The sequence below is a fragment of the Paenibacillus periandrae genome, assembly GCF_022458865.1.
Taxonomy (GTDB): domain Bacteria; phylum Bacillota; class Bacilli; order Paenibacillales; family NBRC-103111; genus Paenibacillus_S; species Paenibacillus_S periandrae.
The window spans coordinates 115344-173014 of sequence record NZ_JAJNMU010000013.1 but is presented as its reverse complement, the minus strand read 5'-3'; the positions used below and the strand labels follow the sequence as shown (position 1 = coordinate 173014).

The following is a 57671-nucleotide window of genomic DNA, read 5'->3' as shown; positions in this document are numbered from 1 at the left end:
GGATTCCGACGTGCAGCGGTATTTGAAGGTGATCAAGACCGAACCGGATACGTACGAAGCGTTCGATGCGGCCAATAAATTGAAGCAAAAGCTGTTAACCTTCCATTTGTACGATTATTCGGTATCGTCCATTGTGATCATCGACAGAAATTCCAATTCACATAGTGTTGGGGTCAACGTGGATCGTATGAACTATGCGAATATGGATGAAATTCGGGAGCTGGCTTATGCGCAGGAAGGGGCCAGTATATGGGTTGGCGGCAGGCTGCAGGAGGATGCTTTTTTTTCGGTGCGTGATATTAGAGAAATTCCCGAATTGAATTTGCAGTCACTGGGCACCTTGTTCATTCGTATTCAGGCTGACAAGGCCATCTATGGCTCAGCCGCGGAAAAAAGTACAACCTACGATTCCTCACTGATGATCGTATCGGGTAACGACATTATATATCCCGGCAACACCCGATTAAAGCTGTCTGACCTGCCTATAGATAAATCGAAAGATTACAGCGTCATCACGATCGACAACAATTCTTACCTGGCCGCGCTGTTTACACTCGGTTATACAGGCTGGACCTTTATTCACCTGATTCCGTACGGCTCGATTTTCAAAAATGTCATGATCATGAAAACGGTGCTGCTCGTCTTGTATGCTGTCACCTTGCTGCTGCTGCTGTGGAGTGGTCTACGATTTTCGAAAAGCATTACGAAGCCGCTTGAAGCTTTGACCCAGAAAATGGTGAATGTGGAAAAGGGGCAGTTTGCCATTGATAAGGCAGATTTTCCGGTGAACCGAGATGAGGTAGGCCTGCTGAACCATAATTTCGATAAAATGACCGAGAAGCTGGATAAGCTGATCAACGAGAACTATATCAAGCAAATTATGCTGAAGGAAGCGGAATACGAAACCTTGAAGGCTCAGGTGAACCCGCATTTTTTGTATAACACGCTGGAATCGATCAATTGGCTGGCCAAAATGAATGGACAGCAGGAGATTTCCGGTATGGTCAAAGCGCTTGGGGATATGATGCGGGCAGCGGTGAGCAAGAAGGAATTTGTGACGCTGCAGGAAGAAATAGCGAATCTGAATAATTACATCCACATCCAGCAATTTCGCTTTGAGGAGCGATTGGCCTGTCGTATTGAAATTTCGCCGCAGCTTTACGCCCTTTATATCCCCAGTCTGATTTTGCAGCCCATAGTTGAAAATTGTATCAAATACGGGATCGAGGCTGCGACGGACCGATGTGATATTACGATTCACGCTGATAAGCGGGAGCTGCCGGATCGTCTTGTTCTGACGATTCAGGATACGGGACCCGGTATGGATAAGGAATATTTGGAAAAGTTAAAGCACAATGAAACGAGTGCTGCAGGCACAGGGATAGGCTTGCACAGCATAGACCAGCGTCTCAAAATATTGTTTGGCGACAGCAGCGGTGTTGAAATCGAGACCGGACCCGAGCAGGGAACGATCATCTCTATCGTAATACCTTATCTGACCGATGTTCCAATCTAATCCTTAATGAGGTGGATGTATGCGTGAATTCACGGTGTTTTTGGCAGATGATGAGCGGGTGATCAGAGAAGGCATCGCGATGCTGATCCCTTGGCCGGAATTAGGTCTCAAGTTTATCGGATCCGCTCCAGACGGTATCCAAGCCTATGAGGAGATTGTTCGACTGCGGCCGAATCTGGTCATTACCGATATCAAGATGCCCAAGCTGAACGGACTCGAGCTTATTAAGCGTGTGAAGTCACAGCTGCCGGATACTTTTTTTATCGTACTGTCGGGGTATGGTGAATTTGAATTTGCAACTCAAGCGATGCAGTACGGTGTTAAGCATTACCTGCTGAAGCCGTGCAATGAACAGGAGATTATTCACGTACTGCATGAGGTGATCCGGGAAATGGAGGATCAGCAAAAGCAGGGCGATTTGCTTGCATCCATGCAGCGCCAATTAATAGAAGCCATGCCCAAGGTTCGGGAGCAGTTTTTGCGGGATTGCCTGTTGAACCGGACCTATATTCAGCAGGAAATGGAGCAGTACAAGCAGCTGCTGCAGCTCGAGCATGAGCAGGTTCGGCTGCTTTTATTTGAGCTGGAAGGAAGCTTTGAATATATCGAGCTGTACACGCTCAAGACCATTTCCGAAGAGCAGGGGGCAGTCGGCCAGATTGTGTTGAGTACGATCGTCGGCAACCAGCTGCTGGTGCTGGTAGAGGACGGTGAGCTGTCGGCTGCGGTCGCTTTGACAAGCCGTATCCAGCAGGCTTTCCGGCAGCTGTATCCATTGAATGTCACATTGGCAATCAGTGATTCAGGACGTATTGAGGACATTGCCAAGCTGTACAAAGAGGTCCAAAAATATGTGAAATATAAGTTTTATCTCGGAGAAAACGGGATTATTACGAGCGAATTCGATATGCACGCTCCGCTGTCTTCCATAGAAACGGTAAGCTATGCCTACGACTCTATCGTGCTGGCTGTAAAAATTGGTGAAGCGGACGACGTTCGCAAGGAGCTGCAGGCTTTCTTCGATCACTTGCATGAAGCTCGTGTAGAAATCAATGTGGCGATCAGCTTATGCATCGAGTTAATCACTGTCATTGTCAGAGAAACGTTATTATCACCAATAAACGAGCCATTCAAAAAGATCGTGCCGATCTTAAGCATGTCTACCCTCGACGACATTCACCATTATATAGAGAAGCTCTCTCTGGCCACGGCCAAGGAGCATTTTGAGGCCTACTCGGATAAAAAGCATATGCTGATGACACGGATGACGCAGCTGATTCAGGAGCATTTGGCAAACGAGCAGCTGTCGCTGCAATGGCTGGCCAAAAATTTCTTTTATATGAACGCCGATTATTTGGGCAAATTATTTCGCAAAGAAATGAAAGACAAATTTTCCCCGTATATCACCAGGCTCAGAATCGAACGGGCCAAAGCCTTAATTACCGATAAGCCGGATATCAAAATGTATGAGGTCGCCGAGCAGTCGGGATTTGGCAGTGACCAGCAATATTTCGGCAATGTGTTCAAAAGACATACGGGACAGTCCCCTCTGGAATTCAAAAAAACGCTAAATCGCTAAGCAGCGGACAGCAATATTCTTATCATTTTTATTCGTCTTCACCTGTATAAACACTGTTTTTCACAAAAAAGTATCCGTTTTTTACATACTTTTTTGTGCGTAAAGGGAGTAAACTTAATTCAATTCCTACTATCCCCATAAGATTTAGGAGCGAGGAGCAAAATTGACGATGACCAAACCTAATGTATCCGATAGCTTCATTCGCAATGAGCGGGAAGCGGAAATTGCCGAGCGAGCCGACCAACTGGCAGTGAAGCTGGCCGAAAGAGCACCCAAGCATGATGAAGAGGGCTCATTTCCATTTGAAAATTTTGCGGACTTGCGCCAGGCCGGATATTTGAAGCTGACCGTGCCCAAGCAGTATGGGGGAGATGAAATCTCCTTGTATGAATTGGTGCTGGCCCAGGAGCGGTTAGCCCGCGGCGATGGATCAACCGCGTTGGCTGTTGGCTGGCATATGGGTACGATGCTTCAACACCGGAATACCCGGCCTTGGCCGGAAGCGTTATATGAATGGTTTTGCAGGGAGGTCGTAGACAACGGTGCGATGATCAACCACTTTGCGAGTGAGCGTGCGACGGGCAGCCCAAGCAGAGGCGGAAAGCCCGAAACGACTGCAGTCAAAGCCCCAGACGGCTGGCTGATTACTGGCCGGAAAACGTTCAGCACCTTAAGCCCGATCCTCGAGCACTTCACTGTATCTGCCAGTATTGCGGACACGGATGAGGTCGGTGAGTTTTTTGTTCGCAAGACTTCAGGAGTCAGCATAGAGGAAACATGGAATACACTCGGTATGAGAGCGACAGGCAGTCATGATCTGATTTTGCAGGATGTGTTCGTCCCTGACGACAGGCTGATCAGCAGATCGGGCTCCGTATCGGACAAGAAACGGATTGACGATGGCAACGGCTGGCTGCTGCACATCCCCGCCTGCTACATAGGCATCGCCCATGCAGCCCGCGATTTTGCAATCCAGTTTGCCCGCAGCTACAGACCAAACAGCTTGCCGGGGCCGATCTCCGAGCTGCCGAACATTCAGCAGCAAATCGGGCAGATCGAAGCGGACCTGATTACGGCGCGTACGCTGCTGTATACGGTAGCTGACCGATGGGATCGGGATCCGGAAGGACGAATTGCTTTGAAGCCGGATCTGGGCTTGGCCAAGTACATCGCAACGAACCATTCACTGCGGATTGTTGATCAGGCCATGCGGATTGTCGGGGGTACCAGCTTGTCGCGCAGGCTGCCCTTGGAACGAATGTACCGTGATGTTCGTGCCGGTCTGCATAATCCACCGATGGACGATGTTGTATTGCGCAACCTGGCGCAGCGCGCCTTAACCGAAGAAAGCTAGAGTCCAATACGTACTAATAATAAAAAGGATGTGTAAGTATGCGTAAATCGATGAAACTTAAATTCACTTCCACCTTGCTGATTCTGGCGGCTCTTGCCGGCTGCTCGCAGCCAGCGGCAACCAGCACACCGGCGGCTGGCGGTAAAGCAGCAGAGCCCGCAGCGTCCAGTACACCTGCAGCAGCCAAGAAAGAACCCGTAACCCTAAGAATTACTTACTGGGCAGGTTCGCAGATGACGGTGGACAAAACCAATGCGGTCGTGGAGCTGTTCCAGAAAGCTTACCCGCATATCAAGGTCGAGTCTGAATATTACGCAGGCGATGCCTACTGGGATAAGCTGAACGTACAGGCTGCTTCCAACAGTATGCCGGACGTCGTGCGGATGGATTACTCCAAGATCACGAACTATGTGAATAAAAATTTGCTGCTGCCCTTGGACGATTACATCCAGAAGAAAACGATCAACATGGAAGGTGTTAATCCGATCCATATCGATGGCGCCAAATTTAACGGTAAAGTATACGGGATTAATATCGGTAACAATGCACTGGTATCCTTTTATGATCCGGATGTTTTTGCCAAGGCAGGTGTGACACCTCCTACTCCTAACTACACTTGGGAGCAATACGAGAAGGATTTGAGAACGTTCAAGGATAAGCTGGGTATTTACGGTGATACGCATATGAGCCAAACCCAATTTGCTGTGTGGCTCAGACAACAGGGCAAGAAAATGTACAACACGGCTCAAGACGGGCTTGGCTATGAAGACGATAAAGTGTTTGTCGATTTCTTCGAGCAGCAGCTTCGTTGGCAGAAGGAGGGTCTGATCTCCCCGCTGGGCGTTGAGCTTGAAGTGAGAGGCCTGGAGGATGGTCCCTTCCCTAAAGGACAGGCGGCATACGGCAGCCTGAGCTACTGGAGCAACCACGTTGACATCATGGAAACACAGCTGAAGAAAAAGGTAGGCATGGCGATGTATCCGGGCTCTGGAGACGGCAAGGGCATGTACATCAAGCCGTCCTTCTTCCAATCGATTGCCAAAAGCTCCAAGCATCCTGAAGAAGCGGCCTTGTTCATTGAATTTTTCACGAATAACATCGATGCTGCCAAATCGTTAAACGCATATTTTGGAATGCCTTATCACCCGGCTGTGCTTGAAGGCATGAAAAGCTCATTCTCAGATACGCAGAAGAGAGTTGCCGAATATCTTACTACCGTTGAGAAATATTCGAGCCTGATTGATCCTCCCGATCCGACAGCTGCTGTAGAGGTAGGCAAAGTGTTTAAAAACATCAGTGACGAAATCTTTTTTGAGAAAACGACGCCTAAGCAAGGTGCAGAGAAGTTTAGAAAAGAAGCGAACGCGATTTTGGCGAAAAAGAAATAAGCACAATCCTGTGATGATAACCGCAGCGTATAGGTAAAAGCAAGCAAATGCGTAACAATGTGAAGAGATAAGCGCGGTTAGCTTATCTCTTTATGTCTAGTGAAAAGTGAGGTGTGTACAAGTTGAAGGTCCTACCCAAAAAACGATGGTGGAGTTCCGATAACATATCGGGGTATGTGTTTATTTCTCCGTGGCTGTTCGGATTTCTTGTGTTCTCACTGCTGCCTATTCTGGCCTCGCTATATCTGGCCTTTACGAAATATGATATTTTGTCCGAACCGGAGTGGGTGGGCTTCGATAATTTTACAGAGATGTTCACCGCTGATCCGAGGTATTGGAAGTCGGTCCAGGCAACGCTGATTTTCGTATTTGTCGCAGTACCGTTACGTCTGTGCTTCGCATTGGTGATCGCGATGCTGCTGAATACGAAGCTGAAGCTGCTCGGATTATTCCGGGCCGCCTACTATATGCCCACCTTGATTGGGGGCAGTGTGGCTGTTGCTGTCATGTGGAGGCAGCTGTTCGGAGCTGCGGGTGCTTTCAATTCGTTCCTGACCGCTGTATTCGGTATTATCTCCAAAACATCCTGGATCACCCAGCCGTCCACGGCGCTGCTGACCCTGGTACTCTTGTCCGTATGGCAATTCGGATCGTCGATGCTTATCTTTCTGGCTGGTCTCAAGCAGGTTCCAGCAGAGCTGTATGAAGCAGCTACGGTGGATGGGGCAGGGGGCTGGCAGAAATTCAAACGCATTACACTGCCGCTCTTGACTCCGGTTATTTTTTTCAATTTGGTGATGGGTGTCATCAACGGCTTCAAGGTATTTACCGAGGGAATGATTGTGACCGGCGGAGGACCGCTCGATACGACGTTATTTTATGCGCTGTATTTGTACGAAAAGTCGTTCCGTTATTATGAAATGGGCTATGGCTCAGCGATGGCGTGGGTGCTGCTGCTGACGATTGGTTTACTGACGGCAATCCTGTTTGCCAGCTCCAAAAAATGGGTGTATTACGAATCGAAGGGGGATTAAAGGATGGTGGGGCAACAACGTCAACTACAACGGCTGCGCAGTGTAATCCTGCACCTCTTCGTATTCGGCTTCGCTTTGATCATGGTCTATCCGTTGGCGTGGATGCTGTCCAGCTCGCTCAAGGATAATTCGGAAATTTTCATCAATGCGCATCAACTGCTTCCTTCACATTTTAATTTTAATAACTATATTAATGGCTTCAAAGGTTTTGCTGGCACCTCATTTATCGTATTTTTTAAAAACTCGCTGATAATCACCTTGTTTTCCGTGATCGGAACCGTCATTTCCTCAACGATGGTAGCTTACGGCTTCGCCAGAATCCGGTTCCGCGGCTCGCGTTTCTGGTTTGCGTGCATGATGTTGACGATGATGCTGCCGTCCGAGGTATTGACGATTCCCCAATATATCTTTTTTCAAAAAATAGACTGGATTAACACGTTTCTGCCGCTCATTGTGCCGTCTTTTTTTGGTGGGGCGTTCTTCATTTTCCTGATCATTCAATTCCTGCGCGGCATTCCGAAGGAGCTGGACGAATCGGCTACAATCGATGGCTGCGGAAGGTATCGAATCTTCATGCAGATCCTGATCCCGCTGCTTGTCCCGCCAATCATCACTGTATCCATATTCAAATTTTACTGGACCTGGGACGACTTCTTCAGCCCACTGCTGTACCTCAATTCACCAAAGCTGGCTACAGTATCGCTCGCTATCAAAAATATGTCCGACCCTACAGCACAAACCGATTGGGGTGCGATGTTCGCGATGTCCGTGTTGTCGCTGCTTCCGATTGTGGTCGTGTTTATCGCCTTTCAAAAGTATATTGTCGAGGGTATTAGTACAACTGGATTAAAAGGCTAAAAGACAAAGAACTGCACATTCCCGGATGAGGAAGGCAGTTCTTTGTCATATAAGAGGCAGGACCGGATACAGTAAGGCCTTATGCGATCGGTATCATTAAACGGTCGAACCCAAGTTATGCAGTAGGTGTGTGGGAAGCGGACTGATTCGTGAATATGCGGTCCAACGCCAGAAGCTTGCTGCCGGCCAGCACTAAGTGAATCGACATCACAAGCAACGCAAGCTCAAATTCAAAACCGCCGGCAAATCCCATTGCATACTTGGCTGTAATAATAGCCGTAATCATAATCACACTAAAAATCGCTGCAAAAATACGTGTTCCCAAACCAATAATCGCACAAACACCGCCAATAATTTCGAACGCTCCCACAGGATAGGCCAGATAGCCGGGAATGCCCAACTGCTCGAAAAATCCTATCGTATTGTCAATGCCTCCCTGGTACTTCATCAGACCATGGACCAGAAAAATGATGCCGATGGTAATTCGGGAAATCAGGATTCCTATTTCTGCTTTGGTAATCATATGAACGCCTCCTCTAATTATTAACACTATACAATGTAGTGTTATTTGTTAAAAAAATTTAAAATAAATTGAAAACAAACAAAATAGAAATCAACACGATAATCTGCAGTGAGATTAGAGTCGACGTGATCGGCGGTTTAAAGGAAATTTTCGCTTGCGGGTCAAGAATTTGGTTGATTCTATAATTTACCGATGTATCGGCAAAGGAGGCATAGGTAAAGGGCATCGTGAACACCGTACCTCTTTTTACTAGTTTAAGCAAAGCACTGCCCAGCTCTACGGAAGAGCCCAGCTGTTGAATCGCATATTGGTCAGCCACAATCTCTCTGGCAATCTTATAGTGGTGAAGCATCCATTTCAATAGCGGGATATACCAGAATACCGACGCACACAAGGACAGGATCAGTGTTTTTAACGGGTCTGCGCTTTGTTGATGCTGCCTTTCATGATAAATGACAGCTTGGATCTCATTCTTGTCCAGCAGCTGCAATAAACCCGTAGTCATAAAAATTCGCGGCTTCAGATAGCCCATCGTAAACGCCATAGGTTTCGTGCTGGTGACCAGATGAATATCGGCAGCTTCTGGAGCATCAAGCTTATGGATCGGTTGAACGGAGCTCAAGTTAGTTTGATCACGGAGCAGCTTGCGATACATGTGTTGAGACAGGAACAACTGCTTGCCGAGCAGCCAAAAACACATCACGAACGTATATAGGACCAGCCCACCAAGAAAATAGCTCGTTTTTAAAAAGCCCAATGATCGGAGCCAGCTGTTGCATAGCTGCAGAATATTAAAGCTGAGCTCTCGTCCGAACAGAAGATGCAGAGCGTACATACCCATTTGCGTAAGGATAAGACCAGCAATGAGAATACACGAAACAAAGATAAGTCGGGATCTGTTTGTCCACATAGTTAATTGTCCTTTTTGAGCGCCTTAATTTTTTGTTCCAGCTTGGCGATTAAATCTGCATCGACTTCTTCCAGCGCATCCAGCATATGATTGACTACAAGCGGCCCAAACTCCTCGATCAGCTCATGGGTTAATTCCTTGGATTGGTTCTCCAGAAAATGATCCCTGCTTACCATAGGCTGATACAAGCCGGTTCTTCCTTCGGTTCGTTTGGTCAGAAAGCCTTTATCAACCAAACGATTCATAACGGTCATGACGGTATTAAAATTAAGGGGCTTGGTCTGGTCCTGATCCAATTTGGCTTGAACGTCTTTAATGGCTAATTCGGAGCTATCCCACAGTATGTTCATGATTTTTGCTTCCAAAGGTCCAAAAAAACGATTTAAACCCCTCTCATGATATTTAAAGTTTTGTATCTTCACTTTACAACACCTCACACTACTTATTGTAGTTACCTGAAAACCAACTGTCAACTTCTGATCTGTTGTTGTGACAATGCCATGACTACGAGTAACTATATATGTGGCAAGGTTCATCATGGGTATGATTGGGGTATGAGTATATTAGGAGCTAGAAGCACGGTTATCTGAAGCGGCAGGGTGGTCAGTAGTGAATTCGGAGGAGATGCGCCAATGGACAATTCCAAATACGAGAAGCATTATTCGGAGAACGATTTTTGGAGGAAGCTGAAGAAAGCCGCCAAAGACGCGGGAATGAAAGTGGTCTACGCAGGATTGCTTCTTTATTATGCGCTGCAAAGTCCGAAGACGCCAATGAAAGCAAAAATACAAATTTACGGGGCGCTTGGCTATTTGATTTTTCCATTTGATATGATACCGGATATCATTCCAGTCGTCGGGTATTTGGACGATTTGGGTGCGCTCATGCTGGCGATAGGAGCGGTGGCGATGAGTATCGATAAAGAAGTGAAGCGCCAAGCCAGGATCAAGCTGGTTGATTTTTTTGGAGCGGATTCGGCTCGTAATCAGGACATTATTGACGTAGATGCTCAACTGGTGAAGGATGAGGTCAGCATAAGCCTTTACAAGGAATAACGACATAATTTCAAACCAAGATCCTGGGATTCAGTGTAAAGCCTGAGTTTCAGGTTTTTTGGTGTAATTAACAGTAGGTCTTATGGTACAATAACAGCGTGATAGCAAGTATAAAGGGGATAACAACAAATGAAATTTCGAGAATTGACGGGCCCATTGGTAGCGATTACATTACCTTTTCTTGTATTCAATTTGTTAAAATTCAATCCTTTGCTTGATATCCAGTTTGCGGTACCCCGCGGGCATTTTTATATTGTCAGCTCGGTTGCTTTGCTTGCAAGTATTATTGCGATTGCCGTAGGCATATCGGGAAGTCGCGTACGTAATATTAAAATCAGCTTTTTGGCGATGGCCTTTATTTCGTTGGCGGAGATTTTTTCTGTCCATGGCTTGTCCACACCCAATATGCTTATTCATATGTCTCATCTGCCGGGAGTGGCCGCACAAGGGAGTGTGCTGCTAGCTTCCTTCTGGTTATGGCTGTCCTCGGTTTCATCCGATAATGGTTTCATTGTGCGCTTGTCCAGATGGAGACAATGGTTAGTGCCTGTATGGACGATTGGCTTGGGCTTGATCGGAGCTGCTGCTCTTTCCTTTTCTCATCTGATAGAGTGGATACCACTCGATGGGCTTGCCTCCAAGTGGCTGTCGACCGGAGCGGTTATGGTCCTGAATGGGATGACGATGTATCGTTACCATCAATCGTACCGCTATTCGCGTTTCCCGCTGCAGGCTGCGATTGTCTACAGCTGCTGCTGGATGATTAATGCACAGTTGATTATGGTGCTAGGCGAAACCTGGCTTCTTAGCTGGTGGCTGTATCATTTTCTGCTATTGGCATCTATGCTGGTCATGCTGTACGGTTTATTCAAGCAGTATGCGGCTAATCAATCGATGACGATGGTGATCCGCTCCTTGTTTACCAATGATCCGGTTGAACGAATAACGAGCTGCTTGTCTCCAAGTGTTAAAGAGCTGGTGCTCGCTACGGAGATTAAGGACATGTATACAGCAGGCCATAATTTCAGGGTAACCATGTACGCCTTAAGGCTCGCCGAAGAAATGCAGTTGAAGCCGGAGCAGCTCCGTGCTCTGTCACAAGGGGCAATTGTTCATGATGTTGGCAAGAACACGATTCCTGACGAGATATTGAACAAGCCCGGGCGGCTTACGCCGGAGGAACGTTTCATTATTGAAACGCATCCGGTGAAGGGCTATGAAATGTGCAGGAATCTGGGATTTATGAAAGAGGAGCTTGAAATTATCCGATTTCACCATGAAAAATGGGATGGGACTGGATATCCTGATCGTCTAACAGGCGAAGAGATCCCGCTATTGGCGAGAATCGTTGCAGTCGCTGATGTGTATGACGCGTTGACCTCAACCCGATCTTACCGGAAGGCTTGGTCGCATGAGGAGGCCATACGCTTTTTGAAGGAGCATAGCGGCAGTCATTTTGATCCGTTATGTGTACAAGCCTGGGTTAATGCAAGCAGCAGAGACCCTGAGGTGTACCTGCTGCCCTCCAGCCTGACCAGCCCCTTCTCGACAAGTGTGCCATCTGGCCATAAAGGGGTAATCTGATTGCCGGAGCATAAACAGGCTTACTCGCTACGAAGAGATAATGCCATTCATACGAACGCTATAGCAATAAAAAACCTCGAACCGTCCGGCTCGAGGTTTTACTGGTGGAGTTCGACTATCTGCCCACAGATGCGGGCTCTTTGTGACTGGTTGACTCGCTGTTGACTGCTCCCGCTGGGTTAGAAGGCTGCTGGTGAAACTCATGAGCCAATCCATACGGCAGACAAAGAGGAACGCCTGTACGTGGATCAGGGATAATATCCGCTTCGATGCCAAACACCTCACGAAGTACATCGAGATTCATGACTTCAGCTGGGGTACCGTTGCTGATAACACGTCCCTTTTGAATGGCGACCATATGGTGGGCGTAGCGAGCCGCGTGGTTGAGATCATGAACGACCATTACAATTGTGCGACCTTCTTCGTCGTTCAGCTTCTGCAGCAGCTTCAGCACTTCAAGCTGGTGGGCCATATCCAGAAAGGTCGTTGGCTCATCCAAAAACAAAATGTCGGTTCCTTGTGCCAAGGCCATGGCGATCCAGGCACGCTGCCGCTGTCCACCGGATAGCTGGTCTACAGGGCGGTCATAAAATTCGTTCATCCCCGTCATTTCAATCGCCCAGCGCACGGCTTCCTTATCTTCCTTGGTCAGGGAGCCGAAGCCCTTCTGATGAGGGAAGCGGCCATAGGTGACAAGCTCGGATACCGTCAGTCCGTCTGGCGCAATCGGGTTTTGCGGCAATATCGCGAGCTGCTTGGCGACCTCCTTCGTAGCTTGACGATGAATCGACTTGCCGTCTAGGTATACGGTCCCGCCCGTTGGCTTCAGCATGCGGGCCATCGCTTTAAGAATTGTTGATTTGCCTGAGCCATTCGCCCCGACAAGCGCCGTAATTTGCCCCGAAGGAATGCTAATATTTAAATGCTCGACTATGCTAATGTCTCCGTAAGCAATATCTAATTGTTCCGTGTATAAGCGTCCCATCTGTATCCGCTCCTTATGATGATACCGATTCTCATTATCAATAAGATTATATCTAATTCCGGGTACAAATGACAACCCTCAATTTCATCATATATTCATTTCATTCAAGCTTTTTCCCTGTACTGACATCGATTTGACCAGTTTGATGCTCGATGCAAGCATATTTTAAGCTGTTCGCTCTTAAGCTGGCTGGTTGCTAAGCGGAACATGCAAGGAGTATAGTGGAGGAGATAGGCAGCTGCAGCGATAAAGACGAGGAGCAAGTGGTTATGATACGAATAATGGCTGTTGATCATCAATTTCAAGTGATTCCTCAGGCTGGCTTAAATGACCTGTCGAGTCCGAATGTGGGCTGGTATTGGGTGGATTTTGACATCCCGACAGATGAAGAGGCACTCATGCTGGATACTCACTTTCATTTTCATCCGTTAGCAATCGAAGACTGCTATCATCTCCTGCAGCGCCCAAAGCTGGATCATTACGAGGCCGTCAATTTTCTGGTGCTGCATGCTGTGAACGCGGTGACCTTGGCTGCGGAAGAGGTCGATATATTTTGGGGTGATAACTTCATTGTTACATTCCACCTGTCGCCATCCTGGGAAATCGACGAGGCTTGGAGCCGGGTCGAGCAGCAGGAGGCCATCCGTCTTAAAGGGCATGCTTATGCGGCCTATTTGGTGATGGACAATATGGTCGACGAATATTTTCCCTCCGTATATCAAATTGAGGACCAGCTTAATGAAATTGAAATCAAAGGCAGAAGCGCTACCAATCATCTGCTAATGAACGAAATATTTGAAATCCGAACGAAGCTGTTGAAGCTGCGCCGAACGATCGTACCGATGCGGGACTTGCTGTATCGGATGGTCAGCTCGGATAAAATAGACGGGATCAAGGAGCAGCAGATTTATTTTACGGATATTTATGATCATCTGTTGAAGCTGTCGGAAATTATTGAGGCGACCCGTGATATGACCGCCGATATGCGGGATAGTTATGTATCCCTGAATTCCAACAGGATGAATACAATTATGAAAACCTTAACGGTCATCACGACGATTTTTATGCCTTTGACCTTTATCGCCGGCATATACGGGATGAATTTTGCTAATATGCCTGAATTAACGTGGCACTGGGGTTATTTTATGATTCTCGGTGTGATGTTCGGAATCGGATTTGCCATGTTTCTATGGTTTTATCGCAAGGGCTGGTTCAAATAGCTTTAATCCAGTTCACTAACAGGAGGACTTCTATCGATGTCATTCGTGTTCCATGCCGGGGAATATCCGGAGGCTCCAGGGTGTTATTTGATGAAAAATGCCGCTGGCCGGATCATTTATGTCGGCAAATCGAAAAACCTGCGCAGCCGTTTGCGTTCCTACTTTCAACAGCGCAAGCACCGCAAGAAGATTGTGCAGCTCGTTCAGGAAATTGCCGCGATTGAAGTGGTGCTGGTCAACAATGAGCCGGAAAGCCTGCTGCTGGAAAATAATTTAATCAAAATTCATAAGCCCTACTACAACAGGGCGCTTAAAAGAGATAACAGCGGCTACGCGTACCTGCAGCTGACAGCGGAGCCTGTTCCGCGATTGGACGTCTTTTACCGAAACCGCAAGTCAACTCCAGACCACTTGGATAAACCTCAGCGTTATCCACTGCACCGAAAGAAACAGCAGAAACCTACGGCCGACCCATCCGCCGGATCAATTGCACGTGAACTGCCACATCTACCCAAAGTAATGAAACAGGCTGCAGATCCGTTAGCAGTATCCCTGAATCAGCAGCGCTTTGGCCCTTATCCGAGCTCCCGCTTTCGGAATGCTGTGCTGGAATTTGTCACTGATCATTTTCGTCTGCGTACTTGCCGGACTTTGCCTAAGCGAGCGTGTCTGCTGTACCATATTGGCAAATGCAGCGGTGTTTGCGAAGGCTGGATTTCCGAGGAAGCCTATCGCGATACGGCATCTCAGGCAGCAGAGCTGCTTGTTAACAACGGCGAGACGCTGATAGCGGCGATGTACAGCAAAATGGGCGATTATGCCGAGCGTCTTGAATTTGAAAAGGCCGAGAACATGCTTCGCCATATTCGTATTCTCGAAAGATTGCCTGTTAAGCAAATTGTTGATCGAGAGGTGATCGTCAATCAGGATGTGCTTTACTTCGGAGAGGGCCAGGTATTGATCGCCAAGGTGCAGGAAGGGATGCTGCGCGATTTCTATATGCAGGAGCTGACCGCCGCTGATCAGGAAACGGGCGCGGCTTGCGACAGCTTTCTGATCTCGCATTATCGTGCCGAACGGCCGGACGAGCTTATCGTGAACCGGGTTGTCGATCCGCGCAAGGTACGTGCGTCGCTACGGGCAGCAGGGAGCAAACCTTTGCTCATCACCCAGCCGAAGCGGGGGTTGAAATACGATCTGCTCAAGTTGTGTAAGGATAATTACGAATATCGGATGCGGCGGGATCAATATCATTCTTAAGATCGAATTATAAAATGGTTCATAAGGTGGGATGCAGACTGCTGCATACATCTACTATATACGAATTGAGGGGCTGCCGGGCAGCTCCTTTTTGCTGTCAGATGACGGGGTGACCTCTGAAGTGCAGATATCATAACGCTAAACCTGGTGGGAATTGGGTAATACTATGCAAGTGGCTACAAGCAGGTCAAATCGTATCGATCAAATAGGAGAGGATGATATCGATGAAGAAATTGTTGATTACCGGAGCAAACGGCAAGCTGGGGGAGAGTCTGCTGCAAGGACTGAGGGGGCAAGGGGCATATGACATCGTGGCTGCGGATTTACAGCCTGATCCTGATCAAGGGATCGTGAAGCTTGACGTCACCGATGCCAACAGGCTTCAGGAGCTGATGCAGGGCGTGGATGTCGTACTGCATTTTGCCTGGGCTCAGGATGAGGAAGACTTCCTTGGCAAGGTGCTGCCGATCAATGTGACGGGTGCCTATCATGTATATGAAGCGGCGCGTGCCCATGGTGTGAAGCGGGTGATCTTTGCAAGCTCGAACCATGCAACCGGATTCTACAAGGTAGGTGAAACGGTAGAGCCTGATGAGCCTTATCGACCGGACAGCTTTTATGGACTAAGCAAATGTTATATTGAATTGCTGGGGCGCTTCTATGCGGACAAATACGGTATTTCCTCATTTAATATACGGATTGGCAATTTTCCAGGTGATGACAGGCCGCACTCGGCACGCTCGGCGCACATCTGGATTTCGAGCCGGGATATGGTTCAACTGGCCGCCTGCTGCATTGAAGCTGACAGCTCGATCGATTTTCTCAGTCTGTACGGAACCTCTGACAATAGCGATAATTATTACGATATCGGATATTTGGAAAAGCTGATCGGTTATAAGCCGCAGGATGATGCGAGCGAGGTGCTTGCTAAAGTGCGCTACAGCCACGAGACCATCTCGCAGGATGAAACTGCTTTTCAAGGCGGAGGCTTTGTGGAGAAGGAACAGCCTGCTAAATCATAGGAGCAGCTGTGTGAGTCCACCTCAAAATAGTCATTAAAAAGGAACGTATCAGGCTGGGTTCAGCTCGATACGTTCCTTTAAGTATTGCTATACATGGATAGGAACAAAATTAACTTATACGTTAATGATGTATTGGTTAAGAATGGAGCGAAGCACCTCGACACGACCGGATTTGTTCGTGATCGGGTTATTTTGCAAGGCATAAGCTTCCAGCGTATGGAAGTTTGCTTTGCCGGATACGATATCGGCGCCAATGCCGGTTGTGAAGGAAGCGTAACGCTCTTCAATGACATTTTCGAAAGCACGGTCTTCAATCAGCTTGGCAGCTACCTGCAGCCCGCGAGCGAATGCATCCATACCGTTGATGTGTGCGTAGACGACATCGATAGGCTCGAATGAGGTACGACGTACCTTGGCGTCAAAGTTCACACCACCGCGGCCGATGCCACCCTCGTTTTGCAAAATTTCATACATGGCAAGCGTCGAAGCGTACAAATCTGTCGGGAATTCGTCCGTATCCCAGCCCAGCAGCAGATCGCCTTGGTTAGCGTCAATAGAGCCCAGAGCGCCATTAATACGGGCAACGCGCAGCTCGTGCTCGAAGGTGTGTCCTGCCAATGTAGCATGGTTAGCTTCCAGGTTCAGCTTGAAATGCTTCGCCAAGTCATATTTTTGCAGGAATTGCAGCGTAGTTGCCGCATCAAAATCATACTGGTGCTTGGATGGCTCCTTCGGTTTTGGTTCGATCAGGAACTGAGCATCAAAGCCGATTTCCTTCGCGTAATCAACAGCCAATTGCAGGAAGCGTGCCAGATTATCAAGCTCCAGGCCAAGATCCGTATTCAACAATGACTCATAGCCCTCACGGCCGCCCCAGAATACGTAGTTTTCCGCGCCAAGCTCTTTACCGTGATCCAAGGCTTTCTTCACTTGTGCAGCAGCATAAGCAAATACATCTGCGTTGGAAGTTGTTGCAGCACCGTGCACGAAGCGTGGATTGGTGAACATGTTGGCTGTGTTCCACAGCAGTTTTTTGCCGCTGGATTGCATGTGTTGTTTAATCAGAGCGACGATTTCATCCAGATTGCGATTTGTTTCCTGCAGCGTGTCGCCTTCCGGTGCGATATCACGGTCATGGAAGCAGAAATAATCGACATCAAGAATGTTCAGCAGCTCGAAGCAAGCTTCAACGCGTGCTTTGGCCAGCTCCATACCGGATAATTCGTTCCAGCCGCGAAGTGCAGTACCTGCACCAAAAGGATCAGAGCCATTGCCTGTAAAGGAGTGCCAATAAGCCACACCAAAGCGCAGGTGCTCACGCATCGTTTTACCCAAAATGACTTCATCAGGGTTGTAAAATTTAAATGCAAGTGGATTCGTCGAGGATTTCCCTTCAAACTTCACAGTACCTACATGATCAAAATAGCCCATTGTTTTTACCTCCAGATATGAATTGATAAGGAACGACAGCAGCGTACATGTACACAGAAAAACATAGTAATGGATATCAATCTAAGGCGTATCAAGATTATCGCTCTGTGCAAGAACGCTTTCAAAACCATCATAGCATTCTCTGCGTAGTTTGTAAATCCATTAAACAAACTTAGTATGTGCACATTGGTTACTTTCATGCTAAAATAATGCCAAACCATCCAGATGGGGGCTATCATGAAACAAACCGGAGATTTGAACCTGGTCAAAAAGATTAACAAGTCCATCGTACTTCACTATATACGCAACTATTCACCTATATCGCGAGCACGTATCGCTGAACAAACGGGACTTACGAAAGCGACGGTTTCCAGTCTGGTCAACGAGCTGCTGGAAAGTAGCCTTGCCAATGAAATTGGCACGGGCGAATCGAGCGGCGGACGAAAGCCGATGATGCTGCTCTTTAATCGTACAGCCGGTTATGCGCTCGGCATCGACCTGGGTGTGAATTATATACGAGCCGTGTTAACTGACTTGGAGGGCACGATTGTAGAGCAATATAAGGTGCAGCACGATAACACGGTTTTGGAGCTGGCACTAGCTGAGCTGAAAGCCTGCATCCGCGAGATGCTTCGGCGTGTTCCACAGAGCGTCTATGGTATCGTCGGCATTGGTATTGGAATCCCGGGAATCAGCAACGGGCAGGGTGATGTATTATTTGCGCCTAATCTGGGCTGGACTCATGTCCCCCTGCAGCGTATCATCGAAGAGGAGTTTGGCATTGCCGTCGTGATCGATAACGAAGCTAATGCGGGAGCTGTTGGGGAAAAGGAATTTGGAGCAGGCCGTGATGCAGCCGATCTTGTATACATCAGCGTGGGGATAGGAATCGGCGCCGGAATTATTATCAAAGGAGAGCTGTTTCGCGGCTCTTCCGGATTTTCAGGGGAGATCGGGCATATGTCGATCCAGCACGATGGCAAACCATGCCGCTGCGGAAACGCGGGCTGTTGGGAAATGTATGCTTCGGAAAATGCATTATATGAAGCAGCGAAAAATGTATTGAATACTCAATCTGTCGATATGGAAACTTTGCTGTCGCTTGCGGAAAAGGGTGAGTCTTCCGTCATCAAGCTGTTTGAACGGGTAGGACACTTTCTCGGTGTAGGTGTGGTGAACATTATTAACGGATTTAACCCAGAGCTGATTATTATCGGAGGGCGCCTCGCAGAGGCGGGACAGTGGCTGCGTCCGACCATGCTGCAATCACTGGAAGGGCGTTCGCTGCCTTATCCGCGTGAACGGCTGCAGATCGAATTTTCCCAGCTTGGTAGCAGGTCCGCGGTGCTTGGGGCTTGCTCCTTTGCGATTAGCAAGTTTTTTGCATCGACGAAAGTGTCGGTGGAATAGAGGGATAAGCGCTCAACCCCATCTCACTTTATTTGAGTGGGGTTGGAAGGGCTGGAGTAGCGGGTGGAAAAGGGTAGGGTAGAGGACGTTTGCCATAAATCGCTTCCGAAGGCAGCTTGTCCAATGTAATGACATAAGGATGGTTGTATACCATACGCAGGTGATAATCGGAATTGATTTTACCATCCATCAAAAATTTTTCGTGCCACGTATTAAAGTACATCCATCCAACCTTATTTCTTTTGAGCTGACGAGGGTCTGGAATCGGTCCATTCTCCGTATAAGCAACGAGCTTTTTCCCATTGCCCATTGCGACGACAGTATCATACACACTCATCAGCGTGCTGTAATCCCCAGCTTTAATGTAACGATCGATTCCTAAAATATCCACGTATTGATTTCCCGGATACCAGTCCTTGGAATATTTGGTGTCAGACGTTGTCCAGATCCAGATGAGATTATTAAGCCCATGAAACGTAGTAAACCGTTCAAACATGATCGCATAGAGCTGTTTGGCTATTTCGGGTCCTTTTGAGCCCCACCAGAACCATCCGCCTTCAGCTTCATGCAGCGGACGCCACAGGATCGGGATTTTGGCATCTTTAAAGCGTTTTAAGGTTTGTGCCATTTGATCCAGGTCCTTCAACAACGCATTATGCTCAGGAGTACCGGGCTGAACGGCTTTGGCGGCATCAAAGCTTGTATTGGAGGTCATAAATTCTCGTTCATTCATCGGGGCAGACCAATGCCACTCCACGGAAACGAGGCCACCGTATTTGGCCCATTCTATCGCATTGTCCCCAAAATCGGTAGCTGTAAATCCTGCGACTGCAGGCAGCTTACCCGTTTGCTTATAAATGTAGTTGGCTTCATTCGATGAGCTGCGCTGCTGACCGGCAAGAATGCTTTTTCCATATTGAGAGGTTAAATACGACATTAAGGCTTGAGCTTCAACCGATGGCTGAGGGCTAACCAGCTTGTTCGATACAGGGGCAATGGCAGGGCGCTCCTGCAAGGGACCGATACGGATATAATCGACATCAAAGTAACCCCAATACGTAGTGATTTCTACGATATTGTCACCTTCATCGAGATAAATCTGGCCAAACTCGATATTTGTAAATACCTCGGATTGGGGAAACATTTTTTCACCGGCAGTGCTGCCGTTGATTTCAATATTGTTGGTTTTATCACCACTTGGAGCTGCATATCGGATATCCAGAGGGTAGAAGCCTTCTTGATCCACATGTACGGTAAATTGCAAAGAATCGCCTGCAACTTCAAAGCCGGTTACATAGCCGGTGCCTGAATAATCGGGCAGCTCCTGAGAAACGATAGTTCCAATCCGTAACGCATCCTCTGCTTCATATACCGAATAGGTCGCAGGATCCTCGGACTCGGCGTACGCTGTGCTCCAGGCTATACATAGTAAAATAAGGGTGACCCACCCGAGTTTACGTAGCGAAATCAATGTAAAAACGTGCATGGTCCGTCTCTCCTGTTCGTAAAGTCTGTTAATGGAAGTGGTTTTGGATAACGAGACATCGACTGTAGTAAGCTTGTCCATATTTTCCCTTAGTTTACTTGGAAATAGTCAGTAAATCAATTAAATCAGGCGATTTTCGACAGGTGCCAATCACGTTTGAAAAATTACATATATTTCATAAAGCGCTTGCTTTTTAAATCGGGCCATGATATTATTAAAACATTGAAATAGATGGAACCTTAATTCAGATATTGTAAAGGGTTTTCATTTCTATAATGGAACTTTTCACAATGTGTGAATTTTTATTTTTTAAAGAAATAAAAAAAGATCATGTTAAATATTTTTTGGAGGTAATACACATGGCACAAACAGGTACAGTAAAATGGTTTAACGCAGAAAAAGGTTTCGGTTTTATCGAAGTTGAAGGCGGAAACGACGTATTTGTACATTTCAGCGCAATCGTTGGCGAAGGCTTCAAATCTTTAGACGAAGGCCAACGCGTTGAGTTCAACGTGGTACAAGGCAACCGTGGACCACAAGCGGAAAACGTTGTTAAACTGTAATTCAAATAAAAATGCTCTCAACTTCGGTTGAGGGCATTTTTTTCGTTCTCATTTTATTATGATTTGGACGTCACTCATTTAACTTGTGGTTGCTGGCATGTGCGATAAGATGGCGTTCTTTACCTGCTGCATGGTAGCGGCTAGTTCAAGATTTTCAAAAACATGCTCACATTCCTTGCGATAAGAAACCTCTTCAATATAATGATCCAGATAGTGTCGAATAACCTCATCCGAAACGTTACGAGCCTCAAGTCTTTCCAGAATCAACTGTTTGTTAGCATAAATGAATAGACGAATTGCCCGATCCTGGAATTCATATTTGAATTTGTTGGCTCCCGATCGATTGACGATTACATAGGCGACAGGATGGTTGGCGAATGCAGCCTCGACATCGGATTTTTTGATCCCATAAAAGTGATTATCGATCTCGGCCGTCTGTATGAATTCACCGCGAATATCAGCATCGATAAATTCCCTGCGAGTGGTGAAATAGTAAGCCTGACCATGAATTTCGTGAGGCCGTGGTTCACGGGTGGTGTGAGAAATAATGTGCTGCAGCCCAAGCTCCTTGCTTAATTGATGGGCAATGGTTTTTCTGCCGGCTCCGCTGGTTCCTACAAAAACAAATATCGTACCCTGTTCGATTTCGCTACGCATACAATGACCTCCCAAAAATCATTTTTTGATGAGGATGTCTTGTTCAGTTGCCCAGGATGCTATTTCCTTCTACGTCTATTATAGTACAAATATTCAGAAAATTAAATAAATAGTTTGCGCTTTCATAGCTTCTGAGACTTGGTATGGACAAATGAAGGGACGAAACGTAGTATGGTAATGAGGGTCTTCAACAAGACCTGCTCTGAAAATTTAATCGAGGCTGGAGAGATGGCAAGTGTCTATAAATTGTATTTATTGTAACCGCGACGAACGTATTGATAATTTAATGATCGAGATTGGGCAAATGCGCGTTTCTACGTTATTTTTGTTCAAGGAGCAGACTCATAAGGGTCGTTGTGTCGTGGCGCTTAATGAGCATCAGCAGGAGTTTTTTCACCTTTCCCAGGAGAAGCAGGATGCTTATATGCGCGATGTTGCCCAGGCTGCCAAGGCGATTGAGTCGGCTTTCGCACCGGGTAAAATCAATTATGGCGCATTCGGTGATACGATGCCGCACGTGCATTTCCACGTCGTACCGAAATATGAGAACGGTGCCGCATGGGGCAAAATGTTTGAAATGAACCCTGGAGAAACGTATTTGACAGACGAAGAGTATCAGGAAGTCATCGATAAGCTGAAGGCTGCCCTATAAGCATTCTAATAGGCGATCGAAATGGCAGGAGCTGCTATGGTGATACGCTGTTGACCCGTAATGGAATCCCGATGAACCGCCACCTGGAGGTTCATTTTTTGTTGGGTGTTCACCGCTGATTCTCCAACTATTGTGGAATGGTAGGATATGCTTAAGCTGTTGGCATCCTGATAACGGGCCAGCTCATGGGCATGAAGGCTATCGGTTACATGCAGTTGTAGAGTAGGGCTTAGCCCAGGCTGCTGCGAAGATGCGTATGGTGATGTATCTGCATCTATATTTCCTTGAATCATCACATTCCAGCTGGACTGAATTCCAAGAGCTTGCAGCTGAGTATTCCACAGCTGTTGCAAATCGTGCAGGGTATTAATTCCGTCTGTTTGAAGTGTTTCGGCAGTCAGGCTCAATTGTGTGCTTCCATCGGAAAAGCCGATCCACAACAGACTCGCCTGAATCGTGTCCGTATCCTTCAGTGTGAATCTATTGAGCAGTACGTCCTGCTTATGGATCGGGTTCAATGGAGCTTCAAGCTTAAAGGTGGTGCTTATGAGCTGCGCGGTTTGACGAAAATCACGCTCTTCCTTATAGGGAAGAAAGGCGCTTGTATGCTTCAAGGTCACTTTTTTATTAGAAGCAATAATCGAATCAGCTAATGGGAGCAAGCGCTGCAGATCTCCATCCGAGTGCGGGCGCAATGTCCAGCCTTGGGCTGCTGCTTCAAATGTCAATACGAGGGTAATTATTACTATACATGTCCAACTGATGGTTGCTCTCATCGCTCTGTCCCTTCGACTGCAATCTATCATTCTATGAAAAAAACGATTCTAGTAAAAGGATAGGCAATAGTGAGCTGAAATATACATGATAGATAGGTTTGCATACAAAAAAAGGCGCCTTCTCCAAATGGAGGGGTGCCTTTCGGTTATGAGCGAATCTTCATTCGCACCGTATTAGTTTACTTTGTGGTGATTGTTGAGTAACGGGAGCATTTTCGAATTTTTGACCATCTCTGATTTGCATATAGGGCAAAGTGGGCTTTTTTGCAGAGAAAAGTTTTCTCGCATCCAGCACGAACATCCTTCTTTACTGCACACCCAAACGGATGTCTGCTCTTCTTGAACCGGTTCCATGTTTTTCTTGGAGAAATACAATGTAGAACCCCTCCTTCAGTTTGTGCGCTGCATTCCAACATGAGAACTATGGATGGTCTTGAACTGAAAAAGAACTGCCCAAGTCCGAGCAGTTCCCCCCTCATCATGAAACCTTACAGTTTCACTACGTTTTCTGCTTGAGGTCCACGGTTGCCTTGAACAACGTTAAATTGTACGCGTTGTCCTTCATCAAGGGATTTATAGCCATCCCCTGTAATAGCGCTAAAATGTACGAATACATCTTTGCCGCCTTCAACTTCAATAAAACCGAAGCCTTTTTCGGCGTTAAACCATTTCACTGTTCCTGTTTCCATCTTCTTAAAAACCTCCAATAAATGTTTACTCTTATTTGCATGAATAAGAAAATTCACACATTATAAAGATTACCCCAAAATTTACTGTAATAATCTTTATAAGATGTGAATTTAACAGATACAATATTGTGAATGTTCTGATTATACCATAATTTCAGTACCATCACAACCAAATACTGTTTATTTCACTTGCTTTGGAGCATGCCTGGGGGGTAGCTGTCCATACTTTATTGTATCCAGATTTGTCCAAATCATTCCACTTTTTTTAGTTGTCTGCAGGCTGGTTTGACGGATGAACCGATTTCGGAATTTTGTCGGCAATTTGCTCGAAAACATCCAGAAACACGGTCAGCTTGTCGGCATCCAAATCATTTAAATAGCTGCCGATAATTTCTCTGCGAAGCTGCTGAAGCTGCTCTAAAACTTCATGTCCACGATCCGTCATATCGATGAATACGACTCTGCGATCCTTATCATCATGGCGACGCTGGACGACCCCCTGAGCGATCAAGCGGTCAATCATGACGGTAATGGCGCTTGGTTTAACTTCCATTCTACCTGCAAGATCGGTCACTTTACAGGGACCTGTTTTGGAAATGAAATGCAGCATCACGAACTGCTGTCCGGTTAGCTTTAGACTGGTGTGTGATGTAAGTTCAGGTCCGAGCCTGCGTACAATCGTCCAAAGGGCGGTTTCAAAGCGCTCGGTCTGACTTGTCTTGGTTTCATGGCCGGAATCCATTGTATGAGTAACACCTCCGTGAACTATTAATGATGTAAGTTCGGCTATCGCTGCGGCTTGTTATAGCGTCTGCGGCATTTGTCTATTGCTCTGCCTACGATTACTATATCATGCGTATTGTTAATATGTAATCAAATTACTGTTAAATTCAGCTTTCGTTAAAATGTACGAAGAGCGTCTAATCGTTGAACGATATAGGTTGGATGCGCCTTCGGATTTAACCAGATGAGACTGGGTCTTCATATAGTCAACCCTGACAATGTTTGATAAGATAAATCATAAAGCGACAATCACAGATGAGGATTTGAATTCCACATGGTTACATTTAGGGGAGTGCTATGATCAACGGACGATTTGAGGAGCTTGTCTCAGCTGAGCAAGGGAAGCTGTGGGACGAAAGAGGATATGCAAGCTGCTGGGAGCATTATGCGGACGAGCTGCAATTATTGGATTTGAGGCTGCAGTGGTTGTATTTACGAAGGAAGAAAAGGATGACGGAATGGCAGGCTGATCCTTTTAATGGCATGTTTGTTTCCGAAGAGGAATTTATGGGCTTGATTAACGCTGGAGCTCCTCTGTCGGAGTATGATCAGGAAGCTGAACTGCTGCTGGATCAACTGCAGGAGTCTGAAGAGGCAGTGGGTCGGAGGCTTGCGCAAAGTGAGCTGATGGGCGTCTTTTTGCCGCTTCCTTATATAGAACGGACCTTTGGTATGCAGTCATGGGAACGTCAATGTATCATGACCGCGTTAGCGGTTGAGTTGGACCGTAAATATGAAAGGATCTTTGGGTTTCTGATTGATGATCTGACTGCCAAACACCCGAATATCAGCTTGCTGCTGCAGCTGGCTTGCCGTGATCTGGAGGAAATGAGTGCGGCGCGGTTATCGCTGTCCCCATCGGGGAAGCTGGCCAAGTATATGCTTTTTAAGGAATCGAGCGAGCTTGCGACCCGTTCCATGCTTTCGAAGCTCGTCATTCTGGATCGGCGGATGGTCCGGTTTTTGCTGGATGAAACGGTCCTTCATTCGGAAGAAGAGCTGTTTCGTGTAACGAAACGTCACGCGCTGGACGAGTCGCTGCCGCAGCTGCGTACCGGTTTGGAGCTGCAGGACCAGCTGCAGTCATTCGTAAGGGAGATGTATGCCCCGGTCAAAAAGGAACGAAAGCTGATCGCTTTTTATATATGGGGCCCATCAGGCGCAGGTAAAAAACTGCAGGTGCAGCATTGCTGCCGTTCCTTTGGCAAGCCTGTGTTGTTCGCAGATTTGTCGGCTATGCTGCTGCAGGACAAACCCTTTGATCTGCTGCTGGATGAGGTGCTGAGGGAAGCCATATTGCATCAGGCGATTCTCGGACTGACCCACATGGAGGTGTTATTTCCCGAAGAGCCGGATCTGCTGTCCCGTCAGCGCCTTCAGGCGGTGTACCAATGTTTGAACAGCTATAATGGACTGCTGTTTTTATTGGCAGACAAACATCAACGATTATCCTCCGAGCTGAAGGATAGGATGGTTATTGATCTTGAGATTCCGATACCGGATGATGAACAGCGGCATATGTTGTGGGAAAGCTTCGCCTTGGAGCATGGACTGGATTATAAGGTTGATTGGGCGGTATTCGGCAGCAAGTTCCGTTTTACACCTGGACAAATCATCAGGGCGTTAATGCTGTCACAAGGTTTTGCGGCTTGGAACAGCAGTGGAAATTCAAAAAATGCAGCTCATGGAGACAATCGGTCCGGGAGTGCTGTCGTTGAGGCCGCGCTGTACAAGGCATGCTTCATGCAGGTGCAGCATCGTTTGGCCAAGAAGGCAGTACGGATTCAGCCCAAGTATGCGTGGGAGGATATTATTTTACCGACTGAGCAAAAGGAGCAGCTTCGCCAAGCCTGCAACCAGATGAAATATCGCAGTACGGTATACAGCAGATGGGGCTTTGAGCGTAAGCTGGCATACGGCAAAGGACTAAGCATGCTGTTCGCAGGTCCTCCGGGAACGGGAAAGACGATGTCTGCCCAGGTTGTCGCCAATGAGCTTCAGCTGGAGCTCTATAAGATTGATTTATCTCAGGTCATCAGCAAATACATTGGCGAGACGGAAAAGAATCTGCATGAAATTTTCGAAGAGGCCCGTCTTAGCAATGCGATTTTGTTCTTTGATGAGACTGACGCCTTGTTCGGCAAACGTTCCGAGGTCAAGGATTCCCATGACAAGTATGCTAACATTGAGACCGCCTATCTGCTGCAAAAAATGGAGGAATATGAAGGAATCACGGTACTCGCCACCAACCTGCTGAACAATATCGATGAAGCTTTTATTCGAAGGATCAGTTATATTATTAAATTTCCTTTTCCTGATGAGGAGCACCGCGAGAAAATATGGCGATCGATGTTTCCGAAGGAAGCGCCGATTGGTGATGACGTCGATTTCAAATATGTGGCTTCCAAATTTCAGGTGGCTGGCGGTTATATTAAAAATATTGCCGTATCCTCCGCCTTTATGGCCGCTGATGCGGGGACTGTTATTGGGATGCGACATATTTTGCAGGCTGTCAAATATGAAATGCAAAAAACAGGTAAAATTTGGAATAAAGATGATGTTGATATGTATTAAATAATGGTAAAGGCGTTTATCTAACGATCATTGGAGATAAACGCCTTGTTTGGCTTGATAAAATTGTGATATCTCTCACAATTCAATTTCGCCATTACTGTGGTACGATAAGATTGTATGAAGGTTATCGAGTATTTCTCTCATCACATAAAAATGGAATTTGCAGACTATTGTCATTAAATAGTTCAAATGAACCATAGGAAGTGGTAGTCAAGCCTTGGAAATACACTTATAATAGAAAAAGGAAACTTAAATCGACATGAAATTCTCTATTATTACAAGGAGATCTGGCGAATGCTGACATATAATGTGAGGAGTGATTTCCGATAGGCGATTATACGGTGATTGCCGATGTGGGCGCCTCTTTACTGAAGCTGCTCAGGGAACATATGACACCAGATCCTATCCCACAGCCGGAGCTGATTGGTTTGGCTTCACCTGCAGATAAGGGTGATCTCTACCTTTCGCTATTTTTGTACAACATTCTGGAAAGCGGGGATAACCGTCAAACCCGGATGGTTGCAAGAGGGACGGATTCTATTCAGTATCCACCTATGACTGTCAATTTATATTACTTGCTCACGGCCCACTCTTCAGCTGAGCTTCAATCAAGGGTCGTGGATGAGCATCGTATTTTGGGCAGGGCGATGCAGGTGCTATACGATCATTCTGTGCTTCGCGGACCTGCTGCAGTAGGTACTTTAGCTGAGGCTGGCGAGGAAGTACGCGTGGTTATGGACACGCTCACAGGCGAGGCTTTAACAAGAATGTGGAATTTTGCAGATATTCCTTTTCGCCTTTCCATAGGTTATGTAGCAGGCCCGGTACATATCGATTCGACTAGAATCAAAACGACGAAACGAGTTACAGAAAGAGACTTCCGAATTCAAGGGTAGGAGGACCGAATGGAGCCAACTCGAATATCAATGATGAAATCGCGTGTTTCACTAGCAGTTTGCCTCTTGGATTCATTCACCTTAGGTCCCCCTCTCGGCAGTAATACGAAGATCGCTTTGGAAGAGGCGGTATGCAAGCCCGTTGTTAAAGCACAAGGCTATTACATTTTTACCGACCTGCAGGAAGGTTTGTACCGACTGCGGGTGCTTGTGCAGCATTATTTTGAAGAGTGCGTTGATGTCCGGATAGGTCCCAAGGACCAGTTGGTTCATGTCTCACTCACACCTCGTCCCTCCTATCCCTTTCATGATAAAGCGACCTTGCTTCGCGTCAATGTCAAGAATGCAGGGGGGGCCCCTTGCTCAGGTGCATCGCTGCTGGCTGTCCCTTTGACTGAGGAAGTGGCGAGAGCAAGGTTAGCCCAGGACCTTGCAGGGCAGGGAGAGAATGAGCTGATGCTTGGTTCTGTAACCGGAAAAATTGGGATTGGCGATCGATTTCTCATTCGCGGACGCAATGCGAAGGCCGATGAGGAGCTGTGCTGCGTTGCTGCTGTGCTGGAGCACCAGCGCAAAGTGCGGCTTGTCGAGCCGTTAAAAGGTTCTTACAATAGGGGGGCGCTGCTGCTGCCTGTCGTAAAATCCAGATCTGACGAGCATGGCGAGGCTGTTATGGCCTTTGCCAGCTGCAGAGCCAAGCAATTCGATCTCAAACTCAATATTACGCATGGTGACCTCTCCCTTTTGAAGGAGGTGAACCTCGCGGAGGGCGGAACGACATTAGCTGGCAGCTTATGCTTGAATCCATCGGCAACACCTTCAAAAGCTTCAAAACGCGTTATTTAACATTGTTAGCAGATCGGATTTATCCATCTTCTATAATCCACAAGCAGAGAGGAGAGAACTGGTTTCATTCTGCAAAGAAACGATTTCGGCTCATAGGGCGAGACGGTGCAGATCGATGAAACCGGGGAATAATGGCTGAGTATTTATCACCGGGAGTCTATGTAGAAGAATTCGATAGTGGCGCACAGCCGCTGGAAGGTGCAAGTACAAGCACGGCAGGCTTCATTGGGTTGGCACAGAGAGGGGAGATCGAAGGTGTCCCTCTGCTGATTACAAGCGTAGCTGATTTTCACCGTAATTTCGGCAGTTATTTATCTGAAAATGCTTTTGGCGACTACCGTTTTCTGTCTTACGCGGTGGAACATTTCTTTCTCAATGGCGGTTCACGCTCGTACGTTATGCGGGTAGCTCCTTCCGATGCGAAGCTTGCTACCAATCAGGGCGGGGATAATAAAGAGTCGAAGGTACTTAGCATCAGCTCGAAAAACCCGGGCGCTTGGGGTAACCAGATTCGTCTTGTCGTAGTACCATCAAGCAAGGCCAAGACTCAAATTTTTGACATTATCGGCGAGCCTGGGGAATCCAAGCAATATCGCGTAAAGAATAATGCCGGCTTCAACGTAGGGGACGTCGTTGCTTTCGAGAACGCAGGTGACAAGCAATACAATCGCGTCGTCTCCTCACTCGACAATATTATTGAGCTGGAAAGCGTGTTGGATGGTGAAGCGGATGTTATCGATGTTAATCTGCTGCCAGCTAAAGTTCTGACTACATGCGAGTTCACACTTCATGTATTTTATGGTGATGAGGCTGAATCGTTCGAGAAATTATCATTAAATGTAGCTGCTGCAAACCATGTTGAGAAAATCCTGGTTCGCTCCAACATTATTTCCGTGAAGGATATCAGTAGTGAATATGGCGATCTTGGAGCGACTGCTCCATTTGAAGCATTATCTGGTGAGCTGGAGGAGACGGGCAAGTTCCTGATCTCGCTTGCAGGCGGCAGTGATGGCTCTGTGGCCAATCTGGCAGCTTCCGACTTCATGGGTCAAGATCGTGGCCCTGGCAAAAGAACCGGAATCCAATCCTTCATCGACAACGACGTTGTAAGCATTATGTCCATTCCAGGTGTAACGGACCCTAATGTTCAATTGTCACTTGTAGCGCATTGTGAAAATCTCGGCAGCCGTTTTGCGATTCTGGATGTGCCGCGTGAGAAAACCAAAGTAGCGGACGTTATGACGCACCGCAATATTTTTGACAGCAACTATGCAGCGATGTACAATCCTTGGCTGCAAGTGTTTGATCCGCTCGATAAGCGCAATATTTATATTCCGCCGTCCGGTTCGATGGCCGGTATTTACTCACGCTCCGACCAAACCCGCGGTGTGCAAAAAGCGCCTGCCAACGAGGTTGTACGTGGTGCTGTAGGTCTGGATTGCCAATACAATAAAGGTGAACAGGATATTTTGAATCCACAGGGCGTCAACTTGATTCGTGCTTTCCCGGGACAAGGTATTCGCGTATGGGGTGCACGTACAACTACGTCGAACGGTCTATGGAAATATGTCAACGTAAGAAGGCTGTTCATCTTTATCGAAGAGTCGATCAAGAATGGTACAAACTGGGTTGTGTTCGAGCCGAATGATGAGCAGCTATGGGCTCGTGTACAGCGTACGATTGAAGCATTCCTTACCCGCGTATGGAGAGATGGAGCCCTTATGGGAGGCAGTCCGAGTGAAGCATTTTATGTGAACATTGGTCGCTCAACCATGACGCAGGATGATATCGATAATGGTCGTCTGATTTGCATTATTGGAGTTGCGCCTGTAAAACCGGCGGAATTCGTCATCTTCCGGATAACTCAAAAAACAAGAGAAGAATAGTATTTCTCTAAACTTTGAGTAGGGAACTTGTCATGAACCATACGAAAGGGGAAAAGTGAATTATGACTGGCGAGCGTAGAGATCCATATAGAAATTTTCGATTTAGAGTAGAGGTTGAAGGTATTCAACAAGCCGGATTTAGCGAAGTATCAGGTTTTGATGCGTCTCTGGCTGTGGTGGAATATCGTGAAGGCAACGAAACGATCACGGCACGCAAGCTTCCGGGATTGGCCAAATACGGCAATATCAGCTTGAAGTGGGGAACTACTGACTCCATGGACATGTATAATTGGATGCAGGAGTCGATTGAAGGTAAAGTTGCACGCAAAACCGTTACGATTATTGCAATCGATGAAGAGGGCGGCGATGTAGCAACCTGGCAGGTTATCGAGGCATGGCCTTCCAAGTACACAGCTCCGAATTTTAATGGTACAGGCTCTGAAGTAGCAATTGAATTTTTGGAATTGTCGCATGAAGGCATGACACGCACGGCGTAACAATTACATGGGGGAACAAGAGGAGGGATAGGGCGTGTACCGCTGATCCCATCTCTTGTTTTCTTAACTTAATGCTTACGAAGTAAGCGTTCCAAAAGGAACGCTCAGCTTATGCTTACGTAGATAGTTTTGCGAAGCAAAACAAGATTATGCTTACGAAGTTAGCGTTCCAAAAGGAACGCTTTTAGGAGGAAAACCAAATGGCATTCAAGACAGAATACGAATTCGATCTTCCCCGAGGTTATGTGGATGACAGCGGTACCCTGCACAAAAGAGGAATTATGCGGCTTGCAACGGCAGCTGACGAAATTTTGCCGATGCGGGACCAACGTGTACAGCAAAATCCTGGCTATCTCACGATTATTTTACTAACGCGTGTTATTACGAAGCTTGGCGATCTGAGAGCGATTGATACTCGGGTTGTAGAAAAGATGTTTACCGCAGACTTGGCTTTTTTGCAAAACTTTTACCGCGAAATCAATGAAATGGAAGTGCCCAAGGTTCATACTATTTGTCCGAAGTGTGAGCATGAATTTGATGTGGATGTGTCTTTTATCGCCGGGATGGAGGAGGCATAGTCGGTTACCCCATTGACAAGATTTACGAGGAGGCCGGTTTCATCGCGTACTATTTTCACTGGCCTCACGATGAGATCATGTTGATGGAGCATCGGGAGCGCAGGAAGTGGTGTGACGAGATTTCCAGAATCAACCGTAATATGAATGATGATAAACCGGATAATAATCCGTTTGATGTATTCAATAAGAGGTGAACAACAGATGAGCGAGTCCTCCAGAAGAAATGAGATTAGTGCGCCCTTGAGGTTTGAGGTCGAGCTGGATGGATTGTTTGTGGGCGGTTTTACGGAGGTGACGGGGCTCAACTCGGAGATCGAGCTGGTTCCTTATTCGGAGGGCGGCTTGAACGATTATGTCCATTATTTTCGCAAAGGCGTAAAAAATCAGAGGATTATACTCAAGCGGGGAATTACGAAATCAAGCGATCTGTGGGACTGGTACGCAGATGCCTTAAAAGGCAAAATTGTCCGTCAAAGCGGCTCGATTATTTTGAATCATATATCAGGCAGTGAAATTTGCAGGTGGAATTTTCTTGAGGCTTATCCTGTGAAATGGAGCGGTCCCGATATGAACTCAACGAGTACAAGTGTTGCTATTGAATCCATTGAACTGGTGCATAACGGCTTGAAAACGGTTTTCAGCAAAAAATAATCGGGTAGGGGGACTGGCATGAAATCCCGAAAATCACATATCCCCCATACGACAGCCGGTAAGCTCGGCAGGTTGAACGTTCCACAGCGCAAGCAGGACGACGGCAGCGGCTCGGCACGTCTTACTCGACTTTTTGCTGACAGCATTATAGGAAAATACGGTTTTTGGCGCCAGGATTATTTTGGACGTCTGTCATTGGTATTTCGCGAAATGGCAGGAGCAGACGACGAAGAGCGGGACGATGGTTCGGCGAAATGGCGGCGCATGGTCGAACAACTGAAAGCCCAACTGGCCGCACTCCAGCATAATGGAGCGAAGCAAATCATAACTCGTACAGAAACGGTCCATCGACTTGAGCGGTTGATTCATTATTACAGTGGTATGGCAGGGACAAACCGGAGCAAGCAGGCATTGATTCAAAAGAAATCTTCTGGAGCAGCACCGAAGGCCATGCAGAGCAGTGTCACGCCGGTTGAAAAAAGAAATCAAGCCGGGGCTGGTAGTATCTCAGCTACTGGAACGGACAAAATGTCAACGGCTCGATTGAAGCCTGATACCCGTACAAAACTTACGCCAAGGGATGCAAAAGAGACAAAAGGCAGCAAAAAGCAGCTTCAACAGGCTGAACAGAACGCTCGTACTCGTCGCCAGGCAGCGAAGCAAACGAATGCTGAATTGGTCAACAGGAAGGGCAACCGACAGGAGCCTGCTCAAGCTGCAGGACAGCCGCCAGCGTTGCCGCCAAGTCAGGACAAGCTTTCGGGTAAAATTCAGGAAAATCAGCAGTTGGCGTCGCTGGGTCAATTACCCCCACAACAGCAACAACTGCAGGATGAAAAGACAGCTTTAGCGCATGGACATAAACGGGAAAAACGCGTTTCGGATGAGCACGTTGCCCAAGATCAACAGCAAATTACAGAAGCTGTACAAAATCAGATTGCCAATCAAAAGCCTGATGCGGCAGCAGACGAAACAATGGAGCTTCAAAATCGGCAAGTGACGCAGCATGCGCCAATCGGTTCAGAGCTTTCACTTCCAGCTGAGCCTTTGGAATTGACAACTACACAACGGGGTGCTGTAAGATGGGCGCCGGATAATAACAAGCAGCGAAGCGTGCAAATTTCACTGCGTATAGGGCAGATTGTGCACAATAAGGAATTGAACTCAGGTTCAGCAATACCGCTTCGAATGCTGACGCAAAATGAGCCAATCAGCTATTTGCAGCGTCGTTCTTCAACCACTGCCACATCTCCTATGGTTTGGCGAACCCGTGCTGGTGAAACGGGTACTACGACTAGCTATAAGGAAGCAGGCCAGCAGCTGCAATGGCAGCAGGCAGCACCTGATCAACAGAGCTCTGCCAGAATGAGTCAACGCGTAGTCTATCAAGCTCGCAGTGATAAAGAAATCCAATCAGCCATGATTCAACGGCAGCATGAAGGAAGGCTCCTGCCTGGTCGCAGGCACGCAGCGCAATCACTCTGGTCTATGATTTCACAGGCAACGCTGCCAGGACGGACCAAGCAAAGTGGGAACATACAGCACCATTCTTCAAGCGTTAGCCAGCAAAGACGCATGGCGGAGATTTATAGTACTAGCTTAAACCAAAGATTAAACCATGATGATCGCAACAATAGCTTTATTAAAAATGATAATCATGCTGGGAAGAGATGGAGTGATGGTTCATTACATCAACAAGGGAGTGCGGAATCGCGCAGTTCAATCACCCAGAGAAAGACATCTTCTTTCCAGCTTGCACATACAGCTAACCCGATGTACCCTGTATCCATTAATCGAAGATTGCGATTTGAACATTCCAATCCAAGGTTTACAGGAAATTATAGGCGATATCCGCTCATGGAGATTGCGTCCCAATCTGCTGAAAGGAATCTTCCGCAGTTAGAAAATAGGGGGGATCTTGCAAGCAGACCACCTGTCGACACAGCAGCAACATACCGAGCACTATCGGTTCAACGACGACAAGGGACATCTGAAAAGATACTTGCTGTACGTGAATCTGAACCTGTATATGAACAGAATAGTGAAGCCTATCGTAGGGTTAACTCAGTCTATCGAGACACTCAGCTATCTCCAGATTACGCTAGGCAAGAGAGGCTAGTACGAGGTTCGAATTACAGTATCTCACACGAAGTGTCAGTATTCGACAGGAGGGCAGGGCAACGTCAATCGATTTATCGAAAATCTGATAATGATGTTCGCCGGTTGGATGACCGGATGGCTTTACCCTTGCCGGCACTATCCTTGATGCTGCTTAAAGCATGGAAGCCTGCTGTTCTGGACAACAATCGTGGGCGTGAGCAGGGCGTAAGAACTCGGTTAACAAGTAAGCCAATGAATGCTCTAAGTTTAAGCTATACGCAGGCAAGCTTGATGCAACCATATGCAGCGTTGAATAATAGGCTTAGCATGCAACGGAATTCAGGAACATTGGCAGATAACGCTGCAACCAAGCGAATAAATGCCCTAAAGAATACGCAAGCAAATGTGAGACAGCCAAACGTAGCTCAGGATGATAGTCTGAGCATTCGACGAAGTTCTGTAATATTGGCCGGTAACGCTGCAGCAGAGCGAATGAATGCCCTAAGCTTTACGCAGCCAAATGTGAGACAGCCAAACGTAGCTCAGGATGATAGTCTGAGCATTCGACGAAGTTCTGTAATATTGGCCGGTAACGCTGCAGCAGAGCGAATGAATGCTCTAAGCTATACACAGCCAAATGTGAGACAGTCATACGCAGTTCCGAATAATAATTTCAGCATTCGACGAAGTTCTGTAATATTGGCAGATAACGCTGCAACCAAGCGAATGAATGCTCTAAGCTATACACAGCCAAATGTGAGACAGTTATACGCAGTTCCGGATAATAGATTCAGCATTCGACGAAGCCCAAGAACGTCGACAGAAAACACAGCACCAACTCAAAATTCGGCAAGGACAGCTGCGTTTAGGGCTGGAGTTCAATCAGCAGATCTTGAAGGAAAGCCGGATGCGCCTCATGGCTTTAACAGTAAGACTAGAGGCATCATATCAAGCTTCAACGCCAGACCTGCTGTATCAACCCTGCAGCTTCCTGAGATAACTGCTTTAAGACAGCTCCAATGGATCGGCGCTGGTCAGGCTCTAATTCAACAGAGGCAAAACAGAAATACGATCGAGCAAATGAAGACAGGCAGCTATAGTCAGAGTGGACAGGTATTAAACCGAAGGTTGGATTCGGTTTCTGTGATTCAATCCGCATCTACCGCTGCAAGATGGAGTAACCAGTCCGGGCATAATGAGGGCGCACTGATAGATCGTGTATCCAATGTACAAAGAGGTGGGGCTGGGAAGATAGGGAGTTCGAATCTATCTGAACGCTTTTCTTACTTTTTGGGGAACCGAACCGGTGCCGTGAATGAGTTGCCTGTGACAGAACGAATTATGGCGTCACAGCTACCAGCCCGTAGTCGAACAGCAGCTCAAGTCAGAGCCTCCAGTCCGCTCATACTTGCGGCCGCGTTGCAGCATTTTCGACGACTCGATGAACCGTCTAAAGAGTCTTTGCAAACCGCCAAGCTAGCTCAGAGGAGAAGTCTTAATCCATTAATCGATAAGGCTGATCATACTGAATTCTACAATCAGACCACTCAGGTGCGTGATGAGCGTAGCGGGGCATCAGCCTTAACAAGCGCTCCTAAAAAGTGGATCGAGCTTTGGCAGCCTTTATCTGGATCAGGCCCGGGCCTTTCCAATCCGGTTAAGTTAGAATCGCGATTAGGATACGCTTTAAGATCAGGGCTAAGCCCACGAGCCAAAGAAGAACCTGTATCACTGCATCGTACAGAGAGATCAGTAAATGGCTTACGTATTCAAAAGACTACAGATCGATTAAATACAGGTCATTTTGCTGGTGAAGAGCCTCCAATTATTAGGCAGACAAAAACTGCAGCAGCTGGAGACGCAGCTAGGAGATCATCTAAACCGAACGCAGGGGTAATGGCGGGTACGATGACGGGGCTTCTGGCGATTCCTGGTGGTTCAAGATCAGGATCAAGCCTGCAACAAGTATTACAATCAACATTAATTCAAAGATCGCTTTCACAATCACTTTCACAATCATTATCTCAATCAACAACAAAACCAACAACGCAATCAATTCGAGCACCCATCTCATCAGAATCGAGAATGTTGCCTGCTATTAAGCCAAAGCTGGTAACTGGTGAAGCCGAAGCGTCTATTCAACGAAATCGGTTTGCTAAAGGTAGTTCAGTCGTAATCCAGGCCTCATTGCGTGAACGGGACATGGCAAGCAGAGCAAATAATGAAATTAGAATTTTGAAAGCACGGAGTATGGCAAGAAGCGATTTTCACATAAGCCAATCGGCTCCGCCTGCTGTACGTTCATATATAGCACGAGATGCTGCAGGAACAACATCAAGCTTGGTACCAAGAGCTGCATTAACGGAAGCAAACTCGATTTCACCGCATCGCTCTGGAGCATTACATAGATCGCGGCAATTATCGCAGCAAACGATGACCAATTCTGCAGGGAAACGTTTTATGACGCCACACCAAGAGGCCATTATTGCTGCAGGAGCCAAATCAGCGACAAGGGATCGTTGGCAACCTTCACCATCTAAGGAAATAACGCATAGTCTCATTAGCAGCCTCAGCACGCTTCGTTCAAACATGGCTACGGCGCCGATATTGAGCGAACCAGCGGGTATCGGAAAGAAAGACAGCGTTTCGACTACATCTGGCTACCAGGGATCAAGCCTGCAGATGGCTCCCTTAAGATCAATCTTAAAAGGGCAGGGAGCTCCTGCTTTAAAGGGGTCTGTTTTTGTACAGGGTTCTGTTTTAGATAGATCAGCCTTAAATAGATCTGCCTTGCAAGGCTCAGTCCTGAATGGATCTGGTTTACAAGGATCTGTCTTACAAAGAACAGCTGTACACAGAGCAGACAAAGAACAGCCCTATGATCAAGCTGCACAAGTGTTTCAAAGAACAAGCAATTTATCCAGCACCGTACAGCGTAGATTGCATGATAAGGGTCGTATCCTGACAGATCAACCAAATCATAGTAGCCATATGGGGACAGTGTCCACAGCTGCCACAATGAACACCGGAGGTACGATTCATTGGCAGCAGGATGTGCGCAGCGACATAAGCATAGCAGACCATGCCAAGCAGCGAATGAATAATTCTGCAGCAGTCAGGCCGACGGTTGCAGCAGAGCAGGATCGCACTAAGCCTGCATTTGACGGGTTTAAGGGGCGTCCTGTCTTGGTTAGACAGCGAGGTGGCAGCAGTAGCCGCCTCGCAGACGGCTCCGCACAACCTGCAGCAGTACGCATGCTTCGAAAGGCTGCATCGCTTCCTGCACCAGACCCGATCACAAGGAAGTCGGAAACGGTCGGAATTAAGAATCAGCCTGAACAGGGGGCAGGAACTCACAGACCCATGCTGAATACGAGCAGCGGAACTCAATTATCTGTGAAGCGCATTTCGCAATTCAGGCCGCAGGCCGTTTATAGCAAGTCCTCGCAGCAGTCAGGCTCAGAAAGCAAAGAGAGGGTTGCAGCAGACAATCATCAGAGAGCAACAATTCAATTCCAAGGCAAGCTGCGATCTTTGGCACAGGCACCTACTTCGGTAAGACCACACAAGTGGGAGAATACAGCAGATCATCACGTGCAGCCAAGATTAGGAAATCCCGGGGCGAGCGCAGCAGCTGGCGATATTTTCACACATTCACAGCAGCAATCGGCATCACTTGGAAAACCGGGTGCACTACTGGAGCATAAGCAGCCGACGTCCGAATTGAGCCAGTCTGAGGATCTGAATACACCTATTCTGGAGCTGTTAAGACGACAACGACAGCCTGAACCGGAGGAATTCACGGAAACCATACAATCCATGGAGCCGCTTGAACTTACAAAAGAACAAATTAATGAGCTGATCAAGCAGCTTCCACAGCTGGATGTTAATCATATTGTAGATAAGGTAACACGTGAGCTGGAGAAACGGATGCGGTTTGAACGTCAGCGGCGTGGCAGGTAACCGTGTAGTTGCCAGCTTTATCCCATCGGGTTTAGAACAAAATAGGATAGGCACGAACCAGCGAACGGTTCCAGGATGCAAGGAAAGGGATGGAAACCATTGTCACTTACAAAAGCAAAGATCATTGTCGATAAAGGTACAAGTAAAGAAGAGATCGATGTTATGTTCAATCCAACTGAATACGACCACAATTTAAGTAACAAGTATTCTTGGAAAGTGGTCCCAGGTCTTTCAATGCCGATCGGTCAGTTCGTATCCGGAGAGACCAGTAACCTGTCGATGGATTTCTTTTTTGATACCTCGGAGGCGGCTACTGATGTTCGAAATTACACCCGCAAAATTGCCGAGCTGCTAAATGTGGACAAGGATTTGCACGCGCCGCCGGTATGCCGGTTTGTGTGGGGTTCGATTGATTTTAAAGGCGTCGTTATCTCGGTTAGTCAAAAATTCACGATGTTCCTGGATACGGGAATTCCGGTTCGTGCCAAGCTGAAGGTGGTCTTCCATTCGTGGCAGACGAAAAATGAACAGCTCAAAGGGATCCCGCGTCAATCCGCAGACCGCACCAAGCAAAAATTATTAAAGCAGGGGGAGCAGCTGTGGCTGATGGCCGCCTCTGAATATGAAGATCCGGGGTTATGGCGCGAAATTGCTCGGGCCAATGGGATTGATAATCCGTTAAAGCTGGACCCGGGCCGCAGAATAACCGTTCCAAGGCTGGAGTGATGAACAATGGCAGAGCTTAAGCTGGATAGTGGGGAGTTTACAACGGACCAGCTGGGAAAAAAATACCGCGATTTTTTTTCCCCGGCTTTCGAAATCTTGGTAAATGGAAGCAAAATAGCCGATGATATTGCGATCTCGATTTTAAAAGTAGAAAGCAGTCTGGAAGGGACGGCAGATTCTTTTTTCTTTCAGATTACGAACGCTTTTGATTTGGAACAACGAGAATTTTCATGGCTTAACGATGTATTTGTACTTGGCAAAGCGGTAGAAATCAAGCTTGGATATGTGGATAAGCTAACGACGGTTTTTCAAGGGTACATCACCTCGGTTACAGCTGATTTTTCGGACGACACGACACCGAATCTGCTCGTTCGCGGTATGGATATGTCATACTTGATGATGAAGGGCTCCAAATCGAAGTCTTGGACCCAAAAAAAATATAGTGATATAGCCAAGGAAATTGCCGGTACGTACGGCATCAAGACACAGGTGGACGATACAACGACTATGTACAATACCGTATCGCAGAATCAGATTGATGATTATCACTTCATTCAATATTTAGCCGATCTGGTGCATTATGATTTTTTCATAGTTGGGAAAACGATGTACTTTCGCAAGCCGCTTACGGAAATGACACCGGTTGTCGAATTGCAGTGGGGCACGACGCTGCTTTCGCTGTCGATAGATATGAATCTTGCCGACCAAATTACGGAAGTCACAGTGCGTGGCTGGGATAATAAAAAGCTGGAGGTCGTGGAAGCCACAGCTACAACCGTAACCAAGCTTGGCTCTAATTCCAAGACGGGCAAAGATATTTTGAAAGCACAAGGTACTTATAAAGAGCATGTGTATACCAACATCGACTCTCAGGATGAAGCGAAGACGCATGCGGAGGCCTTATTGAATAAAAGATCCATGAAGCTGATCAATGGTCATGGGGAATGCATGGGTATTCCGGAAATACGCGCAGGACGCTACATCAAGCTTAGTGGAATCGGCAGCAAGCTGAGCCAGCCCTATTATATTATTTCGACACTGCACATTGTGGATGATTCCGGCTATGTAACACGATTTCAAGTTGGGGGGAATGCGGTGTGATGAATTACCCGGATTTTTCATTCCGTGGGATGTCCGAGCCAGTCTTTCCAAAGATTGATGGCGTGATGGTGGCGATTGTAACGGATAATAAAGATCCCGATGGCTTGGCCAGAGTCAAGCTGCAGCTCCCGCTGCGGGAAACGGAGACGGAAACCGACTGGGTTCGAATAGCGACTTTGATGGCAGGTAAGGACAGGGGAAGCCTGTTTATTCCCGAAGTGGGGGATGAGGTGCTGGTCGCTTTTCATCTGGGCGAGATTCGCCAGCCGTTCGTGATCGGGGTGCTGTGGAGCACGAAGCAGCCTTCGCCCAAAGCCAATGATAAGAACGATATCCGTCAATTCAAATCACGTGCAGGCCATGTGCTGACCTTTGATGATAATGATAGTGATGGTAAAGTGACGATCAAGACGAACAAAGGTCAAACGATCGAATTTTCCGACAAGGCGGATACGATAGATATTCAGGAGCAGAGCGGCAATAATGCGATTCAGATCAAAGGCGGCTCGGCTAACGAGATTACGATTAAAAGCAGCACCTCGACCATTTCATTAAATGCCAAGGGTGATGTGAAAATCGAGAGCACCAAGGCGATTAATATCAAATCGACGCAGGTCAGCATAGAAGCATCGGCAACGATGGCCTTGAAAGCAGGCGCTTCGCTGGATATCAAATCCGATGGAATCATTAACATTAAAGGCAGTCTGGTCAAAATCAATTAGCAGGGATGATGGAAAAGGGGTGAGAGCGATGAGCGAACAATTTCTGGGACGCGGCTGGAAATTTCCTATTCAGGTGGATAAAGCAACAGGTCGGATCATGATGTCGGAATATGAACAGGATATCGCTGAAGCGATCCGCATCATCCTCGGAACCTCTCTGGGAGAACGTACGATGCGACCTGATTTTGGCTGCGATGTGATTAATTTTGCATTTGGGAATACGGACGCTACGACCTTACGACTGCTGGAAAGCAGTATTCGGGAGGGTATCCAAAATTGGGAGCCCCGTGTGCATGAGATCGAGGTTCAGGCCATTGTGGACAATGGAGATATAGGTAGAGTTAATATAGGTATTCGATATACAGTGCGTACGACTAACAATTTGTTTAATCTGGTATATCCTTTCTATATCCATGAGGGCTCGAAGTAAACAAGCGGGGAAAAGGTGGAATCATCGATCATGACAAAGCGGACAGAGAGGGGGTGGATGCATGCAGCCTCCCAAAATTGATAAGCGCGAGAAGCAGGACCTGATAGCCCAGATGAAGGAAATGGTTCCGTATTATACACCGGAATGGCGGTTTTCGCCTGAGGACCCGGACCCGGGTAGTGCACTGTTTCTCATATTTGCTGACATGTTTCAGGAAAATATTAAACGCATGAACCGGGTGCCTTTTAAAAACCTTGTTGCCTTCATGAACTTGTTTGATGTTTCTTTGCTTCCGGCACGCCCAGCCAGTACGTTTTTGACGTTTCGCTTGAATTCGGGAGTTCAGCAGCCTGTGCTGATTCCAGCTGGTACGCAGGTTGCGGCTCCCGGTGTGGATAGCGACATTTTATTTGAGACGGAACGGCTGCTGCTGCTCACCCCTGCAGTACTCATTGCCGCTTTTCTGACCAGCAAGAAGCACGATTCCATCCTGCAAATACCAGAGCCGTGGGTGACTGCAGCGCAAGCCGGATTAGCGGAGCCAAGTCCTTTATTCCAGCTTCCGGATGCACATAATCTTCAGGAGCATGTGCTTTATTTGGAGCATGGCGATATGTTTCTACTTCACGAAACAGCTCGAATCGAGCTGGAGGTCGTTCATTCCACCAAGCCCCATGAGGAGCTGAGCCTAAGCCAGCGGCTGGCGGACCCTTCGTTAGCTGAATGGTTGTATCCTACAGATAACGGCTGGACCCCCTTTGACCGTGTTGAATCAGAGGGAAATCGGGTCATTTTACATAAAATGCAACTTGGCGAAGTGACTCAGCAGGAGCTGTCCGGTCGAAGTGGACGCTATATTCAATGCCGGATGAAAAGGGGCAGCAGTCATACACCTTCACTTGCCGATCAGCGGCTGGAGCTGGACCGTATTCACGTGAAAACGGATTATGTGGACAGTCTGGCACGGGGTGGAATAGCGCCCGATATGATGTTTTATAATGATATTCAGGCAAATGCTGATGATGGTTTTTACCCGTTTGGGGATCAGTTCATTCCGTACGGTACCTTCTATGTATCCAGCGATGAGGTGCTTAGCAAGCGAGATGGCATGATTACGATGACGTTTGCACTTAAAGTCATTCCTAACCGGTTTCAAATGGAGCAGGAGCAGGTTGTGGACTGGAAGCTTGTCATGAAAAAATCCAGCTTTGCCAGACCAAATCCGCCGATCGTTGCGATTGCTCTGGTGATCTGGGAATATTGGAATGGGAGTGCCTGGGTCAGACTGGATGCAGGCAGAGAGGCTGAAAACTTATTTTATCGGCCTGGTGAAGAGCTGCAGCGCAAGCAGGTGTCGTTCCGGTGTCCACAGGATCTGGAAGAAACATTTGTTAATTCTCATCTGAGTCATTGGATTCGGGCGCGTATTTTGCAAATTGAAAATCTGTATTCGGCGCTTCCTGTATACCTTTCTCCGTGGATGGAGGGGGTTAGGCTAACTTACGCATACCCAGAGCGATTGTACCCACTTCGCGGCTGTCTTGCGCTTAACCACACGGTTATGATAGATCAAACCTTACAAAGCCAGGGACATTCGGGGCCGTTCCAGCCTTTTTTTCATATGGAGGTCAACCACCCGGCGCTGCATCTTGCGTTTGATGTACCTCCAGTTAAAGGACCAATCTCTATATTAGTATCCGTCCAGCCGCAAAAGCTGACAGAAAAAGATATTCCACTGCTCGAATGGGAGTATTGGCGGGCTGGTTATTCGGGGGAAGGCCCAAGATGGTCAGTGCTCAAGGTGATTGATGATACGAACGGATTAACAAGGACGGGTTCTTTGCAATTTGCAGGTCCCGCCGATTTTCAACGAACCTCCCTGTTTGGTAAGGATGGCTATTGGCTGCGTGCGGTCAACAGGGATGACAAATATGATGATTTCTCGGGCAATGTGGCGATACCCGTTGTGAATGGGATGTATGTCAATACGATAGCGGCTGTTCAGCAGGAAACCGTACATAACGAATATCCCGATCCAAGGGCAGGGGAGATTGCCTCCGAGTTTCAGCTGAGCAGAACTCCTGTTGTCGCGGAAACGGTCTGGGTCGATGAAACAGGGGCAATGGCCGAGGAAGAGGTACGGCAGCATTTGGAGCAGGGCACCTTGGAGCTAGATGTGATTCGTGATACGGACGGGTATATTTACCGATTATGGGTAAAATGGCTTCCAGTAGCCCATCTGAGTGACTCTGGTGGTGAGGATCGCCATTATGCTATCGATCGGGCCTTTGGCCGAATCCGGTTCGGCGATGGGATACACGGCAAAGTGCCACCCAAGGGTGGTCTTGAACAAATAAAGGTGACTTACAAGGTAACTCGCGGCAAAGAAGGCAATGTTGGGGCGGGGCAGATTGCCAGCTTGCAAAACTCGATTGCTTTTGTAGGGGGAGCCATGAACCCGGAGGCAGCGGCTGGCGGCTGCGATGCGGAGAAACAGGAATCAGCCATGCGTCGTGGACCACAGCAGCTCAAGCATCGGGGGCGTGCGGTAACAGCAAAGGATTTCGAGTGGCTGGCACGTGAGGCTTATCCGAACATTGCGAGGGTGACCTGTCTGGCAAATTACAATGCGCGGGTGGAGAAGGAGATCGGCTGTATTACTTTGGTTATTTTGCCTCAAGAGGGTGTTGGGGGCCTCGCAGCCTTTCCAGAGCTCAAGCGGCAGGTTGAACGTTATGTGCTGCAGCGCGCTTCGAGTATGGTGGCTTTGCCTGATCGCATTCAGGTCATTCAGCCGGCCTTCATCGAGGTATCCGTAACCGCATATGTGGCTGTCGAAGGTATGGATGCGGTTGTACCGACAGAGCTTGCGGCGATAGCCAAGCTGCAGCAGTTTCTTGACCCGCTCTCGGGCAATTATGATGGAAAGGGCTGGGAAATCGGTCAGGATATCCACCTTTCGATGTTTTATGCACTTTTAAAATCGATTCATTCGATTAACCATGTCGAAAAGCTGTATATGTCGGTATACAAGATCGAGGATCATATTCGTACCGAGCTGGATGTTAACAGCCTGCCCTCTCTTTTGCATGGAATTATCATCAGCGGTATGCACAAGGTAGTCGTAACCGCGCTTTAAAATGGATTGTTGTTCAAGTCTGAAGAGACTTATCGATAATACTGGATACGAAAGGAGGTATAACGATTGCTGCCCATACCGAATTTGGACGATCGTTATTTTGATCAAATTGTACAGGATGCCAGAAAGGCGATTCCCAAGCTATTTCCGCAGTGGACGGATGAAAATGCACATGATCCGGGGATTACACTGATCGAGCTGATGTCTTGGATGACGGAGGCTCAACAGTATTATTTGAACCGGATTACGGAAAAGAATGAGCGTAAATTTCTAAAGCTGCTTGGTATTCGCCTCAAGGAATCGATTTCTGCAAGAGCACAGCTGGCCTTTACGGGAATGCAGGAGCGTCAGGTGCTGCCCAAGGGTACGAGGCTTGCCGCAATGGATCAACTATTCGAAACGGTTGAAACCCTACAGGCAGTCCCTTCCACTCTGGATAAAATAATAGTACGTACGGCTGTGGCGGCAAGCGATTATACCTCTTCCAATGATCATGCGAGTATTGCCTATTATGCCTTCGGACCGGATGCCAAAAGTGGAAGCAAGCTGTATCTTGGTTTTGACCATGAGCTCCCGACAGGGATTCCAATTTCGATATCGTTCAAGCTGTTTGATGGTTATCCTGTTCCTGTGGGGGTAGCTGCCGATGGAATGGCCGAAATGATTTCCTCGGTAGGCGTTTCATGGAAATATGTAGGCTCTGAGGACGGAGAAGGCTGGCTGCCAGTCGAGCTGCTTCGCGACACTACGATGCACTTGTCACAGACTGGACAGATTGTGCTGTATCTGGATAAGCCAATGAGGCCGATGCTTGTGCATCCCGCTAACGACAAACGGCGGTATTGGCTGTGCTGCACGCTGGAAAGCGATGGCTATGAGCTGGCGCCGAAGATCGAGCAGATTCATATTAATACGGTTGAAGCTGTACAGCGCACTACCTGGAGCGAAGCCGTAGTATTCGACAGCTCAGGTGAGGCTGGGATCCTATGCAGCCGTGTGGCTCATCTTCCCTATTACGGATTGAACCTCGTACAGGTTCGTGAAGCCGGGGGGGATTGGCGCGATTGGCAGGCTGTTACGGATATCCGTAACAGCGGGCCCGCGGACTGCAGCTATGAGCTTTCCCGTGATCCGCTGCTGAAAAAGACCATAATCCGCTTTGGCGATGGACAGCACGGAGCCATTCCGCCGATGGGGAAACAAATGATTCGGCTTATCTCCTATTTGCCCGATTTTGAGCTGGACCGCTGGATTGGTGGCAGCAATGGGCTTCCTCAGCAGGAATTCGAGGTCAAACGGGCGCAGCGGTGCTTGAAGGGCTCCCTGCTGCTTCAGGTCGGACGGAGAGATCCAGGGATATCCGGCTTTATCTGGGAGGATTGGACACGTGTTGAGGATTTTGACCAATCGGGTTCAGAGGACCGGCATTATGTGTGGGATGAAGCCAATTATGTATTCCGCTTTGGCAACAATGAGGAGGGCTGGATTCCTCACGATTCCGACCAGGACAACCTGCGAATCATATCGCTGCAAACCGGTGGTGGTCAAAGGGGCAACGTCAAGGATGGACTGATTTCGGAGTTCGTCACGGATGATCCTGAGCTTCAGGGGATCAGCGTTACCAATCCCACTCCCGCATCGGGTGGATCTGAAGCCGAATCCGTAGAGGAGGCCAAGCATCGCGTGCGAAGAGACCTGCATACGCCTTACCGGGCGGTGACAGCTGAGGATTATGAGGCTATTGCCCGTGCAACGCCTGGGCTTCGTGTCGCAAGAGTGAAAGCCATACCCCTCTATAAGCCGGGCATGGTGGAGCAGGAGCAGGCCAAGACGGCAGCACAAATGACAGTCGTTGTCGTTCCTTACAGCGAGAGCTCACAGCCAAAGGCGGGCGTTGGTTTTCTGCGAACAGTAAGAAAACATCTGGAATTGCACCGATTGCTGACAACCGAGCTGCATGTCATACCAGCCGAATATATTAAGATTACGGTGCATGCGGTAGTGGTCGTGGAGCCGCAATTGAAGGAGGAGCCGAGGCGGATTCTTCATGAGCTGTACGGGCTGCTGCAGCCTTTGGATCGAACGGATGGATCAACGGGCTGGACGTTTGGAAGGGCCGTATATAAAGGCGATATTTATGGAGCGATCAGTCGCCTGAAGGGTGTCGTTTATGTACAGGACGTGTGGATCGATTTTGAAGGCTCAGGTGCGCGTAAAAATGCGAGCGGCGACATCCTCATTCCTCCGTATGGGTTGGTAACCTCTGGTGAGCATCAGGTAGAGCTGATCAGTAAAGCTGACGTATAACCGTGAGTCTAACTTATGAAATGCGGGGGCTAAAGAGAACGCAGCCAACACGTGCGTTGTTGGTTGGCTTCTGAAGGTGTGAAATCTGTCGATGTTCATCGTTTTAAGGATTCAGCAGGCTGTTGACGAAGGAGGTGAAAGCCGTGCAGGACCCGTACCAGTTTTTCTCATTGAACAAACAATCGGATTGGGATAAAGGCCGATATTACAATCTCCATATGGTAAGTGGGGGGCTCGGGCTGCACCAGACCGAGAAATATGGCATCCATAAGGTGATCCAGCCTGAGGAAATGGATGGTCCGCAGAATCCACTTGATTTTGCTGTTGGTCAGAATGGCAAGCTGTTCGTCATGGATGAGCGAGCAGTGGTATGGTCGTACGACGCAGAAAATCAATACACGGAGCAGCTATTTCGTCAAGGGCATGATTTATTTAAGGCCAGTGCGGTATTGGCTGCAAGCAGAGACACGCTTTATATCGCGGATCCGAACAGCGAGCGGCGTATAGCGGCTTACTCGGTATCGAATAGCCAGCAGGTTTGGGCTGCCCAGGAATGGCAGGGAAAACCGTTGTATCCGCTGGCAATTGTGTCTGACTCACAAAAAAGACTGTATACCGTGATCCCGCTGGATATGATTATTGGGATGAATGGAAATGAAGAAGTGCCGGAGGGAGGGCGACTGGGGATTGTGCAGTGGAGCCCGGGCGGGGAAGTTATTCGTGTCTATCAGCACGACTCGCTCCGACTGGAACAGGCGACGGCTGCCGCCGATTTACTCAAAAGATACTATACCGCTGTTAATACTGTGGGAGCTGTTTATTTGTTCGATACGGAGCGTAAGCTGGTCGTATCCTTTGACGAGGATGGGACGTTGTCTGTACAATTCTCGATTGCTCCTAAAGGCACATTTGCGGGTCTTTCCATTGATACGAATAATAATATATATATTGGCGACAGTCGTTATGTCAGTCCGGATGAAGAGGACGAGCGTTTTATTCTGAAGTACGGGCAGCAGGGTGATTTTCAAGCCAAGGTGTCGGGATTCCGTGGTCGGACGGACAAGCTTCTGCTCGGTCCACGGGATTGGATGTATGTGCTGGATGGGATAACCGGCGAAATCACCCTGCTGGAGCTGCAGCCGAGAACGATGGAGCTTGAGGAAACCTCCTTAACGGAAGGGATTTATTTCTCCCATGCACTCGATACACGTTCCACCGAAACGGAATGGCACCGTGTACAGCTGGAAGCCTTGATTCCCGATGAAACGCAGGTGCGGCTATATTATTACACATCTGATCGTAATGAGGAATGGTTGGATGGACATTTTACCGATCTCAGTGCGTACTTGAAGGATCCCGTGATTCCGCTCAGAGACAAGCTGAAAGCAACAAAGGACCTGTGGTCGGAGCCGATTACAAACCCGCGGGATGCGCTGCTTATGAATGCCATGGGCCGCAACTTGTGGCTGAAGCTGGAAGTTGTCGGCAGTGAGCGGCGTACGCCGGTATTGACCAGACTTCGCGTCTATTTTCCACGTAAGTCGCTGATCTCGTATTTGCCTTCCATTTATCAGGAGCAGCAGGATGATAGCCGATTTTTGGAACGGTTTCTGGCCTTGTTTGGCTCGTACTTTCAGGATATGGAGGAGAAGATTGATCATATCTCCAAATATTTTGACCCGAACGCGGTTCATGGGCAGTATTTAACCTGGCTCGGTACATGGCTGGCCGTTCATGAGGATGAATCGTGGGGCGAGGAGAAGCTGCGCCAGCTGATCAAGCAGGCTCCAGAGCTCTACAAGCTGCGAGGTACGAGACAGGGCCTGCTGCGGATGCTTCACATTTACACGGGGGCAGAGCCGTACATCATTGAATATTTTCAAATGAAACAAATGCAGGAGAAATCGGAGCTGCGTGAGCTCCTGTCCCGTCTATACGGCGATAATCCGTACTGTTTTTGTGTGATGCTGCCGCAGGAATGCGTGCAAACTGATAAGCAGCGGCTCATTATCGAATCAATCATCGATGATCAAAAGCCTGCTTTTACCGAAGGCAAGCTCACCCTGCTGCAGCCATGGATGTACATGGATATGCATTCCTACATGGGGATTAACACCTTTTTATCGGAACCGACACTGCTGACGCTGGATCAAAAATCATCGATGCCTTACAATACGGTCTTGATTGATCTTGAACGTGACAAGCGAATGGACATTCATACCCGTCTCGGATTGGATTCCGAATTAGAATAATTAAACCATCTGTGAATATGAATCAAAATAGGGGAAGGCGAGGGGATTGTGGGATGAAAAAGACACGGTATTATCCATTTGAGCGCAATCGCTATTTTTATGGGAAGCTGTTAACCGTTCGTGACTTTGAATCGGAGCAGAAATATTTTAATGACAAGCGGCGTTTGATGAATCGACTGCTGCACGGTACAGGCGTGATTACAGGCTTGCAGGTTATCGCCGTGGATGATAAATCGGTTTCTGTGGAAATGGGAGCCGCTATTGATGCGCTGGGCCGGGAAATTATTATTCCTTCTCCAGTGACACTCAAGCTGTCGATGATGCAGGGATTTTCGAACAATGAGTACGCCAAAAATGTGTATCTGTGTCTGGCCTACGATGAAAAGGGTAAGGAACCCGTTCATTCCGTAGCGAACGCGGCTGTTCGTTCCGATGAAATCAGCGAATATAATCGCATGCTGGAAAGCTATAAGCTGTTTATACGCGAGGAAGCCCCCGACCCTTCTGTATTCCCTATCGAGAGCATCATGGAGCAGACCAGTGTGCTGTATCAGGATGGACATATTCGTATACTGCAGCGAACACCACGTTATGTGAATCCGGGGCAGCTGTTTGATGTGACCTTTGTTATCGAAAAGACGCTGCAGGCGGCCAAAATATCCTTTGATTTCGAATTGATTGGACATCAGCTGCAGGCTGAGCATGACGCTAGAGTCGTGTTCAACGAGCCTCAGGAACGGCAGGAAACCGAATATGAGGTAACGGTTAAGCTGCGTGCAGATAACTCATCGCGCGGCAAGGCGACTGTCGGGATTAGACAGGACCATGCACTTCTGCGAATCGGTGATAAGCAGGTCAGCTTGTCCTCATCGAGAGCAAATGAAGTGATGATTATGGATGGGGCTGTTGACAAGCAGTGGATCGATGATTTTGTGAACCGCTCATTGGAGGATTCTCTGGACTCACCTTCCGATCCTTGCATTTATCTGGCCCGAATCAGTCTGCTTCAAATGGGTCCGACCTATATGATTGAAAAAGTCGATCAGGTTCCATTCAACGAATATGTGTACAATGCTTCTGCCCTGCACAAGCTGAAAGGCAAGGAAAGCCCTGCCCCGGCAACGCCGTTCAGCGGTTCGATTACGGCCAAATCGAGTCTCAGGAAAATAGCGGGTGACCAAGAGCCTGAGCTTAACGTTACCTTCAATAAGGACAAAGGTGAGCTTAACTTTGATCTGGGACTCCCTGAAGTACAATCCGGTGATCAGGTAAGGACAGGTGTTGTTGAAATCCCGATAGCTTCCTTGAATAAATTCGCGGCTTCCCCTTTTGGCCGTGGGGGCAAAAGCTATGTATCCGCCGAGATCGAGCATGGTCTTGGCCGAGGCAGTTTGTTCATTTACACAGGGATTGAGGAAATCAATGAAGACTATATTTCCGACATTCTGAGCAGCAGTGAACGCTTGTACTCTGGCTCTACGGATGTATTCAAAGGCAGCGAGCATGAGCCGAGTGGTCCAGACGTCAAGATCGGAACCGTGTTGTATCCGCAAAAGGGTACGTTCCGCATCGGTGTGAGGCTTCAGCAGCCTACGGAGGCGACACAAATCAATATCCGTTGGTGGGCCTTCAAAAAGGCGATTGAAAGCGGAGCGGGCAGCGACGATACCGTCGATATTTCTTCGTTGGAAGCGGCGAGTGGACGGGAAGAGCAATCTTAAGAAATTGAATCTATAAAGTGCTACCGCTAGAAGTCCGGTGAAGAACGAGCGCAGCGGCCAAATGATCCTGGAGAAGCGTAAGCGTTCGCCTTTGAAATCGTGAATAAACCGCTTAATCTCATCCAATTTCACGATTTCAACAGCTGAGAGTTTGCTAAAGCAAACTGGCTTCGTAAGCACTACCCCGGAAGGATATTTGGCCGCGCAGCGAGACTTATTCACCGGACTTCTAGCAGATGACAAGTTATGTAGGTAAAGGTCGGCCTTCCGTAAGGGGAAAGCCGATTTTTTATATTTGCTTCGTAACCGCTGCACGTCTCATAAATCGGTCAGCAACACGATTAAACCCATACGATTCATACAGCGAGTGGGCGTCTTTGGTTCCGAGGAGCCCATTGATTCCTTGCAAGGCTTCGGAGTTAATAATTGTCTCAACCAATTTTTTACCGATTCCTTGACCGCGATACTGTTCATCAATGAACACATCACACAAATAATACATCGTAGCTCCATCTGTAATAACTCTTGCAAAGCCAATCTGCCGATTCTGATCATAGACGCCATAGCACAGCGAATGTTCGATGGCTTTCTGCGTTTTCTCGATCGGCCGCTCGTTGGCCCAGTAGCTTCTGGATAAAAATCCACCTATAATGTCGATATCCAGCCTTGTTTTGTCATCGCTGATTGTATACGTGTTGAAGGTTACTTCCAATTTGCAGCACTCCTCGCAAAAATGTAATGGTGGGTCTATAGATTTCCTCATTACTCATTCCCTGCGAATGATTAGAATTCCTTTTAATCCCTTAATGACGATTCCGTTGTTAAAATCTGAGCTACCCATTGATAGCAGGCTTCCAATTGTTCATCACTAATGAGTTGGGAGCGATGCTCAAACATGATTTTGATACTGGGGTTCTTTTCTTTGATGATAAGTAAATAGTCCTCGATCGGTGCCCAGCCGTCATCCGGGCTTAAATCGGGCAATACCGGGAACTTTTTTTGCTCGATACGATCCGTTACTTTGATATTGGATAGATGCAGAAGATGTGCGTATGGGGCATACCTGCGAATAATGGCTCTTGAGTTGAAGTTTGGATCGATGCACTCCTGCAGGTACAGTCTGCTCGTATCCAGACATAATCGAATGGTGGGGTAACGCTGCAATAAGGATTCCAGAAAATCCGTTTCGTAAATATAGGGATTCAAAGCGTCCAATTCCAGTACAGGAATGAACGTATAAGCATTACCTTTTGCAGCCAGCCATTCAAATAAAAATTCGCTCTTTTCCTGAAATTCTTCGAATGAAAACCCACTCTCATACACATATTCCCGTCTATCCTCAAAATGCCAAAGCGCCCAATCTACACGATCGTCCAAAATTACAGGCTTGGGATAATGAAACAAGATATAGTCTGGTTGGACTGCAGTCGCATACTCCAATTCCTCTTCGACAGATGCAAAGGCTTGTTGACGGGTCGCATCATCCTGCGATAAAAATAAAGCATCCCTTAACTGATACGCACCGGCACGCAGCGGGAAATGAATACCCACCTGGAAGCCCCCTCGTCTGGACTCGTGAATCAGATTTAACGTATCCTGCTCCTGCTCAAACAGGCAAGCCTCAATGCCGTAAAAATTATTGCGAAAGTCGCGATGAAATTTCGTGAAATCAAAGCTACTATATTGGCCGATCATAAATGTGTTCATTGGAGAGCTCCTTCTTAGAGATATAAGAAAAAAAGGGATGTCACGTAAGGCCTTTTGACCTTAGGGGACATCCTCTAGCTGTGGGATACGAGTTAATTTGCCGGCTTTGTCGGTATAATTTCAAGCTGGGTAGCGGTATTGCCAGCTACGCGGTGAGTGAAAGTAAGCAGGTAATCATCCTTATAATAGCTATTGGTATAGCTTCCCGGTTGGTCAGCCCGCTTGAGCTCCAGGATTCGATAACCCAGCGCATTCGGCTGCTTGGGGTCGGTGAAGGTTTCTACAGCAGGAACGATAAGAGCCAGAGGCTTGCTTCCCCATAAGGTGAACGAGGTGACGGTAGCCTCCTTGGGGTTGGCTGGAGAAGCGCTGACAATAAAGGTCATCTGATAATTCGGATAGCCCAGCTTCAGCTCGATAATATCGCTCGCTGCTGCTCCTCCGTTAGTGGCATTGCCGCCAGTAATTCCGTTTACACCCGCAGCGCTATCTATACCTGTACCAGGCAAGGTTGTTCTTGTAGTGTTACCAGCCGCTCCAGTTGCGCTTGGGTTGGCTCCGCCAGTCACTGCTGTTCCGCCTGCCCCTGTAGTACCTCCAGCACCACCAGCGGCCCCTGCTGCATCGTTTAAAGCGGCCAGAGGATCGGGCATGCCAAGCAGGGTGACTTCAGCTGGCTTGCCGAGCATATCCTCAAGCTTTTTGCTCGACAGACCGATGTAGCTCTGTAAATTCACGTTACCGCTTACGAAGAATGATTTCAGTACAGGAGAACCGTCCGCATCGAATAAGGTTCCAATTCCATCGTACCTCCCGCTTTTGAAATCACCCTTGTACAGGGTTCTTCCTGCCTCATCCATCAATTCGCCAACACCATGATATACATTGTTGATGAAGCCGCCTTTATAGGTAACGAGGCCTTTGTCGCTCGAAGCAATTCCTTCTCCGTTATACGAGCCTGCCGTAAAGGCGCCTTTGTATTTGAGCATCCCGTTTTCATGAAATTCACTGCCTTCTCCCGAAAACTTGCCGTTTTTGAAGGCTCCTTCATAGAGCATAATGCCTTTGCTGTTGAATAGCTTACCTACTCCGTTGAACTCATTTCCAGCAAAATCTCCCTCGTACAGCAAAATCCCGGTTGCATCGAACAGCTTGCCTGCACCACTGTATTTCCCTGCGTGGAACGCGCCATCATATTGGATGCCGCCGTTTGGATAGAACAGCTTGCCTGAACCGCCGAATTGACCATTTTGGAATTCACCGATGTAGCGTACCTTTTGGTCCGGGGTGTAGAGAGTACCGAGTCCATTGTAAGCATCAGCGACAAATAGTCCTTTGTAAAGCAGTCTACCCTGCTCATCGTTCAAGGTGCCTGCGCCGCTCTTCTGTCCCTTGTCAAAGGCTCCCTCGTAGAGCAGCACTCCTTGTTTGCCGTAGAGCTTGCCTGTTCCCGCATACAGCCCATCAACAAGCTCGCCTTCGTATCGGGCACCCTGCTGTTCATCGACAACCTTGGCTTTTCCCGAGAAAGCAGAGGTTTTAGGTGTATTTTCCTGCAGGACGGTCGGTCGATTAAACCACTTATTTACAAAAACAGGGGGACGAATAAATATAAAGTAGGAAAGCAGCAAAATGATGAGAAAACAGATCAGCAGCAGACGCTTGGACACATAATAGTACCCGATTGGCACATAATTGCTGAGAGAGGATTCCTTGGTTCCCAGTATGGCTTTCAGGTAGGCCTGGAATTTTTTGATAAGAGCCATGGTGAGTGCTCTCAATTTAAAAATCGGTTTTAACATCTTGGTGAATATAGGGGATACAACCGGCCTGAAGATCGTATCCATAGTTTTTACGAATGCATTCACGTTCTCACTCCTATTGCAGGATCGCCCGCATGCCAACATGAAGGCTGTAAATCGTAGCTATTCTTAGCTGAAACTTGCTTATGGCACTTGAATGGTTGCTTGTCCGGGATTGACTACTTGAATGACGCCACCCCAATTGCACATGCATTTGGAGCTGTTGTTGAGGGCGGGCATGTTGGCTACCAGCACGGTTGGAGCACCAGGCGCCCAAGGCGCCGCTGTAACAGGAACGCAGGGCATAGGGGTTAATACGCCAAAAGCGGCTGCAGTTGCAGCGGCCACTGTGGGGTTAGCCGGAGAGTTGCACATACCAAAGGGCATGATGTTCAGCATCGGTTTGTTATCCATAATATTGGCAATGGGCATGGAGGTCATCACCAGATTGGCAGGGAGCACGTTCAAGGTGCCTGGAGCAGCACCAAAGCTGCATTGCAGCATTGCGCCTCCGCAGACGAGTATACCCATAGAATCTACCACCTTATCCTCATATTAGTGCGTACAAGAGCTGTGAATCTATAGTTTCATAGTACTAAATAAAGCGGAAAGCAGCAATAAATTCCTTTTCCTGCTAAGGACTGCAGCAAGATTTGTCGATAAATAAGATGCGAGATTGCCAGAGTTGATGTACTATGAATGTAATGTTATTTAACGTCGGAGGGGTTTGAATTGGTGTCTGCGCAACGTGTTGGAGCTTGCCTCGTCCTGCTCCTTTTGTTGAATCAAGGGTTCATGTTAGCGGCTTTCGCTGCTCCTGGGGATCAGATCAAGGATCTGCCTTTAAAGGAGGCCATCCAACTGGGCATTAAGAACAGCCAGGAAATTCGGGACGCCAGGTCAGACATAACCAAAAAGAATGCAGAACTGGTACAGGCACAGTATGCGGTGCAAAGCGAGGAAGCCAAGGATTCCAGTTTATTTGCCAAGCCGCGAAATTTGAGCAAGGACCTGCAAATTCGTTTAAAAGTTCCAGAAGCACGCAAGCAGCAGCTGATAGCTAATGAGACACTGCGAAGCAAGACTTTGTCCGTGCAATATGAGATGGAAAAGCTGTATGGGAACGCACTGCAGGGGTTGCTTGCAGAAAATGCGGCACGTAAAAAGCTGGATGCGGCCAAGAGCCAGCTGGAGGGCGTGAGAAACAAGCAGAAGTTCGGACTAGCCGATCAGGCGGCCCATGATCAAGCCGAGAAGAGCCTGGAGCAAGCGGCATCGGGATTGAAGCTGGCGCAGCTTTCGTACAAATCGAGTCTGCTCGCATTAGGGGATAAGGTCGGAATGGATCTGCAGGCTGGCGTCAAGCTTTCCTACATACAGGATTACGGTGATCTGAACCAAGCCATGTTGGAAAAATACAGCGTCAATGCTCAAAAGACGAACCTGCCCTTGATTCAGGACCGTGAGGATCGCAGACTCGCGGATATGAAGGTGGATGTGTCTCGCAAGCTGTATGCCTCCAAGTTCGGCGAAGCCCGCATGCGGGTGATTGAAAGCATGTACAAGGCGAAGGACATTGATTATGACCTGTTCATGGCGGGCTACGATGCTACGCTTGCGGGTATTCAGCAGGATTGGGAAGGCTTTATATGGCTTGCAATTTTCCCGATACCGAAGGTGCTGCTGCAGGGCGAGTATGATGGCATTCGTTATTTTGACGATATTCGCCAATCGCTGCCCATTTCGATGATGGATCAGAATAAAGCGGTGCTGAAGGAAAAAGACAGTCTGAAAAACGTGATATTATCCATTCGCCAATCTTACCTCGATGCCAAAGGTGCGGAGGAGGCTTATGCGCAGACCTTGAGGGAGCGCGATAAAGCCGCAGCTGCCGTTGCTGCAGCAGGTCAGAAGTTCAAGCTGGGCTTTATGAAGGCAGAGGAACTGCAATTGGTGGTGGATGCCAAGGATCAGGCTGAACTGACGGTGCTTAATAGCTGGATCAGCTACAAGCAGGCACTCGGCAAGCTGAATGTTGATACGGGTGGTGCAGTTGAGCCTACATATAAGGAAGGGATTTTGCCATACCGTGATATTGATGATGGACTTGCGAAGATCAATCCCACTGCCCCTGAATCGAAGGCTCAGGAAGGAAGTTGGAACCTCCAGCCAAAGATTGGAACATTGATTAGCGAGTTCTCTATTAAAGTCGACAAGAAGCTGGATGTGACGGATTATGCGTTATTTACAGCAGGAGGCAAGCAGATTGGCAAAAAAGAACCGATTCAAAAGCCATTAAGCGAGCTCAGCCTGCTGTTCAGTGAGCCGGAGGGCTTAAGGATCATCTTATACAGGGACAAGGAGATCGTGGCTGAAAGTGTTCCTGCCAGTTACGGAGCTGCGGGCACATTCAAGCTGGACCCTCCTGGTGAGCTGGCTGCAAAGCCAGCCGTTATCGAAGCTGTCGCAGCACCTAAGAAGGGTGAACCACCTACTGATGCGGGCACTACGCTGATGATCGGAACGTTTCGGATAGCTCTCGATGCGCTGACACCTGAGCTGTATACGGCTGCCAAAGGGACGATGGGCGAATCGGGACAAGCAATATTGATAAAGTCTGAGCTGACAGGGGGGGTATGGGTTTCAGCCGATCAAATGATTAATTTGCAGGCTTTGGAAAATCCGAAGGGCGACGCCGTAGTAGGTCCGGAGAAGCTGGCTTCATTTAAGCTGACGGTTGAGGTAAGTCCTAACGGACAGCTGGCACCACTGCTTACAGCAGCGCAAATGAACATCGAGCTGGAAACTTTGAAAAAGGAGCAGGAGCAGCTCAAGGTGGACAAGGAAAAGGCACTTGCCGCGAATAAGGCTGTCGATACCTTGGAGCTGTCGATAAAGCTGAAGGAATCCGAGGCAAAGTCAGCCTTCATACAGGCTTTGTTAAGCGGTGATCAGGCGGCGGCGATCAAGCAGGTTGCATTGTTGAATAACCCTGAGGCGCTCGCCAAGCAGCTGGAAGCGGACGTTGAAGCCTCGGG

47 protein-coding genes (2 of these 47 cut by a window edge) are annotated in these 57671 nt (G+C 47.9%); 32 read left to right on the top strand and 15 right to left on the bottom strand.

Annotated elements, in window-relative coordinates:
* The 6 genes from LRL21_RS22555 to LRL21_RS22530 all read left to right on the top strand — a co-directional run.
* Positions 1–1516 carry the 3' portion of a sensor histidine kinase gene (locus LRL21_RS22555; protein ID WP_240418038.1) on the top strand. Its footprint begins 212 nt before the window's first position, so 1516 of the gene's 1728 nt are visible here — the last part of the coding sequence; the start codon falls outside the window, past its left edge; the stop codon is at positions 1514–1516.
* 19 nt (positions 1517–1535) lie between these two features.
* Positions 1536–3095, top strand: coding sequence for a response regulator (locus LRL21_RS22550; protein WP_240418037.1), 1560 nt, complete (start codon positions 1536–1538; stop codon positions 3093–3095).
* Between the two features lie 169 nt (positions 3096–3264).
* On the top strand, positions 3265–4449 hold the full coding sequence (locus tag LRL21_RS22545) for an acyl-CoA dehydrogenase family protein (RefSeq protein WP_240418036.1): 1185 nt from the start codon (positions 3265–3267) through the stop codon (positions 4447–4449).
* Positions 4450–4487: 38 nt separating this feature from the next.
* Positions 4488–5837 (top strand): ABC transporter substrate-binding protein, encoded by a 1350-nt coding sequence (locus LRL21_RS22540; RefSeq protein ID WP_240418035.1) that lies wholly within the window; start codon positions 4488–4490, stop codon positions 5835–5837.
* Positions 5838–5959: 122 nt separating this feature from the next.
* The gene (locus LRL21_RS22535; RefSeq protein WP_240418034.1) at positions 5960–6871 is read left to right on the top strand and encodes a carbohydrate ABC transporter permease; all 912 of its coding nucleotides are present in this window, start codon (positions 5960–5962) and stop codon (positions 6869–6871) included.
* Positions 6872–6874: 3 nt separating this feature from the next.
* Positions 6875–7729, top strand: a complete 855-nt coding sequence (locus LRL21_RS22530) for a carbohydrate ABC transporter permease (RefSeq protein ID WP_240418033.1) — start codon at positions 6875–6877, stop codon at positions 7727–7729.
* Positions 7730–7844: 115 nt separating this feature from the next.
* On the opposite strand, the gene LRL21_RS22525 is transcribed toward LRL21_RS22530, so the two are convergent.
* From LRL21_RS22525 to LRL21_RS22515, 3 genes are read right to left on the bottom strand one after another with little or no spacing between them, the layout of a single operon-like run.
* Positions 7845–8252, bottom strand: a complete 408-nt coding sequence (locus LRL21_RS22525; protein WP_240418032.1) for a DoxX family protein — start codon at positions 8250–8252, stop codon at positions 7845–7847.
* Positions 8253–8310: 58 nt separating this feature from the next.
* The gene (locus LRL21_RS22520) at positions 8311–9162 is read right to left on the bottom strand and encodes a M56 family metallopeptidase (RefSeq protein ID WP_240418031.1); all 852 of its coding nucleotides are present in this window, start codon (positions 9160–9162) and stop codon (positions 8311–8313) included.
* A 2-nt stretch (positions 9163–9164) separates the two neighbouring features.
* Positions 9165–9584, bottom strand: a complete 420-nt coding sequence (locus tag LRL21_RS22515) for a BlaI/MecI/CopY family transcriptional regulator (RefSeq protein ID WP_076230423.1) — start codon at positions 9582–9584, stop codon at positions 9165–9167.
* A 210-nt stretch (positions 9585–9794) separates the two neighbouring features.
* Between LRL21_RS22515 and LRL21_RS22510 the strand changes: the two genes are divergently transcribed.
* Positions 9795–10217 carry a YkvA family protein gene (locus tag LRL21_RS22510; RefSeq protein WP_240418030.1) on the top strand — a complete coding sequence of 141 codons (423 nt, stop codon included), beginning with the start codon at positions 9795–9797 and terminating at the stop codon, positions 10215–10217.
* 129 nt (positions 10218–10346) lie between these two features.
* Complete coding sequence (locus LRL21_RS22505) at positions 10347–11801, top strand: HD-GYP domain-containing protein (RefSeq protein ID WP_240418029.1); 1455 nt, start codon at positions 10347–10349, stop codon at positions 11799–11801.
* Positions 11802–11916: 115 nt separating this feature from the next.
* Here the strand turns inward: LRL21_RS22505 and LRL21_RS22500 are convergent, their stop codons facing one another.
* On the bottom strand, positions 11917–12786 hold the full coding sequence (locus tag LRL21_RS22500; RefSeq protein WP_240418028.1) for an ABC transporter ATP-binding protein: 870 nt from the start codon (positions 12784–12786) through the stop codon (positions 11917–11919).
* Between the two features lie 269 nt (positions 12787–13055).
* Between LRL21_RS22500 and corA the strand changes: the two genes are divergently transcribed.
* The 3 genes from corA to LRL21_RS22485 all read left to right on the top strand — a co-directional run bounded on the left by corA (position 13056) and on the right by LRL21_RS22485 (position 16288).
* A complete protein-coding gene (gene corA, locus LRL21_RS22495; protein ID WP_240418027.1) occupies positions 13056–14006 on the top strand; it encodes a magnesium/cobalt transporter CorA in 951 nt (316 codons plus the stop codon).
* 36 nt (positions 14007–14042) lie between these two features.
* Positions 14043–15266: a GIY-YIG nuclease family protein gene (locus LRL21_RS22490; protein WP_240418026.1), complete on the top strand. Its 1224-nt coding sequence runs from the start codon at positions 14043–14045 to the stop codon at positions 15264–15266.
* Between the two features lie 215 nt (positions 15267–15481).
* Positions 15482–16288 carry an NAD-dependent epimerase/dehydratase family protein gene (locus LRL21_RS22485; RefSeq protein WP_240418025.1) on the top strand — a complete coding sequence of 269 codons (807 nt, stop codon included), beginning with the start codon at positions 15482–15484 and terminating at the stop codon, positions 16286–16288.
* A 114-nt stretch (positions 16289–16402) separates the two neighbouring features.
* Here the strand turns inward: LRL21_RS22485 and xylA are convergent, their stop codons facing one another.
* Positions 16403–17719, bottom strand: coding sequence for a xylose isomerase (xylA, locus tag LRL21_RS22480; protein WP_240418024.1), 1317 nt, complete (start codon positions 17717–17719; stop codon positions 16403–16405).
* A 237-nt stretch (positions 17720–17956) separates the two neighbouring features.
* Between xylA and LRL21_RS22475 the strand changes: the two genes are divergently transcribed.
* Positions 17957–19129 (top strand): ROK family transcriptional regulator, encoded by a 1173-nt coding sequence (locus LRL21_RS22475; RefSeq protein WP_240418023.1) that lies wholly within the window; start codon positions 17957–17959, stop codon positions 19127–19129.
* Between the two features lie 28 nt (positions 19130–19157).
* Here LRL21_RS22475 and LRL21_RS22470 read toward each other — a convergent pair whose 3' ends face one another.
* Entirely contained in the window at positions 19158–20615 is a 1458-nt protein-coding gene (locus tag LRL21_RS22470; protein ID WP_240418022.1) for a glycosyl hydrolase, read from the bottom strand.
* Positions 20616–20974: 359 nt separating this feature from the next.
* On the opposite strand from LRL21_RS22470, the gene LRL21_RS22465 reads away from it, so the two are divergent.
* A complete protein-coding gene (locus tag LRL21_RS22465) occupies positions 20975–21178 on the top strand; it encodes a cold-shock protein (protein ID WP_240418021.1) in 204 nt (67 codons plus the stop codon).
* 78 nt (positions 21179–21256) lie between these two features.
* Here LRL21_RS22465 and LRL21_RS22460 read toward each other — a convergent pair whose 3' ends face one another.
* Complete coding sequence (locus LRL21_RS22460) at positions 21257–21835, bottom strand: guanylate kinase (RefSeq protein WP_240418020.1); 579 nt, start codon at positions 21833–21835, stop codon at positions 21257–21259.
* 235 nt (positions 21836–22070) lie between these two features.
* On the opposite strand from LRL21_RS22460, the gene LRL21_RS22455 reads away from it, so the two are divergent.
* Positions 22071–22487 carry an HIT family protein gene (locus LRL21_RS22455; protein WP_240418019.1) on the top strand — a complete coding sequence of 139 codons (417 nt, stop codon included), beginning with the start codon at positions 22071–22073 and terminating at the stop codon, positions 22485–22487.
* A 5-nt stretch (positions 22488–22492) separates the two neighbouring features.
* Here LRL21_RS22455 and LRL21_RS22450 read toward each other — a convergent pair whose 3' ends face one another.
* From LRL21_RS22450 to LRL21_RS22435, 4 genes are all read right to left on the bottom strand, one after another.
* Positions 22493–23263, bottom strand: a complete 771-nt coding sequence (locus LRL21_RS22450) for a YwmB family TATA-box binding protein (protein WP_240418018.1) — start codon at positions 23261–23263, stop codon at positions 22493–22495.
* Between the two features lie 174 nt (positions 23264–23437).
* The gene (locus tag LRL21_RS22445; protein WP_076230409.1) at positions 23438–23638 is read right to left on the bottom strand and encodes a cold-shock protein; all 201 of its coding nucleotides are present in this window, start codon (positions 23636–23638) and stop codon (positions 23438–23440) included.
* Between the two features lie 113 nt (positions 23639–23751).
* Positions 23752–23952 carry a cold-shock protein gene (locus tag LRL21_RS22440; RefSeq protein ID WP_028549128.1) on the bottom strand — a complete coding sequence of 67 codons (201 nt, stop codon included), beginning with the start codon at positions 23950–23952 and terminating at the stop codon, positions 23752–23754.
* A 265-nt stretch (positions 23953–24217) separates the two neighbouring features.
* Entirely contained in the window at positions 24218–24694 is a 477-nt protein-coding gene (locus LRL21_RS22435) for a MarR family winged helix-turn-helix transcriptional regulator (protein WP_240418017.1), read from the bottom strand.
* Positions 24695–25032: 338 nt separating this feature from the next.
* Between LRL21_RS22435 and LRL21_RS22430 the strand changes: the two genes are divergently transcribed.
* The 17 genes from LRL21_RS22430 to LRL21_RS22355 all read left to right on the top strand — a co-directional run bounded on the left by LRL21_RS22430 (position 25033) and on the right by LRL21_RS22355 (position 51124).
* Positions 25033–27309 carry an ATP-binding protein gene (locus LRL21_RS22430; protein ID WP_240418016.1) on the top strand — a complete coding sequence of 759 codons (2277 nt, stop codon included), beginning with the start codon at positions 25033–25035 and terminating at the stop codon, positions 27307–27309.
* Between the two features lie 341 nt (positions 27310–27650).
* On the top strand, positions 27651–28205 hold the full coding sequence (locus LRL21_RS22425) for a Pvc16 family protein (protein WP_240418015.1): 555 nt from the start codon (positions 27651–27653) through the stop codon (positions 28203–28205).
* Between the two features lie 9 nt (positions 28206–28214).
* Positions 28215–29051, top strand: a complete 837-nt coding sequence (locus tag LRL21_RS22420) for a hypothetical protein (RefSeq protein ID WP_240418014.1) — start codon at positions 28215–28217, stop codon at positions 29049–29051.
* Between the two features lie 131 nt (positions 29052–29182).
* A complete protein-coding gene (locus LRL21_RS22415) occupies positions 29183–30937 on the top strand; it encodes a phage tail sheath family protein (protein ID WP_240418013.1) in 1755 nt (584 codons plus the stop codon).
* 62 nt (positions 30938–30999) lie between these two features.
* A complete protein-coding gene (locus LRL21_RS22410) occupies positions 31000–31434 on the top strand; it encodes a phage tail protein (protein WP_076230405.1) in 435 nt (144 codons plus the stop codon).
* 200 nt (positions 31435–31634) lie between these two features.
* Entirely contained in the window at positions 31635–32012 is a 378-nt protein-coding gene (locus tag LRL21_RS22405; RefSeq protein ID WP_240418012.1) for a phage tail assembly protein, read from the top strand.
* The gene (locus tag LRL21_RS46335; protein ID WP_076230403.1) at positions 32009–32206 is read left to right on the top strand and encodes a DUF6760 family protein; all 198 of its coding nucleotides are present in this window, start codon (positions 32009–32011) and stop codon (positions 32204–32206) included. The genes LRL21_RS22405 and LRL21_RS46335 overlap by 4 nt, the downstream gene beginning before the upstream one ends.
* Positions 32207–32213: 7 nt before the next feature.
* Entirely contained in the window at positions 32214–32663 is a 450-nt protein-coding gene (locus LRL21_RS22400) for a phage tail protein (protein ID WP_240418011.1), read from the top strand.
* 18 nt (positions 32664–32681) lie between these two features.
* A complete protein-coding gene (locus LRL21_RS22395) occupies positions 32682–38726 on the top strand; it encodes a hypothetical protein (RefSeq protein WP_240418010.1) in 6045 nt (2014 codons plus the stop codon).
* Positions 38727–38825: 99 nt separating this feature from the next.
* Positions 38826–39452, top strand: coding sequence for a CIS tube protein (locus tag LRL21_RS22390; protein WP_240418009.1), 627 nt, complete (start codon positions 38826–38828; stop codon positions 39450–39452).
* Between the two features lie 6 nt (positions 39453–39458).
* A complete protein-coding gene (locus LRL21_RS22385) occupies positions 39459–40553 on the top strand; it encodes a phage late control D family protein (RefSeq protein WP_240418008.1) in 1095 nt (364 codons plus the stop codon).
* Positions 40553–41275, top strand: a complete 723-nt coding sequence (locus tag LRL21_RS22380; RefSeq protein WP_240418122.1) for a phage baseplate assembly protein V — start codon at positions 40553–40555, stop codon at positions 41273–41275. Before LRL21_RS22385 ends, LRL21_RS22380 begins: the two co-directional genes overlap by 1 nt.
* Before the next feature lie 28 nt (positions 41276–41303).
* On the top strand, positions 41304–41705 hold the full coding sequence (locus LRL21_RS22375; protein WP_076230398.1) for a GPW/gp25 family protein: 402 nt from the start codon (positions 41304–41306) through the stop codon (positions 41703–41705).
* Between the two features lie 61 nt (positions 41706–41766).
* Positions 41767–44844, top strand: a complete 3078-nt coding sequence (locus LRL21_RS22370; protein ID WP_240418007.1) for a putative baseplate assembly protein — start codon at positions 41767–41769, stop codon at positions 44842–44844.
* A 66-nt stretch (positions 44845–44910) separates the two neighbouring features.
* Positions 44911–47151 (top strand): putative baseplate assembly protein, encoded by a 2241-nt coding sequence (locus LRL21_RS22365; RefSeq protein ID WP_240418006.1) that lies wholly within the window; start codon positions 44911–44913, stop codon positions 47149–47151.
* A gap of 143 nt (positions 47152–47294) precedes the next feature.
* Complete coding sequence (locus tag LRL21_RS46330; protein WP_240418005.1) at positions 47295–49403, top strand: phage tail protein; 2109 nt, start codon at positions 47295–47297, stop codon at positions 49401–49403.
* A gap of 53 nt (positions 49404–49456) precedes the next feature.
* Complete coding sequence (locus LRL21_RS22355) at positions 49457–51124, top strand: hypothetical protein (protein WP_240418004.1); 1668 nt, start codon at positions 49457–49459, stop codon at positions 51122–51124.
* Between the two features lie 289 nt (positions 51125–51413).
* Here LRL21_RS22355 and LRL21_RS22350 read toward each other — a convergent pair whose 3' ends face one another.
* The 4 genes from LRL21_RS22350 to LRL21_RS22335 form a co-directional block, all read right to left on the bottom strand.
* Complete coding sequence (locus tag LRL21_RS22350) at positions 51414–51836, bottom strand: GNAT family N-acetyltransferase (RefSeq protein ID WP_240418003.1); 423 nt, start codon at positions 51834–51836, stop codon at positions 51414–51416.
* Between the two features lie 83 nt (positions 51837–51919).
* On the bottom strand, positions 51920–52831 hold the full coding sequence (locus LRL21_RS22345) for a sugar phosphate isomerase/epimerase (protein WP_240418002.1): 912 nt from the start codon (positions 52829–52831) through the stop codon (positions 51920–51922).
* 92 nt (positions 52832–52923) lie between these two features.
* Positions 52924–54699: an MORN repeat-containing protein gene (locus LRL21_RS22340; protein WP_240418001.1), complete on the bottom strand. Its 1776-nt coding sequence runs from the start codon at positions 54697–54699 to the stop codon at positions 52924–52926.
* Positions 54700–54777: 78 nt separating this feature from the next.
* Positions 54778–55164, bottom strand: coding sequence for a DUF4280 domain-containing protein (locus LRL21_RS22335; RefSeq protein WP_076230390.1), 387 nt, complete (start codon positions 55162–55164; stop codon positions 54778–54780).
* Positions 55165–55368: 204 nt separating this feature from the next.
* On the opposite strand from LRL21_RS22335, the gene LRL21_RS46325 reads away from it, so the two are divergent.
* Positions 55369–57671, top strand: the 5' portion of a protein-coding gene (locus LRL21_RS46325; protein WP_240418000.1) for a stalk domain-containing protein. 1156 nt of this gene lie beyond the right edge of the window; 2303 of the gene's 3459 nt are visible here — the first part of the coding sequence; its start codon is at positions 55369–55371; its stop codon lies beyond the right edge, outside the window.

Bases quoted from the DNA above. Each gene is read 5' to 3' on its own strand.
- LRL21_RS22500 (WP_240418028.1), bottom strand. From the start codon at position 12,786: ATGGGACGCTTATACACGGAACAATTAGATATTGCTTACGGAGACATT.
- LRL21_RS22470 (WP_240418022.1), bottom strand. From the start codon at position 20,615: ATGCACGTTTTTACATTGATTTCGCTACGTAAACTCGGGTGGGTCACC.
- LRL21_RS22420 (WP_240418014.1), top strand. From the start codon at position 28,215: ATGGAGCCAACTCGAATATCAATGATGAAATCGCGTGTTTCACTAGCA.
- LRL21_RS22395 (WP_240418010.1), top strand. From the start codon at position 32,682: ATGAAATCCCGAAAATCACATATCCCCCATACGACAGCCGGTAAGCTC.
- LRL21_RS22430 (WP_240418016.1), top strand. From the start codon at position 25,033: ATGATCAACGGACGATTTGAGGAGCTTGTCTCAGCTGAGCAAGGGAAG.
- LRL21_RS22400 (WP_240418011.1), top strand. From the start codon at position 32,214: ATGAGCGAGTCCTCCAGAAGAAATGAGATTAGTGCGCCCTTGAGGTTT.
- LRL21_RS22380 (WP_240418122.1), top strand. From the start codon at position 40,553: ATGAATTACCCGGATTTTTCATTCCGTGGGATGTCCGAGCCAGTCTTT.
- LRL21_RS22440 (WP_028549128.1), bottom strand. From the start codon at position 23,952: ATGGAAACAGGAACAGTGAAATGGTTTAACGCCGAAAAAGGCTTCGGT.
- corA (WP_240418027.1), top strand. From the start codon at position 13,056: ATGATACGAATAATGGCTGTTGATCATCAATTTCAAGTGATTCCTCAG.
- LRL21_RS22410 (WP_076230405.1), top strand. From the start codon at position 31,000: ATGACTGGCGAGCGTAGAGATCCATATAGAAATTTTCGATTTAGAGTA.
- LRL21_RS22530 (WP_240418033.1), top strand. From the start codon at position 6,875: ATGGTGGGGCAACAACGTCAACTACAACGGCTGCGCAGTGTAATCCTG.
- LRL21_RS22550 (WP_240418037.1), top strand. From the start codon at position 1,536: ATGCGTGAATTCACGGTGTTTTTGGCAGATGATGAGCGGGTGATCAGA.
- LRL21_RS22355 (WP_240418004.1), top strand. From the start codon at position 49,457: ATGAAAAAGACACGGTATTATCCATTTGAGCGCAATCGCTATTTTTAT.
- LRL21_RS22510 (WP_240418030.1), top strand. From the start codon at position 9,795: ATGGACAATTCCAAATACGAGAAGCATTATTCGGAGAACGATTTTTGG.
- LRL21_RS22335 (WP_076230390.1), bottom strand. From the start codon at position 55,164: ATGGGTATACTCGTCTGCGGAGGCGCAATGCTGCAATGCAGCTTTGGT.
- LRL21_RS22465 (WP_240418021.1), top strand. From the start codon at position 20,975: ATGGCACAAACAGGTACAGTAAAATGGTTTAACGCAGAAAAAGGTTTC.
- LRL21_RS22520 (WP_240418031.1), bottom strand. From the start codon at position 9,162: ATGTGGACAAACAGATCCCGACTTATCTTTGTTTCGTGTATTCTCATT.
- LRL21_RS22540 (WP_240418035.1), top strand. From the start codon at position 4,488: ATGCGTAAATCGATGAAACTTAAATTCACTTCCACCTTGCTGATTCTG.
- LRL21_RS22435 (WP_240418017.1), bottom strand. From the start codon at position 24,694: ATGGATTCCGGCCATGAAACCAAGACAAGTCAGACCGAGCGCTTTGAA.
- LRL21_RS22345 (WP_240418002.1), bottom strand. From the start codon at position 52,831: ATGAACACATTTATGATCGGCCAATATAGTAGCTTTGATTTCACGAAA.
- LRL21_RS22475 (WP_240418023.1), top strand. From the start codon at position 17,957: ATGAAACAAACCGGAGATTTGAACCTGGTCAAAAAGATTAACAAGTCC.
- LRL21_RS22525 (WP_240418032.1), bottom strand. From the start codon at position 8,252: ATGATTACCAAAGCAGAAATAGGAATCCTGATTTCCCGAATTACCATC.
- LRL21_RS22375 (WP_076230398.1), top strand. From the start codon at position 41,304: ATGAGCGAACAATTTCTGGGACGCGGCTGGAAATTTCCTATTCAGGTG.
- xylA (WP_240418024.1), bottom strand. From the start codon at position 17,719: ATGGGCTATTTTGATCATGTAGGTACTGTGAAGTTTGAAGGGAAATCC.
- LRL21_RS22415 (WP_240418013.1), top strand. From the start codon at position 29,183: ATGGCTGAGTATTTATCACCGGGAGTCTATGTAGAAGAATTCGATAGT.
- LRL21_RS22505 (WP_240418029.1), top strand. From the start codon at position 10,347: ATGAAATTTCGAGAATTGACGGGCCCATTGGTAGCGATTACATTACCT.
- LRL21_RS22545 (WP_240418036.1), top strand. From the start codon at position 3,265: ATGACCAAACCTAATGTATCCGATAGCTTCATTCGCAATGAGCGGGAA.
- LRL21_RS22450 (WP_240418018.1), bottom strand. From the start codon at position 23,263: ATGAGAGCAACCATCAGTTGGACATGTATAGTAATAATTACCCTCGTA.
- LRL21_RS22370 (WP_240418007.1), top strand. From the start codon at position 41,767: ATGCAGCCTCCCAAAATTGATAAGCGCGAGAAGCAGGACCTGATAGCC.
- LRL21_RS22485 (WP_240418025.1), top strand. From the start codon at position 15,482: ATGATATCGATGAAGAAATTGTTGATTACCGGAGCAAACGGCAAGCTG.
- LRL21_RS22460 (WP_240418020.1), bottom strand. From the start codon at position 21,835: ATGCGTAGCGAAATCGAACAGGGTACGATATTTGTTTTTGTAGGAACC.
- LRL21_RS22490 (WP_240418026.1), top strand. From the start codon at position 14,043: ATGTCATTCGTGTTCCATGCCGGGGAATATCCGGAGGCTCCAGGGTGT.
- LRL21_RS22385 (WP_240418008.1), top strand. From the start codon at position 39,459: ATGGCAGAGCTTAAGCTGGATAGTGGGGAGTTTACAACGGACCAGCTG.
- LRL21_RS22405 (WP_240418012.1), top strand. From the start codon at position 31,635: ATGGCATTCAAGACAGAATACGAATTCGATCTTCCCCGAGGTTATGTG.